The following is a 57,671-nucleotide window of genomic DNA, read 5'->3' as shown; positions in this document are numbered from 1 at the left end:
GAGGCGGAACTTGCCGCTGCTCAGGAGGCGGCGCCCGAGGCGAAGCCGAACTAATCGAGTGCCTGGCGCAGCGCGGCGGCGGTGGCCCAGGGGGCGAGCGGCAGGGCGGCGAGCAGGAGGCCGCCCAGTATCAGGAGATGCGGCCGCGGCGGCAGCCCGGCGATGGCGGCATCGATCGCGCTGACGCCGAAGATCAGCACCGGGACATAGAGCGGCAGGATCAGGAGCGGCAGAAGGACTCCGCCGCGGCGGGCGCCGAGCGTCAGCGCTGCCCCGATGGCGCCGACCAGGCTGAGGACCGGCGTGCCGAGCAGCAGCGCCAGAACCAGAACGCCGAGGCCGCTCGCCTCCATGCCTAGCAGCAGTCCGAGCACAGGTGCGGCCAGCAGCAGCGGCAGTCCGGTGGTCAGCCAATGGGCCGCGACCTTGGCCAGCACCACGAACTCGAGCGGCAGCGGTGTCAGCGCAAGCTGGTCGAGGCTGCCGTCCTCGGCATCGGCGAGGAATAGCCGCTCGAGCGACAGCAGCGCGGCGAACAGCGCCATCACCCAGATCACGCCGGCGCTGATCCGTGCCAGGATGTTCGGCTCTGGCCCGACACCGAGCGGGAACATCACGACGGCCAGCACGAAGAACATCAGGACCGTCGCGGCATCCGATCCCTGGCGCAGCGACAGCCGCAGGTCGCGGGCGATCAGATGAAGGGCGATCATGGCGAGTCTGCTTCAAGGGCTGCTGGTTCAAGCACCGCTGGCGCGAAGTCGGCCAGCGAGAGTCGGACCGCTTGCGGTAGCCCGAGATCGTCGTGGCTCGACAGGACGACGCTACCGCCCGCCGCCCGCTGCGCGGCGATCGCGTCGATGAGCTGGCCGATGCCGGCTGTGTCGAGGGCGGTCGTCGGCTCGTCGAGCAGCCAGAGCGGCGCCGGCGTCGCGAGAAGCCGGGCCAGTGCAAGGCGGCGGCGCTGGCCGGCCGACAGAAGCCGCGCCGGCAGGTCTGCCAGCGGCTCGATCCCGAACCGGGCGAGGGCACCGCGCAGACTGTCCGCCGCGCCCGGCTGATCCGCAACGCCGGATCGCATCCGGGCCCAGAACCGCAGATTCTCCTCGACGGACAGTGTCGGCTTGACGGCGTCGGCGTGTCCCAGGAAGTGAAGCCGCCGGCGATGGGCCTCCGGCTCCTCGGCAATGGCCGCGCCGTTCCAGCGCAGCTGCCCTTCGGCGGGCCGCAGCAGCCCGGCCATGCAGCGGAGCAGGGTCGACTTGCCGCTGCCGTTCGGCCCGGTCAGCAGCAGGGCGCCGCCGGACCGGACGGAAAAATCGAGCTTGTGGAACACCATCCGCTGGCCGCGGACGCAGAGCAGGTTATGGCCGGTGAAGCTGTTCACCGGACGAGCATGTGCCATGCCGGCCGGGTGTTCGCAAGAGAGTCGGGCGCAAGGGAGTCTTGTTTTTCAAGAAGAATGCGCCGCGTTCCGTGGGATGGACCGGAACGCGGCGCGGAAGTCTCGACAGGGGCCGGGGGTCGGTCCGGCACCTATCCTCGCTCCAGTCTGAGGGGGCTAATCGAGGCCGACTGGCAAGCCTCCGACAGAGAGGGAAGTCTCCGTACGGCGCGCAGGATGCCGGGGCTATATGGCGCCAATGCGCCGCGAAAATGGCAAAACTATGGTATTCCCCTGCTATGGTCCGGCCGAGCAATGGCGAACATGATCGTCGGGCAGGAGTAATATTGGTGCGATTAGCGGTTCATTCACGTCAACGCTTGGAAACCAAGCGTTAGCGACGGGGATTTAGGGTCCCGCATTTTCCGGAGGCTATTCTGCGCCGGTCGATGTCGCCATATAGTGACGAAGCAGCGGACGCCAATTCGTGGGGTCCGGAGAGGGAGAATTGATGTGACTGCGGGAATCGACAGTTTAAAAACCCGCCGCACCTTGAAGGTCGGCAACAGGTCCTACGATTATTTCAGCATCAAGGCAGCGGAGAAGGCCGTCGGGGGCGAGTTTTCCCGCCTGCCGGTTTCCTTGAAGATCCTGCTGGAGAACCTGCTGCGGCATGAGGATGACCGCACCGTCACCGTGGACGACGTCAGGGCGCTCGACACATGGGTCAAGAAGCGAAGCTCGGACCGCGAGATCGCCTATCGTCCCGCCCGCGTGCTGATGCAGGACTTCACCGGCGTCCCCGCGGTGGTCGATCTGGCGGCGATGCGTTCGGCGATGGCGGCGATGGGCGGCGATCCCGAGATGATCAATCCGCTCTCCCCGGTCGATCTGGTGATCGACCACTCGATCACGGCCGACAGCTTCGGCACGCGCCGGGCGCTGGCCGAAAATGTCGAGACGGACTACGAGCGCAACGGCGAACGCTATGGATTCCTGCGTTGGGGGCAGACGGCGTTCGATAATTTCAGCGTCGTCCCGCCGCATACCGGCATCTGCCATCAGGTCAATCTGGAATATCTCGCGCAGGTCGTGTGGACCGCGAAGGTCAAGGACCCGAAGAAGGGCGTGCGGACACTGGCCTATCCCGACACGCTCGTCGGCACCGACAGCCATACGACGATGGTCAACGGCCTCGCCGTGCTGGGCTGGGGCGTCGGCGGTATCGAGGCGGAGGCGGCGATGCTCGGCCAGCCGATCTCGATGCTGATCCCCGAGGTCGTCGGCTTCAAGCTGACCGGCAAGCTGAAGGAAGGGACGACGGCCACCGATCTGGTGCTGACGGTCACGCAGATGCTGCGGAGCAAGGGCGTCGTCAACAAGTTCGTCGAGTTCTACGGCCCCGGCCTCGACGATCTGTCGCTGGCCGATCGCGCGACCATCGCCAACATGGCGCCGGAATATGGCGCGACCTGCGGCTTCTTCCCGATCGATCAGGAGACGCTCAAATATCTGAAGATGACCGGGCGCACCCCGGCCCGCATCGCGCTCGTCGAAGCCTATGCCAAGGCGCAGGGCCTGTGGCGCACCAAGCGCACACCCGACCCGGTCTTCTCCGACACGCTGGAGCTTGACATCGGCACCGTCGAATCGAGCCTCGCCGGCCCGCGCCGCCCGCAGGACCGGGTGCCGCTGTCGACGGCCGCAGAGGCTTTCAAGAAGGACGTCGTGGAGGTGTTCGGGCGCAACAGCGTCGACGAGCCGCGGGTCCCCGTCGAGGGCGGGGACTACGACCTCGGCGACGGCGATGTGGTCATCGCCGCGATCACTAGCTGCACCAACACCTCGAACCCCCATGTCATGCTGGGCGCGGGGCTGGTGGCGCGCAACGCGGTCAAGCTCGGCATGAAGGTCAAGCCGTGGGTCAAGACCACGCTGGCGCCCGGCTCGAAGGTGGTCACCGACTACTTCGCCAAGAGCGGGCTGCAGAAGGACCTCGACAAGCTCGGCTTCAACCTGGTCGGCTATGGTTGCACCACCTGCATCGGCAATTCCGGGCCGCTGCCCGATCCGATCGCCGACGCGGTGACCAAGGGCGACCTGGTCGTCGGCGCGGTACTGTCGGGCAACCGCAATTTCGAGGGGAGGATCAATCCGCACACGCGCGCGAACTATCTGGCGTCGCCGATGCTCGTCGTGGCCTACGCCCTTGCCGGCTCGATGAAGATCGATCTGCTGAAGGACCCGATCGGCGAAGACCGCAAGGGCAGTCCCGTCTATCTGCGGGACATCTGGCCCTCCAACGAGGAGATCGAGGAGACCGTGCGCCGCGCCGTCGCGCCGACCATGTTCCGGAAGCAGTACGGCAACGTCTTCGAGGGCGGCAAGCAGTGGCGCCGGGTCCAGACGGCGAAGGGCCTGACCTATGAATGGGAGTCGGACTCGACCTACATCCAGAATCCGCCCTATTTCGAGGACATGTCGATGGAGCCGGGCGCGATGCATGACATCACGCAGGCCCGCGTGCTGGCGCTGCTCGGCGACAGCATCACCACCGACCACATCTCCCCCGCCGGTTCGATCAAGAAGGACTCGCCGGCCGGGCGGTATCTGATCGAGCATGGCGTGAGCCCGCTCGACTTCAACTCCTACGGCGCGCGGCGCGGCAATCACGAGGTGATGATGCGCGGCACCTTCGCCAATATCCGACTTCGCAACGAGATGGTGCCCGGCGTCGAAGGCGGCGTGACCCGGCATATGCCGGACGGCGGGGTGATGTCGATCTATGACGCGGCGATGAAGTATCGCGACGAGGCCCGCCCCCTGGTCGTCGTTGCCGGCAAGGAATACGGCACCGGCTCGTCGCGCGACTGGGCGGCGAAGGGCACGCTGCTCCTTGGCGTGCGCGCCGTGATCGCCGAAAGCTTCGAGCGGATCCACCGCTCCAATCTGGTCGGCATGGGCGTGCTGCCGCTGCAGTTCAAGCCGGGCATGACCCGCAAGACCTTGAACCTGGACGGCAGCGAGATCTTCGACATCGCCGGCCTTACGGGCAAGATCAGGCCGGGAATGGATCTCGGCTGCCGGATCACCCGCGCCGACGGGACGCGCGAGGAGATGACGCTGCTCTGCCGGATCGATACGCTGGACGAGGTCGAATACTACCGTCACGGTGGTATCCTGCGCTTCGTCCTGCGCAATCTGAATCAGCAGGCGGCCTGATTGGCGACCCGGCCACCGGCGGGCTCGAAACCCGATCCCGCCGGTGGCCGGTCATCACCTTCGCCTCTGTAATTTTCCCAGGTTTCACAATACTGTAACAACAGCATTCAGCGGTTCTTAACGTCCCGCGGCCATCTTCGCCGGGCCTTTAGGGTACGATTAGAGTACGATCCGATCAGGCCCCAAACCGACGCGGGAATCCACTCCTTGAGCAGCGAGCAGGACGGAGAAATCTGGCGTGTCCGCTCGCTCACCATCGCCGCTCCGCCGGTGAGCGCGGCGACATTATGCATCGAAGTCCAGGAGATCCTGACCGAGCGGCCCGACCTGCCTGTGCTGCCGGTCGTAGAAGGCGACCGCCCGATCGGCTTGATCGAGCGGTTCGACTTCTTTGCCAAGTTCGCGCGCCCCTTCTATCGCGAGCTTTACGATCGCCGGCCGGTGACGGCCTTGATGAACCGGCGACCACTCGTCGTCGAGGCGCGGATGACCTTGACCGAGCTCAGCGCGTCGCTGCGGCTGGACGGGTCGGATGCGCTCACCGCCGGGTTCATCGTCACGGAGAACGGTGGGTATCTCGGCATCGGAACGATGCTGGAGCTGGTCGGCCGGATCGCCGAGCATGCGGTGCGCCGCGAACGGGAGGCGGAGGCGGCGTGGCGCCGTGCGGAGCAGGCGAACGCAGCCAAGTCGCAGTTCCTCGCCAATATGAGCCATGAGCTGCGCACGCCGCTCAACGCGATCATCGGGTTCTCGGAGGTGATGAAGCAGGAGGTGTTCGGCCCGATCGGCAATCCCTCCTATCGCGACTATGCCGGTGACATCCATCAGAGCGGCATGCACCTGCTGGCCCTGATCAATGATATCCTCGATCTCTCGAAGGCCGAGGCCGGGCGTCTCGATATCGACGAGGAGCCGGTCGACCTGTCGGAGATCGTGGCGGCCTCGCTGCGGATGATGGAGACCGTCGCGGCAAAGGCGCGGGTGCTTCTGATCGACCGGACGGCACCACCGCTCCCAACGGTCCGCGCCGACGGGCGCAAGCTGCGCCAGATCCTGCTGAACCTGCTCAGCAACTCGGTCAAGTTCACGCCCGCCGGCGGTCATGTCGTCCTGCGGGCGCAGCGAAGCGAGGATGGCTGGCTCACGCTGTCCATCGCGGACACGGGCATCGGCATCGCCAGCGAGGACATCCCGAAGGCCCTGGAGCCGTTCGGTCAAGTCGCGAACGCGCAATCGCGCCGGCATGAGGGATCCGGGCTTGGCCTGCCCTTGACCAAGCGCCTCGTGGAGCTGCATGGCGGTCAGCTCGAACTGCGGAGCGCGCCGGGACAAGGGACCACCGCGATCATCAGCCTGCCGCCGGAGCGCATTCTCCGGCCGGAGGCCGATGCCGCGGTAGCACCCATTTCCCGTGACGGACTGTTCTCTACCGGACCGTGATGCGCAGCGGTCAGGCGGCCATCGATCTGCGCAGGACGTCCGACAGGCGGCGGGAGAAGGCGGCGGGATCGGGCAGCGTCTCGCCCTCGACGATGCGTGCCTGGTCGAGCAACAGCCAAGCCGCCTCGGCAACCTCGTCGCCGTGACCATTGTCGCCGATCCGCTTCGCCAAGCTAGCGACCAGCGGGTGCGCGGGATTGATTTCCAGAACGCGCTTGGCGCCGGCCTCGATCTGCCGGTGCTGCTTCAAAAGCCGCTCGAGATGGATATCCATGTCGCCCTCATCGGCGACCAGGCAGACGGGGCTGTCGGTCAGGCGCTGCGACAGGCGGACATCCTTGACTGCATCCTTGAGCGTCAGGCGGAAGAGGGCGATCAGATTGTCGATGCCGGCGGCTGGCGGCTCGGACTTTTTCGTCTCGCCGGCCGGCGCTTCGATCCGGTCGAGATCGGCGCCGCCGCGGGTGACCGACTTGAAGGCCTTGCCCTCGAATAGGCCGACGGCGGGAACCCAGAACTCGTCGACCGGATCGGTCAGCAGCAGCACTTCGACGCCGCGCGCGGCGAAGCCCTCGAGCTGCGGGCTCCGCGCAACGGCTTCGGTGCTGTCACCGGTGATGTAGTAGATCGCATCCTGTCCGGGCTTCATGCGCCCGACATAGTCGGCGAGGCTGACGAGCCCTTCGCCGGCCGTCGAGCGGAACCGGGCCAGCTTCAGGATGGGGTCGCGCTGGTCGCTGTCCTCATACAGCCCCTCCTTCAGGACGGCGCCGAAATTGTTCCAGAAGGTGGTGTAGTCCTCGGGGTCGCTGTCCGCCTTCTTCTGCAGCTCGTTCAGAACGCGCTTGGTCACGCCGGCGCGGATCTTGGCCAGTATCGGATTGTGCTGCAGCATTTCGCGGCTGATGTTGAGCGGCAGGTCCTCCGAATCGATGATGCCGCGCAGGAACCGCAGATAGGCAGGCAGCACCTCCTCGCAGCTTTCGGTGATGAAGACGCGCCTGACATAGAGTCGGACGCAATGCTTGCGGTCCGGATGGAACAGGTCGAGCGGCTTCGCCGAGGGGACGAAGAGCAGGCTGGTATATTCGATCTTGCCCTCGACGCGGGCGTGTAGGGTGAGCCAGGGCGAGTCGAAGCTGTGTGCGGTGTGGCGGTAGAACTCCGCGTACTGCGCCTCGGTGATCTCCGATTTCGGCCGCGTCCACAGCGCCGAGGCCGCGTTGATGGTGTGCTCCTTGCCGTTCTCGATCAGCAGGATCGGTAGCGCGATATGATCGGAATATTTGGTGACGACGCGGCGGAGCTGATTGGAATCGAGAAACTCGTCCTCGCCCTCGCGCAGATGCAGGGTGATGCGCGTGCCGCGCGACTCGACCTCGGCCGGCGCCACCGTAAACTCGCCCTTGCCTTCGGAGATCCAGCGCCAGCCCTGGTCCTCGCCCGCCTTGCGGCTCGTGACCTCGACGCGCTCGGCGACCATGAAGGCGGAGTAGAACCCGACGCCGAACTGCCCGATCAAAGCGAGATCCTTCGCCGCATCGCCGGTCATCTGGCCGACGAAGGCCGAGGTGCCGGACCGCGCGATAGTGCCGAGATTCTCCACCAGGTCGTCGTGGTTCATGCCGATGCCGTTGTCGGCGATCGTCAACGTCCGCGCCGCGCGGTCGGCGCTCAAGGTGACTCGGAAGTTCGGATCGGATGCCGTCAGTTCCGGCTGCGTCAGGCTGAGATAGCGCAGTCGGTCACAGGCGTCCGAAGCGTTGGAGATGAGCTCCCGCAGAAAGACCGTTTTATCGCTGTAAAGCGAATGCGCAACAATATCGAGAAGGCGGCTGACCTCCGCCTGAAATCCGTGTTTTTCTTCTTGCATCCTGGTGCCCCTGGCAAGTCGTGCCGTTAATGCCGGCAGATATGTGCAGTCGGCGGCGGGGCATCAAGTCTGGTGTTGCCCACTCGATAAGCTCGGGGTGAGGGGAGGGCCTCATATTGAGCCCATCGAAGCATGAGGTCCTTTACTCTGCGCTGGGAGGCCGGGAGCTGTGAACGCGATACAGATCAAAGACTCCGCTTAGGTCCAATCATCAGACTGCCGTTCCCCTTGCAATAGCGCGTCGGAATCCTGATTTTCCAGCTATGGAGTTCCCCTCGGAGAGGCGGATCACCGCCGTCCTGGGCCCGACCAATACGGGCAAGACCTATCTCGCCATCGAGCGGATGCTGGGCCACCGGTCAGGCATGATCGGCTTTCCCTTGCGGCTGCTCGCCCGCGAGAACTACGACCGGATCGTCCGGCTGAAGGGGCGGGGTGCCGTGGCGCTGGTCACCGGCGAGGAGAAGATCGTCCCGCCGAATCCGGCCTATTTCGTCTGCACCGTCGAATCCATGCCGCTCGACCGGCGGGTCGCCTTCCTCGCCGTCGACGAGATCCAGCTCGCCGCCGATCCGGAACGCGGGCATATCTTCACCGACCGGCTCCTGCGCGCCCGCGGCACCGAGGAGACGATGTTCCTCGGCTCCGACACCATCCGGCCGCTGATCCGCAAGCTGGTGCCGGAGGCCGCGTTCCTCAGCCGACCGCGCTTCTCGACGCTCAGCTATGCGGGGCCGAAGAAGCTGACGCGCCTTCCGCCGCGCAGCGCCGTCGTCGCTTTCTCCGCCGCCGACGTCTACCAGATCGCCGAAGTGATGCGCCGCCAGCGCGGCGGCACTGCCGTCGTCATGGGCGCGCTCAGCCCGCGCACGCGCAATGCCCAGGTCGACATGTATCAGTCCGGCGAGGTCGATTATCTGGTGGCGACCGACGCCATCGGCATGGGCCTCAACATGGATCTTGACCATGTCGCCTTCGCCCGGCTAACCAAGTTCGACGGCCGCGCGCCCCGGCGCCTGACGCCGGCGGAGCTGGCCCAGATCGCCGGCCGCGCCGGCCGTCATATGAGCGACGGCAGCTTCGGCACGCTCGCCGAGGTCGGACCGCTCGAGCCGGAGATCGTCGATGCCGTCGAGAACCACCGGTTCGATCCGCTGACCGCCCTCCATTGGCGAAACCCGGACCTCGAATTCCGCTCCCTGGGCCTCCTTCTGCGGTGCCTCGAGCGCCGGCCGCCGGCCGGCGGCCTGATCCGGGTGCGCGACGCCGACGACCATCTGGCCTTAGCGGCGCTGGCCCGCGACGAGGAGATCGCCCGCCTCGCCGGCAACCCAGCGGCCCTCCGCCTCCTCTGGGAGGTCTGCCAGATTCCGGATTTCCGCAAGGTGTTGAGCGACGCCCATACGCGGCTGCTGGGCCAGATCTTCCGCTATCTGGCGGGCCCGCCGGCCGGCCAGTCCGAAGGGCGGCTGCCGGAGGATTGGGTGGGCCGGCAGATCGCCCGGATCGACCGCACCGACGGCGACATCGACACGCTCGTCGCCCGGATCGCCCATATCCGCACCTGGACCTATATCAGCCATCGCGGCGACTGGCTCGCCGATCCCGTGCATTGGCAGGACCGTGCCCGCGCGATCGAGGATCGGCTGTCGGATGCCTTGCACCACAGCCTGACGCAACGTTTCGTCGATCGCCGCCACGCGGTGCTGGTCCGCCGGATGGCCGGCGGCGGCCGACTCTTGAGCGCGGTCGACCAGGACGGTACGGTGATCGTCGAGGGCCATCCGGTCGGCCGGCTCGACGGCTTTTGCTTCGTTCCCGACAGCGTGGTCGGCGGTGAGGAGGCGCGGCCGCTGCTGGCTTCCGCTCGCCGCGCCTTGGTTCAGGAGATCCCGACGCGCGTCCGCCGCCTTGAAGGCGAAGAGGATGGTGCCTTCGATCTCCGCGCCGACGGGACGGCGACCTGGCACGGAACGCCGGTGGCGCGTCTGGCGGCCGGTGCAGGCCCGCTCACGCCCGCGATCGAGCCGCTGCCCAGCGACTTTCTCGAAGGCGCCTTGCGCGACCGGGTGCGCCGCCGCCTGACGCTCTGGCTGGAGGCGTGGCTGCGGCAAAAGCTGCGTCCGCTTTGGCGCGCGCGCGACGCCGCCTTGTCCGGGCCGGCGCGCGGGCTCGTCTTCCAACTGGTCGAAGCGCTCGGGCTGCTGCCGCGCCGCATCGTGGCGCCGCAACTCGCTGCCCTCACCACCGAGGACCGCCAGACCCTGGCGCGGCTCGGCGTCCGTATCGGTGCCGAGAGCATCTGGTTCCCCGGCCTGATGAAGGGGCGGCCGCTCACCCTGCGGGCCCTGCTCTGGGCCGCGCATCGGGGCCATTCTCCCGCTGCACCGCCGGCCGGCCGGCCGCTCAGCCTCGTGCCCGATCCCGCTTTGCCGGCGGATCTCTACCCGATTCTCGGCTATCGCCTGTTCGGCGGCACGGCAGTCCGCGTCGATGCGCTCGAGCGGCTGACCAAGGCGACACGAAAGCTGTCGCGGCAGGGGCCGTTCGCCGCGTCCGAACCTCTGCGGGCGCTCGCCGGCTGTCCGCAGGACGCGTTGCCCGCGATCCTCCTGGCGCTCGGCTATCAGCAGCGCACGGAGGAAGGCGGGGACGATCGCTTCGTCGCGCGGCCGCGTCGGCAGAAGGCGCGCAAGCGGGCCGCCGCGCCGGCGTCGAAGTCGGATCATCGCGGAAGATCGGCGCGCAAGCGCGACGGCGACTCGCCGTTCTCGGCGCTGCGCGACCTGCAGTTCAGCAAATGATGGAGAGGATGACGGAAATCACCAGCACCGGGGCGACCACTGGGGCGACCCTGCGCCTCGACAAGTGGCTGTGGTTCGCGCGCTTCTGCAAGAGTCGGGCGCTCGCCACGAAGCTGTGCGCCGCCGGAAAAATCCGGATCGGCGGCACGCTGGTGCAGAAGGCGCATCATGCGGTAAGGCCCGGCGACGTGCTGACCTTTCCGCTCGGGCCGCATATCCGCGTCATCCGAATCCTGAGCCTCGGCACGCGGCGCGGCCCGGCCGTCGAGGCGCGGACGCTGTACGAGGATCTGGCGCCGCCGGCGCCACGCACTGCCGAGCCGATGGCCGCCGCCGTCGCCCCACGCGATCGAGGAGCCGGCCGCCCGACGAAATCGGAACGCAGGGCAACCGATCGGCTCACGGTTAAAAACTGAGCCTACCTACTATCTCGACCCATGCACACGCTTAGGCTTTCAAAACCCCAGCCTGTCAATCAGTTCCTTTACCAAAGCCATGCGGCCTAGCAAATTGAGCGCAAATGCTCCGGCAGAACGGAGGACCTGCCAATAATACCATCGCCATGCTGATCCAAGACCGCGTTTAATGGCGCGACGTTGGAAACATTCTTCGAGATCACCGAGGATGCTCTCAAGTTGTTCCGCTGGGCAGAGGTAGAAAAGGATCGCCTCACCTAGAACGGGTACTTGAGCAGATGCGGTCAGTGTAGACTGCCTCGCTTCTGATTTGCCGCTTTTAAATTGTATGTACTCGTCAACAAGGAGAACATTAAGTAATGGGCGGTGCTCCAATTCGTCAATAATTTCCCTCAGGTCGTCGCGGAGTCCTGCTATGGCTTCTTCTCGGCGCTCTAATGTGGCTTCTGCCCATAGAGAATCGAGCCTCTTTAATTCATCTTCAAGATTAGGGTCATAGGGTCGAGTAGTATTTGTATTATTTTTTTTCTGCGAGAAAACATTTTTGGATCTGTTCATGGTTGTGCTCCTACCAAAGCAGGAGTGGCAAAGTTGGCCAGTGTGTCTCGAGACCGATTAATGGCTTCTACACCGGCCGCCTCAATCTTATAGTATCTCTTTCGGCGACCACCGCGTTCTGCTGTGGGTTCACCCCACCATGAAGAGACAAACCCTTTTCGTTCCAAGCGGTCTAGCGCCGTGTAAAGAGCTCCGACACTCACGTCCCTATTTGTCCGCTCTTTAATTTGCTGCCTTATAATTACGCCGTACGCATTTTGTGGTTGCTGAAGTAGCACGCTGAGAATCTGGAACTCGAAGTTCCCAAGTGTTTCTCGGGTCACGAGGAGCCTCTCGATTAGATCTACGATGTAGGACATATCGTAGCCAAGAGGCTGTTCTGCAAGGGTGCGCTTGGAGAAATGTTGCTGGTCAAGTTAGTGGCCCAGCGCGAACCGGGAACCGGCCGCCCGACGAAATCGGAACACCAGGCGACCGACCGGCTCCTCGGGGATATAGGGGCGGAGGATTAGGAGCCTCAAGACGCTCCAAACCGCCTTTCATATTCCGCCTCGATTCTTGTGTGCGTCGACCAGAAGGGTCGTGGCACTTCACCGTTCAGATGGTCAATTAGGATGGCGAGATGGGTGTGCCAGCCACTAGCGACATCCGTCATCGCCGCACTGTCGCCGAGCCGGCGATGCGTCAGCACGAGGAGCACGCCCTCGCCCTGTGGAGTCAGCTCGAAGGTGACTTCCGAGTCTTCCGGCTTGTCGGCCCATGTGTAACTCAGCAGGCGCGGCGGGTCGCAGCGCGTGATGCGGCCATGGGTGGTCACCCCGTTCTCGTAATGCTTGTACCGATCCGGTGTCGGCTCTCTCTGCGGGGACAACTCGGCATGGCGGAATCGCAGCTCGACCTCTCCGCCGACGCGGAGCTCCATCGGGCCGGAGGCCAGCCATTTGCCCCGCTTCTCCGAGTCCGTCAGGTAGGCCCAGACGCGCTCGATCGGGCCGGGCAGCACACGCTCGAAGCGGACCGTGCCGGCTTCCGTGACAACGCCATAGTCGTTCATTTCTTGCTCCTCACTCTCCACTGATTTCAGGTTGCGTCAGCTCGCGCTCGAGCAGGTCGAGCCGCTCGCTCCAGAAGCGCTCATAGAAGCCCAGCCATTCGTCGGCCGAGGCGAGCGGCGCAGGATCGAGGCGGCAGACATGCGTGCGGCCCTTCACCGTGCGCCGGACCAGGCCCGCACGTTCCAGCGCCTTGACATGCTTGGACGCGCCGGCGAAGGACATGCGGAATGGCGCCGCTAGCTCGCCGATGCTGCGCTCCCCCGCCGCGAGGCTGCGCAGCATCGCCCGCCGGGTCGGGTCGGCCAGGGCGTGAAACACCGCGTCGAGGCGTTCGGATTGTTGTTCAACCATGTGGTTGAATATATCAGCGGAGCAATGAACGGTCAACCGTTCGGTTTAATGATCACCCGAGACCGGTCCCGCCGTAAACGTCAGGCCCGTTCGAAGATCAGCGACAGATTATTGGCCGGCATATCGACCCGATCCCGCAGGGCGAAGCCGTGCGTCCCGGCGAGCGCCGCGACGGCCTCCAGATCGCGCACGCCCCAAGTCGAATCCTGTGCGCGGAGCATGCGGTCGAACGCCTCATTGCTTGGCGCCGTGTGCTTGCCGCCGATGCGGAAGGGACCATATAGAAAAAGCACTCCGCCGGCGGAAAGAAGCTGCCCCGCGCCGGCGACGAGTCCCTCGGCGGCGCTCCACGGGGAGATGTGAATCATGTTGATGTTGACGATGGCCCGCAGCGGCGCGTCGTCCAGCGCCGCCGTGACCGCTTGCGGCCAGTTCGCGGCGGTGACGTCGAGGGCGAGCGGCGCCCGCAGATTGGGCGCCGCGGCCTCTGCCGCATGAGCGGCGATGCTGGCGCGCATCTCGGCAGCCGCGTCGCTCGGCTGCCAGATCCGCGGCTGCAGGCGGGGCGCGAACCAGGCCGCGTGCTCGCCGGTGCCGCTGGCGATCTCCAGCACGCAGCCGGTCGCCGGTAGGACGCGGGACAGGACCTTGAGGATGGGGCCGCGATTTCGCGACGTGGCGGGTGCGTGGCGCCGGTCATCGGGGTCGGAAGCCATCCTCCGACCTTAGAATTGATGTGCCGGACGGGCAAGCGTATCGGGTGTGGACGCAGGCCCAAAAATCCGTACTTTCCCAAGGGTTGCGCCTTCGGTCGGCGCTATGATAGGCAAGGCGATGATCAATCGAATCAAGGCATTTCTGACGGAGCGTGGGGCGGCGTCGCCGGCCGGCCGGCATGACCGGGACGAGCTGGAGGTCGCGGCAGCATGTCTCCTCGTCGAGGCGGCGCGGATGGATTCGACCGTCGGCGCGATGGAACGCGACACGATCACGCGGCTGGTCAGCGAGCGGTTCTCCCTGAACGCTGAGGAGGCGAACGATCTGGTTTCGCTTGCCGAGGCCAAGGCCGAGCAATCGAGCCAGCTTTTCGGCTTCACGCGGACCGTCAAGGAGCAGTTTTCCTTCGAGGAGCGCATTGAACTGATCGAGATGTTGTGGGAAGTGATCTATGCGGACGATCATGTCCACGATCTCGAATCGAATTTGATGCGCCGGGTGGCGGGGCTGATCCATGTTCCGGATCAGGAAAGCGGCGCCGCCCGCAAGCGGGTTCTGGCGCGACGCGATGTGGGGAACGCATCCGGGGCGTGACTGATGGCGCGACTGACAAAGATGATTTCGCCACGCGCTCGCGTCGATCGCGCGGCTTGCCAAGAGTGTGAGTGGAGACCTCAATGACCTACGTCGTGACCGAAGCCTGCATCAAGTGCAAGTACATGGACTGCGTCGAGGTCTGTCCCGTCGACTGTTTCTATGTCGGCGAGAACATGCTGGTGATCCATCCCGACGAGTGCATCGACTGCGGGGTCTGCGAGCCCGAATGCCCGGTCGATGCGATTCTGCCGGACACCGAGCCCGGGATGGAGCGATGGCTTGAGCTGAACCGCGAATATTCGGCCACTTGGCCGAATATCACCCGCAAGGGCGAGCCGCCGGCCGACGCCGACGCGCACAAGGGCGAAGCGGGCAAATTCGAGAAATATTTTTCCGCCGAGCCGGGAAAAGACTGAGAGCCGCCGCACCCGGCGCTCCCGCTCCGCGCGCCTTTGGCTGTCCTGCGACAGGCCGGGGATGGCCCCTCGGGACGTCCGGCGGAAGACCCTAGGAGAGGCCCCGGGACGCTCGGCGCCGGCGCATCGGTTGTACCGGCGTCATTTTTTTGCTATATTGTTTTGGACAAGGCCCCGGGCAGCCTTTGGGCTGCCCGACGCGTGTTATGCGGTCTCATACCGCCCGATTTCGTCATCCGGACGACTGGGTTTGGTGGCGCAGGTACCCGGCGCGCCGCATGAAGCCTGTTACGGCCGACCCCCGTCGGCCTGACGGCGCCGCTTCCGGGGCCCGGCACGGCTGATTAGGTGAGAGAAAAAAGGAATGTCCAAGGATATCGGATTCAAGCCGGGAGATTTCGTCGTCTATCCGGCCCATGGCGTCGGCAGAGTGCTAAGCATCGAAACCCAGGAGATTTCCGGCTTGAGCCTGCAGGTGATCATCATCACCTTCGACAAGGATCGGATGACCCTACGCGTTCCGGTGGCCAAGGCGAAGAATTCCGGCCTCCGCCGTCTCAGCACGCGCAAGGTGATGGATACCGCCCTGGCGACGCTGAAGGGCCGGTCCCGCATCAAGCGTGCCATGTGGAGCCGCCGTGCCCAGGAATATGAGGCGAAGATCAATTCCGGTGATCCGGTGTCCATCGCCGAAGTCGTCCGCGATCTGCATCGCAACGCCGATCAGCCGGACCAGTCCTATAGCGAGCGGCAGATCTATCAGGCCGCGCTCGACCGTCTCGTGCGCGAGCTCGCCGCCGTCGAAGATATCGACGAGCAAGCCGCAACCCAGCGCCTCGAGCAAGTGCTCAAAGCAGCCTGACCTCGAGGATTGCCCGGCCCGGCCCGGTCGCCCACCCCGAAGCGATGGGAGCGACCGGCCGATAGCCGTCGAACTCTAATGTCGAATCAAGAGAAGTTCGTCATATTGCGGCGGAGTCGGCGGGTCTGGGCGGTCGCAGCCATTCATGGTGACGCGGAGCGCCTCGACGCGCTCCATCACGAACTTGGCCGACGGTTCGCCGACGGCGACCGGCTGGTCTATCTCGGAAATTATCTCGGCTACGGTGCGGCGGTGCGTGCCACCGTCGACGGGTTGCTCGCCTTCCGCCGCTGGCTGCTCGCCCGCCCCGACATGTTCACCTTCGACATCGCCTATCTGCGCGGCAGCCAGGAGGAGATGTGGCAGAAGCTTCTGCAGCTTCAGTTCGCGCCCAACCCGCGCGAGGTTCTCGCCTGGATGCTGGAGCAGGGCGTCGACGCGACGCTCACGGCTTATGGGGGCAATGTCCAGCAGGGGCTGAACCATGCCCGGGACGGCGCGCTCGCGCTGACCCGATGGACCGGCAGTCTGCGCGCGGCGATGCAAGCGGCCCCCGGCCACTACGCGCTGATGAGCGCGCTTCGCCGCGCGGCCTACACCGATGACGGGGCGCTCCTCTTCGTCCATGCGGGTATCGATCCGGATCGGCCGTTGTCGGCGCAAAGCGACAGCTTCTGGTGGGGCGACGGCAGATTTGCCCGACTGAACCAAGCCTATGGCGGCTTCAACCGGGTCGTTCGCGGCTTCGACCGGACGCATGCCGGAGTCCAGACGACACCCTTCACGACCAGCATCGATGCCGGTTGCGGGTTCGGCGGTCCGCTCGTGGCTGCCTGCTTCGATCTCCGCGGCGAGATCGTCGACCTGATCGAAATCTGACTTGATCAAGCTCCGAATCTAATCGGACGGGCAGATTGATCCGTCTTCCGCTCCCCTGCGTACATCGTCCTGTGGGGTGACGCGAACCGAAGCAAAGCTCCGATGGAGCGGCAGGCGGAATGACCCATATCGACGATCCGTCGACCCAGCGGGCGAATGTCCGATACATCCAGGGCATCATGCGCATGCCTCTCCTGGCACGCGCGCGGGAATTCGAACTGGCGCGGCGCTGGCGCGACGAGCAGGACGAAGGCGCTCTGCACGAACTCATCCTGTCCTATACCCGGCTGGTGGTGAGCACGGCTTCGCGCTTCCGCGGTTATGGCCTGCCGTTGGGTGATCTCATCCAGGAAGGCAATATCGGCCTGATGCAGGCGGCCGCGCGTTTCGAGCCGGAGCGGGAGATCCGGTTCTCGACCTATGCCGCCTGGTGGATCCGCGCCGCGATGCAGGAATTCATCCTGCGCAACTGGTCCATCGTGCGCACCGGCACGACGGCGGGGCAGAAGCTGCTGTTCTTCAACCTGCGCCGGCTGCGCGCCCGAATCGCCGGTCCCAACGGCGACCCGCTCGGTTCCGAAGGGCGTGATGCGATCGCCCGGGAACTGCGGGTCGATGCCGCCGAGGTCGAAGCGATGGACCTGCGGCTTTCGGGCGGCGATCAGTCCTTGAGCGTCCCGGTAAGCGCCACGGACGCCGGAAGCAGTGGCGAAGAGCGCGCGAACTTCATCGCCGACCTGCGGCCGAGCCCGGAGGACGTGGTGATCGGCATGCGCGATGCCGCGACGCGGTCGCGCTGGCTGGCGGAAGCGCTCGGCGAGCTGTCCGACCGCGAGCGCGTCATCATCGCCCGGCGGCGGCTCGAGGAGGACGGCGCCACGCTTGAACAGCTTGGTTCCGAACTCGGCGTCAGCAAAGAGCGGATTCGACAGCTTGAGAGCCGCGCGCTGAACAAGCTGAGGGTGTCGATGCTGAAGCGCGCCGGCGACGTTCGGCTCCTGCTGTGAGGTCCAAGCCGTCCGGCTTTTGAAACCATGGAGGCACAGAGAAAAGAAAATCCTCTGTGGCTGTCTTTCCCTCGTAGCCCTCTCAGATCAGCCGGAAGACCTCAATCGTTTCTCCGCCGCGGAGTTGCCGTGGTCCCAGGGGAACTACGGGGATGTCGGGCGGCAGAGACGCCGCCGTGGCGGCGCTGATTATTGCCATCACCTCGTTCGGGCCTCCGTCAGGCCCGCTTCCGTCGATCTCCTTGCCGAGCTGCTCCAGCCGCTGCGCGACGTTCACCGTGTCGCCGATCAGCGTGTAGTTGATACGGCTGGGGGCCCCGACATTGCCGACAATGGCGGGGCCGGTATGGATGCCGATCCGCAGCGCGACGGGCGCTGCCCCGCTTGCCCGACGCCGCGCGTTCTCGTCGCGGACTGCCTCGGCGATCGCCAGCGCGGCCCGGCAGGCGCGGGCCGCATGCGCCGGCTCGTCGGCGGGGGCGCCCCAGAACGCCATCACCGAATCGCCGATATATTTGTCGATGATGCCTTCTTCCCGCTCGATGCAGGCACCCAGCAGGGCGAAGTGCCGATTCAGGAAGGCGGCGAGCTCGGGCGCCGGAAGCTGTCGGCCGAGCGTGGTGAAGCCGACGATATCGGTGAAGAGAACCGTGACGATCCGCTCCTCGGACGCGAGCTCGATCTCGGCGGATTGCCGCATCAGCCGCAGCACGAGCGGCTTCGGGACGTAGGTCTCGAAGGATTTCAGCCCGCTCAGCATCGCGTTATAGGCCTTGGAGGTCGCGTCCAGCTCGCGGAACGGGCTTCCGGACAGTCGCGGTGCAGCCCCGATCTCGAACCTCCGAATGGCTTCCGTCGCCGTCTCCAGCCGGCGAAGCGGAACGCCGAGGCTGCGGCCGAGCAGCAGGGCAAGGACCGCGGCGACCACGAAGATCCCGCCACCCGCCAGCAGGGCGAAGTTCAGCCGCTGCATCGGCGCATTCACGTCCTTCAGTCGGACATGAAGCCCGGCGATCCAGGGCGTCTCGCCATAGCCGGTCAGCTCGCGATAAAGGAACAGATACTGCTCGCCACCGCTTTCGACGATTCGGTTCGCGATCGGCCTTCCCGGCAAGGACAAAATGTAATCCGCAGACTCGGCGGGCGTGTCCCAGATATCGGCCAGCACCGCATCGCCGACCTCACCCAGCGCCGGCAGGGGATTTTCGGCCGAGAGACCACGCGGACCGCCGGCCAGTGCCGGATGGGCCAGCACCCGGTCGCGGCCATACAGGACGAAGCTTCGTCCGCCCGATGGCTGTTCGCTTTTCGAGAGATAGCGCGACAGCTCGCTGATCGAGACGACGGCCGAGACGATGCCGCGGAAGGCATCGTCACGGCGGACCGGCGCGTGCAGGGTGATGTAGGTATTGTTGAGCCGTTGCAGATAGAGGATCTCCCCCCAGGTGAACCCGTCCTCGACCGAGCCCTGGCGCAGGGCGAGGCGGGCGTCCGGGCGATCGATCCAGCTGCCGGCTTCCACGCCGCCTGCACCGGGATCGGGGCTCGCCGATACGGCATAGAGGTCATCGCGCACATAGGCGACGCCGCTGATTTGCGGCGCCGCGGCGAGAGAGCCGCGAAGCAGATCCTGAAGCCGCGCCGTATCGTCAAGGGGGATCGTGCCCCGGCTGAGCTGGTCGGCAAGGAACTCGGCCTGGTTGCGGGCCGGCGTGAGATGGCTGCTGAGATTCCGCTCCAGAAGCTCGATGTTCAGCCGAGCGACGCTGCGCAGCAGCTCAACGGTGTTGCGCTCGGCGACCCGGAGCGAGATCAGCAGCACGGTGGCCACCGCCAGCGCCACCAGCCCGCCGAATCCGAACAGCAGCACCGTCGCGATCGACGGCCGCCAGCCTGCGCGCCGTTCTTCTCGGGCCACCGGCCGCGAAGCGCGGTTCACCGCCTCGCTATCCGGAAATGATCTTGACCCGCTGGCCGGGGATGAGCCCGGCGTCCTCGGGCAGATCGTTGAGCACGCGGAATCGCTCCTCCCGATAATCGCCGAACGGCATCTGCTCCGCCAGGCTCTCCACCGTGTCGCCCGGGCGGACGGTGATGATCTTCACCCGAAGCGGCTCGATCGCGGCCGCCTCCGCCTCGCTCAACCGGCGGAAGCTGTAGGTGGTTTCGCGCAGGCCGAGCGACTGCTCTTCGGTCAGGTCGGGGGGCGTCAGGAACATGAAACGATAGACAGTATCGGCGTCGTACCGGATGGCGACCAGGCGGACGTCGCGCGGACCCTGCTGGGTGCGGAGGCGGGTCGATCCGGTCGCCGCCTCCATGCCGTCGATCTCGATCCGCTCCGCGTCGGCGAAGTTCATATTGCCGGCCCATTCGCGGGTCAGATAGGTCAGCATACTGTCGCTGCCGGGCTTCGGCGCGAGATCGAAAACGATGAGGGTGTCGCCCGGTCCTTGCGCGATGACCTGATTAGGATTGTTGCGCAAGGTGAAGCCTTCCGGCACCTCGAAGGCGAAGCGCAGATCCGGATGAAGAAAACGCCGGCCGCGAACGACACCTTGCGACGGGTCTTCGCCGTAAAGCATGCCGTCGATCTGGTCGAGATAGATGTCGCGGGCGAGAATCGGGTCCGTCACCTGGGTTGCGCCGGCGTTTTCGATCGCCCGCTGGACCCGGTCGACGGTGCGCGGGTGGGTCGCCATGATGTTTGATTTGTCCGTCGATTCGGGCTGGCCGGCGAGTGTCGCCTCGAGCTGGCTGTGCGCCTGCAGCTTGGCGAGGAAGTCGGCCGCCGCCTGCGGATCGAAGTTGGCCCGTGCCATGTAGCGGATGCCCAGCGTATCGGCCTCGAACTCCTGATCGCGGGAAAAGCTCTGCAGATAGACGGCCGCCCCGCTGCCGGCGAGATTGGCCAGTTCCCCGCTGCCGGTGGCGATGCCGAGACCGATGGCGCCGATCTGCGCCAGCACCGATCGGCTGTAGCGCTGCGCCGAATGGCGCGCGATGACATGGCCGATCTCGTGGCCCACGACGCTCGCGACCTCGGCCTCGTTGTCGGCCAGCGCCAGCAGGCCACGGGTGACGTAGACATAGCCGCCAGGCAGCGCGAAGGCGTTGATCATCGGCGAATCGATGACCGTGAAGGTGAAGTCGATATCCGGGCGCTCGGTGGTGCTCGCCAGAAGCTCGCCGATGCTCTCGACATAGCGCTGCAGCGCCGCATTGTCGTAGGCGCCGCCGAACTCCGCCAGAATTTTCGGATGAGTTTCCTGGCCGACCTCGATCTCCTGCGCCTCCGACATGAAGCCGGTGAAGCTCCGCTCGCCGGTCGCCGGATTGACGGCGCAAGCGGCCAGGGACAGCAGAACGATCGGCATGATGGAAAGCAGGTGGCGCAGCGTCAAAAACATTCCTCCTTCTTGAACCACAGAGACGCAGGGGCACAGAGAAGAAAAATGCCGGGAGCAGCCTTCCTCTGTGTCTCTGTGCCTCCGTGATTACATTGTTTGCACGGACAAGCTGAACCGGCGCTGAACACCCGCGACGCTCAATCCCCGAGCAGTTCGAGCTGCTCCGGATGGGTCAGCTCGATTTCGGGCCCGTTATAGGATTTAAGCCAGCCACGGACACGTATCTGCATCCCGCTCAGCGATTCGATGTCGATGCCCGCGGCCTCGAACCGACGGCGGCTTTCGGGGTCGATATAGAGCGTGAAGTCGGCGCGATGATCCTCGCCGAAATTGAGATAGCCGCGGCCGCGGACGATGGCGGCCTCGAGGACCCGCCCTTCGACGAGCTGGAAGCTGTCGATCGCGTCCGCCGCCTCCTCCGGCGTCAGGATCTCATAGAATGGGTCGGACCAGATGCCGCGGCCGGCGTCGCGCGCCTCGCGTTCGAGCGCGAGCATCTCGGACACCATCGCGCGGTTGTCGGGAAAGCTGTAGACGCGGGCCAGGCCGCGGGCGAGCATCGCCTCCTGGATCCACCGGTCATCGACCGTGTCATAGAGGTGGGCGAGCGCCCGCCCGTGCCGATCCATCTGACGGCCACCGAACGCCAACCTCACCGTCCGACCGAGGGCGAGATCCTCGAGCGCCCGCTTGGCGGCGTCGGCGAGCGGCCAGGTCTTGAACCCGGGCCGGCCGAGCGGCAGCTTCGGCGCCTGGATGCCGACTAGCCGGACCTCGCGCCCGTCCTCCAGCAGCACCGTATCGCCGTCGATGACCTCGACCACGCGGGACGCGCCGCCCGTCTCGAGCGCAACCGGCTCGAGCGCTACCGTCGCGGTGCTCGCGACGAAAAGCGCGGACAGAACGATAAACAGGGCGACCGAGCGACACATGGCCCGTACTATATAGGTTACGCCGGTGCGGATCAGCCGTTCACTCCCGCTGGCGATTGTCTGGACCAAGCACGAGGCGGTCATGGCGCGGAGCCAGCTTTATCCTGAAATCGAACCCTACGAGTCCGGCATGCTCCCGATGGGCGGCCCGCACCAGATCTACTGGGAACAGTCGGGAAACCCGAAGGGGGCGCCGGTCGTCTTCCTGCATGGCGGCCCCGGTGCCGGCGCCAGCGCGGTTCATCGCCGGTTCTTCGATCCCGCCCATTACCGCATCGTCATCCTGGACCAGCGCGGCGCCGGCCGGTCCAAGCCGCTGGGCGAGCTGACCGACAACACCACGCCGCATCTGATCGCCGATATCGAGCGGCTCCGACAGCATCTCGGCATCGATCGCTGGCTAGTGTTCGGCGGGTCCTGGGGTTCGACGCTCGCCATCGCCTATGCCGAGGCCCATCCCGACAGGGTCCAAGGGCTGATCCTGCGCGGCATTTTTCTCTGCCGGCGCAGCGAGATCGACTGGTTCCTCTACGGCATGCGCGTGCTGGCGCCGGAGGCCTGGCGCGCCTTCTCTGGCTTCCTGCCGGAGGCCGAGCGCGAGGATCTGCTGCGCAATTATCACCGCCGCCTCGTCGACCCGGACCCGGCGGTGCATATGCCGGCGGCCCGGGCCTGGAGCGTCTATGAGGGAACCTGCTGCACCCTGCTGCCGAGCCAGGAGACGGTGACGGCCTTCGGGCAGGATGTGTTGGCGCTCGGCCTTGCCCGGATGGAGGCGCATTATTTCCTGAACGACATCTTCCTGCCGGAGAATTCGCTGCTCGACAATATCGATCGCCTGCGGAAGATCCCGGCAGTGATCATCCAGGGGCGCTATGATCTGGTCTGCCCGATCATCACCGCCGACGAGCTGGCCCGCGCCTGGCCCGAGGCGGAGTATGTGATCGTCCCCGACGCCGGCCATTCGGCGATGGAGCCCGGCATCCGCGCCGCGCTCGTGCAGGCGATGGAGCGATTCAAGGCCCAGGCATGAGGCGCGGGCGGCTATATCCGCTCCTTCGGAATGACCGTGATACCGCCGCTGACCTCGACGACGGCGAACTTGATCTGATCGAGACGCTCGAGACCCTGAAGCCGGCGCGCCGCTTCGAGGACGTCCGCTTCATCGATGCGGGACTTGCGCATCCGGTCGTGCAGAAGGCGCCCGTTCTCGACGATGATCATCGGCACACCGTCGATCAGCTTCTCGGCCGTCTTGGACCGCTGCTTCACCAGCGACAGCCCGATATCGATGGCGAGGAGCGTCATGATCACCAGGAACGCGTTGGTGAGGGAGAAGTCCTCGCCGAGAAGCGCCTGCTGCGTCGCCTCTCCGATGATCAGCAGCAGCACGAAATCGAATGTCGTCATCTGAGAGAGGGTGCGACGGCCGGAAATCCGGAACAGCACCAGGAGGACCGCGTAGATGGCGAACGCTCGAAGCACGGCGTCCATGACCTTCCCTCCTCCGCTCAGGGATAGACGAACTGCGTGAACCGGACCGGCGGCTGCCCGGCGAGGCCAATCCTGCCCTGGACGAGGCCAATCTCCTGCGGCTTGATCGCGAAGAACGCCATTCCAGGCCCATCTGCGGCCGCGCTGCTGAAAACGAACACGACCCCATCCGCCGCCGTCAGCGATTGCCGCGGTTCCGGCTGGATTTGCTCGATCTGAATGGACTCGAGATAGGAGCGGGAAAACCGGAGGGACACCGTTCCGTTGGCATCGGCCGCCGCCGGGAAGACGACGCGTAACCTTGAGGGAGTCAGGAAGCGTTCGAAACGATCATACTCGATCCGGACCGACCCTGCCGCGCCCTGCGCGGTGGTCGAACTCAACGGGCCGGACGAGAACAGGCCGAGGAGGGCGGCGATCACGACCAGGGCCATGACAATCCAGCCGACCCGCTGGACGGTCCAGCTTCGGCGCTGGACGGGCATGTCCTCGTCGATCTGAAGTGGAGCCGGCTTACCTGGTTCGGATGATGATCCACGGGTCGGGGCCAAGGGCTCTCTCCACCATCTCGTAGGAACCGACGGTCCCCTCTGGCCGACTAACGCCGTCCTGACCGGTTCTGTTCCGGAGGAGCAATGGCGCGGAGCTGCCGGGACAATCGAGTCCACGGGCGGGTCCTTGGGCGGGAACGCGACCCGCGACAATCCCTTCCGCCTTGTGTAGAGTGCGCCTAAGCGAGCGTCCGTCAGCGGCGCCTCGCGCGCCGCGCCCGTAGCTCAGCAGGATAGAGCACAGGATTCCTAATCCTGGGGTCGTGGGTTCGAATCCCGCCGGGCGCGCCAATAAATCAATGGGTTACGCTTGGTTCACTCCTGACTCATTTGAGGCAGCAACCAAGTAGCAACCAGCTTCGACCGGCCAACCTAGCTTGCAACGATGGCTGATGAGTCGGCCATCGGTCTGTCTGTAGATTCCCTGGTTTTATCGAACACAACAACTCCTCCAGTGGCCGAAGGCGCAGCCCGCGAGAGGATCGAGCGAAAAATGCAAGGTAAGGACGGTAATTCTCGCCAGTGGCTAACCGCCCTCGACGGAGAACATGAGGACGTTGTCACTTGGGAAACTGAACCCTTCACCAGAAATGAGTTGGCGGCTCTTGTGCGGTGCCTCTGGGAACTGGCGCGCATTGGACAAAAGCCACGCACGGCGATAACCCGAGCCTGGCTTCCGCGGCTACGGCAGCAAGCGCTGTGGTGCCAAACGGGTCTTCTGGCGGATCAACAGCGCCTTCCTGACGATCCCAACGCTTGGCGACGGCTCCGCCGAATGGTGAATCGGGGGCGACTTGATATGGCTAAACTAGGCACCGAGATCCGTCTGGCGCGGGAGATGCAACGCGGCCAGAGGGACGGGCGTCCGGATGAGTTTCAGCAGGCGATGGCGCTAGAAGCCCGACTGGAGGCTATCCAGTACGGTGCTGGCTCGCTCGGACTGAATGACGACCTGGAAATTCTCCGGGGAGAAGATCTGCGGCGAGCCTACGAGGTCGCCCTAAATGATCCGATTGGCCTTCTCGATTTTCATGGTGGTCATCAGGACAACTGGCCCTTGAGCAACTACGCAAATTTTCTTGCCGCTGTTTACGAGGACATCACTGGAAGCCGCCCGGGTGCTGGAACAACTTTCAGCCCGACTGGTAGCGCAAAGTCAGGTAAGCCTAGCTCCCCGGCGGTTCGATTTTTCGCCGCTGCTATGGCGTTCGTCCCCGACATGTCCCATTGGCGGGCTTGGTATTTGGTCCGTCAACTGCGCCATAAATCCGGTGGTTGATCGAGTGTCTATTTAGACTAGGCGCCATAACTCTGCTTACGGTCTCTCCGTTTCTCACTGGCACGCACCGGCATGGGCAATGCCAAGTTGATTCGGAGATGCACATGAACGAACTGCTGTTCGATGAAGAAGGTGCGGGGCGTTACCTCGGTGGCACGCGTCCCGTTTCGAAACGTACTTTGCAGCGATGGCGGCTTGAGGGCAGCGGACCCGTTTATATCAAGCTGTCGCGGTCGGTCCGGTATCGCAAATCCGATCTGGATGCATTCATTGCTGCTGGCCTCCGACACTCCACGAGTGAGTATGCGGAATGAGCCCAGCGCGCGAAAAAGACCACCGGTCGGCCCCAACCCAAGCGGCGAAATCTAAGGCAACAAACTGTAAGAAGCAGAAGACAGATACCAGATTAGAACAGCAAACAGCAACTCAACGATCCGGGGTATCCTCCAGACGCGAACTGATCCGGAACGACCTCGATGGCGGAGGTCGAATCAGGGATGGCGCGGGGGCAACCGGTGGCCTCGACGCACAGAAGGCCGCGCTCGATCCGGTCGCTATCATGATCGCGCGGGAGTTCCGGATGCGCGAGGACGGTCTCTGGTGGATTAACCCTGATCCAGAGAAGCCGGATCTCCATATCTCCGGTCCCTTTACGATCGAGGCAGGGACGCGCAGCGGTGACGGTCGGAACTGGGGACTCTTGATGTCCTGGAACGATGGCGACGGGCGACGGCATCAATGGGCCATGCCGCGATCGCTGCTCGCCGGCGATGGCGTCGAGCTTCGGGCGTACCTCCTGGACCGCGGACTTTATGTCGCTCCCGATCGGAAGGCGCGTGAGCAACTCCCGCGCTATCTGGCCGCAGTCCGGACGGATGCGCTGGCCCGCGCGGTCGATCGAACCGGCTGGCATGGATCGTTCTTTGTCTTTCCCGATGCCACGATCGGCGACACCCGCGGTGAGCAGATTGTCTTGCAGACACCGAGCTTGGGCGACAATCCGTTCCAAACAGCGGGCACGCTTCAAGACTGGCAGGACAATGTCGCATCATGCGCAGTCGGCAATTCGCGGCTGGTATTGGCCCTGTCGGTCGCATTCGCGGCTCCCCTGCTCGCTGTTATTGGAGCTGAGAACGGTGGCTTCCATCTCCGCGGCGCGAGTTCTGTCGGGAAAACAACGGCGCTTGTTGCCGCCGGGTCGGTTTGGGGCGGCGGCGGCGTCAAGGGATATGTCCGACAGTGGCGCACAACCGACAACGGCCTGGAGGCCATAGCCGCGGCGCTATGCGACGCTCTCCTCGTCCTCGACGAGTTGTCTCAGGCCGAGCCAAAGGTGGCTGGAGCCGGGGCCTACATGATAGTGAACGGAGCCGGAAAGGCTCGGGCCGGGCGTGGCGGCAGCGCACGACCGAGCTTCGAATGGCGCCTGATGTTTTTGTCCAGTGGCGAGATCGGGATCGCCGACAAGCTCGCCGAAGACGGCCGCGGGCGGCGAATCGCTGCCGGTCAAGAGGTCCGCGTGATCGACGTCCCAGCCGACGCCGGCCGCGGCCTGGGACTGTTTGAGGACCTCCATGGCCATGCCAGTGCGGATGCTTTCGCCCGCGCACTAAAGGAGGCGGCGAGCCGCTCCTACGGAACCGCCGCAAGATCATTTATCGAGAAAGTGGCCGGCCAGATCGATAGCGCGGCCAAAGCGATTGTAGGCCACCAACGTAACTTTGTCGCGAAGCACTGCCCGGCCGGCGCCGACGGGCAAGTCAGTCGCGTCGCTGGCCGGTTCGGCCTCATCGCCGCGGCGGGCGAACTGGCGACCACCATGGGCGTTCTGCCCTGGCCGCGCGGCGAGGCAATGAAGGCGGCCGCGGTATGCTTTGGGGCTTGGCTGGAGGCGCGCGGGGGGCATGGCCCCGCCGAGATCGCGGCCGGCATCGCCCAGATCCGCGAGTTCATCGAGGCGCATGGCGAGAGCAGGTTCGCGCCAGCCGAGGGGGACGACAAGGATCGGCGCACAGTCAACCGCGTCGGCTTCCGCCGCGTGAATGGCGCCGATGAAGTCGAGTACTTCGTCCTGCCGGCGTCGTGGAAGTCTGAGCTCTTGCGGGGCCGCGACGCTCGCGTGCTCTCCAAAGAGCTGGTGCGGCGCAGCCTCCTGATTCCCGACAAGCTCGACGGCAAGCCGCAGAGTCGGCACACCTTCCCGGGCATGCCAAACGGTGCTCGCTACTATCACTTGGCAGCGCGCATCCTTCGCGACGGAGGCAATCATGACTAGGGACTTGCTCGCCGTCTTTGCGCCGGAGAATGCCGGAAATTCAGAGGCAACTGGGGCACCTTGGGCAACCGGCGCAGCAAACCCGCCAGAGACGGTGCTCAAGGGACCGTTCGAGGCGGTTGCCCATCGGCGTGCCGGCCGGGCAACCTGGGCAATTCTGGCTGAGCAATTACCCCTCCGAGGCGGCGTTGCCCAGGTTGCCCAGCAGCCCGCGGATTGGGCAACCGATCGTTCCCGCCGCAACGTCAAGGAAACCCTTGAAATCGGGACAACAGTTGCCCCGATTGCCCCGGTTGCCCACGATGATGGGCTTGGCTCCATCGGTGCGCCGAATAAGCCGTGGCGACTTCCCCTGGTGGAGAAACTGTGTCGCAGCGTTCCGCGCGAGTGGGCGGATGGCTTTGGCCGTATGGTGACGGACGGTCGCCCGATTGGTGTCTCGCCGGCCGTGTGGGACCGGCTCATCGACGCCGGCGGCGATCTCCTGCTTCACTGGGGGGCCGCCTTGGCAGCCCTTGGCTGGCAGACGGGCGACCTGTTCGGGGCCAGCCACGAGGCGCCATTGGTCCGTCTCGATCGGGCCGGTTTGGTGCTGCTTCTCGTTCGCCGGAGGGTGATCGATGCCACGCCCAACGTCGTAATTCTTCAAACCAAAACCGGCGCCCGTCAGAGCTTCACCCGGCGCCGTCCTGCCGACCCTGACCGCGTACCGATCTGGGACCTGCCGGTTGCAGGCAGATATCGCCATTTGGCCGAAGAGAACCTGAATCTTGAGGAGCATTGTTCATGACGCCTGGCCATCTTGAGATCATCGCGCGGCAGTGGCGGCACGTTGAGGCGCCGCGCCCGGTTCCGCGAATCGACCGCCCAGCGCTCTTCCGGATCGAGCACGAAGACAACTGGTACTTCGCCGGGATCATTCGGACGCGCCGCGTGCCTGACCTTGACCCCGAGCTCGGTGGCGCCTTCACGACGACGGGGGTCGGGCGCGCGATCTGGCTGCACCTGAAGCAGGTGAGTTCGCTCGTCGACATTCGTGTGTCGGATCACGGCCAGATTGAGACCTGCCTAGCGACCGCGATCGCCGCGAATCCTGCCTGTGGCGCGTTCGCCTTCGCGGTCGACGATCCGGTGCTTGGCGACGCCCTGTTCCACCATTTGATCTCCATACCGTCATCGCGACTGCTGGTCGATCCCGGTGGCGAACCGCCGCCGATCTTCGAAGTAACTGCGCAGGGCGACCTGCCGGTGTTCAGGACCGCGCCCGAGGGCCGGCGGCTTATCGTCGGCCTGGTTCACGGAGCCGAAGAACATTGGAACTTCGCCCGGCCAACCAAGGCCGGTCATCGGACGCTCTGGCGGCTCTGCCTCGAGGCTGCGGCGCGCCGGGACGAGCCGTGTCGCGCCGCATTGTACTTCGAGCGCGATGCGGTTCAGCAGCTCGAGCGCATTCTGCGGCGCCCGAGCGGCCCGGTTCTCGGCGTTCCTTATGCCACCCGGCGCGAGCGCGAGATTCTGATAGATCGACTTGGGGCCTATGGGGCAACGCCGATCAGATAGAGCGGCGGGGAGATGCCGAATGGGTGATACAAGCGCACCGCGAGGCGACCGCGGCAAACGATCCCGCCGCCGTCGCGATCGCCGTCACCGCGGTGTTGTCATCGGAGGTCGAGGATAAACGCCTTTTCCAGGCTTGCAGCGATTGATACTTGGAACGAGCGATTTCGGGCATCTTCACGCGAACATACCGGCAGATGCTCGCACTGCCGGAGCCGACGCGGCTTTCTCCCTTGCTTGAGAAATCTCAGGCCAGCGCCGACCTTACGTGGCGGCACGTAGCTCGGTTTTGCTGTCGCCAAGTCGCCGTCCGCTTGCTAACGGGCAGACGAAGCTACCAATTCGTCGACGTCGATGAACACGTCGCGCGCGAAGGGGGAGAGCCGGTGGCGGCCGGGGCCGTGTGGGTGCAGCTGGACTGGATCCCGCGGCCCGGAGTTCATCGCCCCAGAGCACTTGCGGAGCTTCTCGCGCTCCATCATGGGGAGCGCTCATCGGGTGGGCTGATCGGATCGCAGACTATGCAATGCCAATTGCCCTAACCGTCTTCAACCGTGATGAAACGTTCGATCCGCAGAGTGATCCGATCGAGCGGATCGGGATCGTGCCCTTCGGCCGGCAAGGCGCGCGCGGAAACGGAGGAGGTAGCTACCGCCGAATTCACGACCGGAAGTAGAGGATATCCTCTATTTCGGTCGATGATCTGCATCGCAGCGCCACTAACGCTTATGTTAATTCTAGCGCCGGTAATTGCACTCGTCGCTACGTTCGACCAGCCGCCGCAGACTGCCGGTGAAAGCCGTGTCCGAGCAGAGATGGCCGACAACTCATTCCTAAGGGGTCTCGGCGAGCCTGCGCCTATGCCGATCCCCACCAGCTCTCGCCCGGCACCGAGTTCTTCAACAGAATCGGTCAGCCGCTAACAATTCGAGCGTATCGGCAACAGGTTGGCTCTCATACGCAAATCAGTCGTCACCGAAGATCGGCGGGCACGTCTCAGAGGTGCCATTAGCCGACATTTGGCATACCACCGAAAGCCGCAGTCCAGTGCTCGGTGAAAACAGGTTTCCGATGGAATGCGATCAGTGCGCTTTCCCATGCGCTCAGGGCTTGGTCGCACCCCGATCTCTCCACCGATCGCATGTCGACTCGTTCCTCTCACCCGTAAGGGTCATAGGGGTGAAGCTCGACATACTGGAAGTCACTTTTGCGGAATCGCAGTTCCTCGATTTCCTTGGGGTTACATCCCCTTCGACCGCAATCGACATCGACACGTCCGCGTCGAAGGGGACTTCGGTCTTGCCGCTCAGCATGCGGCAAGCCAATCCTTTCGGAACGCGTAGCTCTTCGCCGAGAAGATTACGTAGGTAATGACTGCAAAAGGCAGAATCCTGAGGATTTGGACCGCATACCTGCGAACAGCTTAGCCGCAGCCTACGTCTCGTCATGGGACGGAGGACTTGACGCCGAAAGGCCATCTTGGTCAAGTTCGGCCCTCTACAGAACCGGCTGGCGCACCGGCCGACTGGCGCTTGGTTTCCACCTCCAGGGAGGCCCACTGCGGCCTATGGCGGCAAGCTCGACGATGATCCCGGTAATCACCCGGACGGAACACGATCGAATGGCCGGTTCGGCGACGCCGGCGGTCGCGCGCATCTTCGAGATTCTCGAGCTCTTCGAATCCGAGCAGCGGCCGCTCAGCCTGCGCGAGATCGTTGAATGGCTCGGGTATCCCATGTCGACGACCTCCGCGATCCTGAAGAGCATGGCGGCGCTGGGCTACCTGCGCCACGACCGCTCGGCGCGGACCTACATCCCGACGATGCGCCTCGCCCATCTCGGGACCTGGTCGGCGGCGCACGACCTGCCGAGCGAGACCTGCATGAGCGCGCTCCGGCAGCTCTGCGCCGAGACGGGCGAGCTCATCTACCTCGCCCATCGCAACGACATCTACATGCAGTATCTGCACATCAATGTCGGCGAGAAGTACGGTTCGCCCCCACAGCGCCCGGGCGCCACGCGGTTCCTGGTCCACACCGCGCTCGGCTGGTCGCTGATGACTTTTCTCGACCGGCGCGCGGTCAATAGCATCATCCGCCGAACCAACGCCATCCTCCCGCCGCCCGACAACTGCGATCCCGGCACCGTGCTGCGGGCGATCGAGCGGTGCCGCGAAGAGGGATACGCGGTATCGGAGAACACGATCCGGCTGGGACACGGCGTAATTGCGGCGCCGCTTGCTTTCGCGCACCAGCACTATGCCGTGGGCGTCGCCGCCCCGGTCGAGCGCCTGCGGCAGCACGGCCCGGAATACGCGTCGAAGCTGCTGGCGATGGTCTCCGACGTCTCGACGCTCTGACCTTGAGCGATTCTCGAACATTCGAAATTGCCGTTTCCTCTGAGCTACTTGGCGCCCGCGTGCCGCATCGTCCTTAGAAACTATTTCCAGAAATCCGGTTTCAGGCGTTGATCGGGCCATTCGTCGGTTGACCCCAGAGACTCGCGGCGTAGCGTGACGGACACGGAAGTGAGAGGCCGCACCAAGGCCCGCCTGCGGCCGGTCGGCCGCAGTCCGAAACGCGACGGAACACCAACGGGAGGAATGCGAAAGTGAACCTTACCGCCGCACGAAACGCCCTGCTCGGCGCCGCCCTTGTCGCCGCCTCCGCGGCTCTTCCCGGCGTCTCCCACGCGCAGGAAGAGATGATGCTGACCTTCGCGCACGGCTTCACGCCGGACATGAGCTGGGGGAAGGCGGCGCAGAAGTTCAAGGAGGTCGTGGAACGCGAAACGGATGGAAAGCTGCAGATCCAGATCTACGATTCCGCGCTCCTGGGCGAGCAGCGCCAGCTGATCGAGCAGATCATCGACACCGGGACCAACGACATCTCGATCTCCCTCGAGCCGATCAGCCTCTGGGTTCCCGAGGTCAACCTCTACCAGCTGCTCTACCTCTTCGAGGACATGGACCACCTGATCCGGTTCGAGGAGGGCGAGGGAGGGCAGGCCCTCAAGGACCTCGTGCGCGAGAAGGCCGGCCTCGAGGTCCTGACCTACTTCCCGCGGGCGCCGCGGCAGCTGTCGACGGTCGATATCGCGGTCGACTCCGTCGAGGACGTCCAGGGCATGAAGCTGCGGGTGCCCGAAAGCAAGTCGGCGATCGCCGGCTGGACGGCCATCGGTGCCAAGCCCGTCCCGATGCCCTTCGGGGAGGTCTTCACGGCTCTGCGCCAGGGCGTGCTCGACGCCCAGGAGAACCCCTTCCCGCACATGGTCGCCCGCAAGACCTACGAGGTGACGCCGCACGGGGCCCGGACGAATCACGTCTTCGCGCCGGTTTGGCTGTTCATGTCGGCCGAGAAGTACGCGGCGCTGCCGCCGGAGTACAAGGCCGCGATCGACAAGGCGGCGCAAGAGGCGCACGCGTTCGAGCGCAAGATCACCGAGGCGGAGATCGCGGAGGCCGAAGCCACGCTCAAGGAGAACGGGTTCCAGATCACCGAGCCCGACCTCGCGCCCTTCCGGGAGGCGGCTCGCCGGTCCTACGACCAGTTCCCTCAGCTTAAGGGTTGGATCGAGCGCGTTCAGGCCATCGAATAGGGACGGAATCTGCAGCCGCCGTGCCGGATCTCTTCTGGCCCGGCGGCTGTTTCTCAACGCACCAGGCGGATCGGCCGGCAAGGTTCGCCACGGAATTCCCCGCAAGGCTCCCCGGTGGAGGGTTGGCTCATGCGCAAACTATCACCCCTTGAAGCGTTCCTCCGCGCCCTGTCCGTCGTCGCTATCCTGGCGATGTTCGGCACGGTCCTGCTGCAGATCGCCGGACGCCATTTCCTGCCGGCGGCGCCGCCCTGGACCGAGGAGCTCGGGCGGCTGCTGATCGTCTGGCTGACCGCCATCGGCGCCGGCATCGCCCTCAAGCAGGACGGATATCGCGGCGCCGTCGAGGGGATCGTTCATCTCCTCCCGGCGGGCGCGCGAAAGGTCGTTACGCTGAGCTTCATGGTGCTCATCGCCGGTTTCCTCGGCATCCTGATCCACCAGTCCGTGGACGTCATGCGCCGCAACTTCGATGTTCACGCCTCGGCGCTCGGACTGCCGATGGCGTATTTCTACCTGGGTGTTCTCGTGCTGGGCATCCTTCTCCTCTGGGCGCTCCTGCATCACGCCGTCGCGACGCTGCGCTCCGGGCGCGCCGCTCCGGATGGCGAGGACGGGACGGATCCGGCCGGCAAGGCCGGCTGAGCGAGGAGATATCGAGACATGGCCCTTCTCGCCCTCGTCGCCTCGTTCGTTTTCCTCCTGCTCTTCGGCATGCCCATCGGCTTCGCGCTCGCCTGCAGCTCGACGCTGTACCTGCTGGTCGCGGACGTAAACCTGCTGATGATCCCGCAGCTCGTCTTCGCCTTCCTGTCGAAGTTCGTGCTGCTCAGCGTCCCGCTCTTCATCTTCGCGGCCCAACTGATGATGGAGACCTCGATGGGGCCGCGCATCATCGGCATTGCGAACGCCGTCGTCGGCTGGATGAGAGGCGGCCTGTCCCAAGTCAACATCCTGTCCAGCATGGTGTTCGCGGGTGTCTCGGGCGCGGCCATTGCCGATGCGTCGAGCATCGGGACGATCATGTGGCGGGCGATGGTCAAGGAGCGCTACAACCCCGACTACGCGGCGGCGGTCTCCGCCGCCTCCGCCGCCGTCGGCCCGATCATCCCGCCGAGCATCCCGATGATCGTCGCGGGCACCATGGTCGACGTCTCGGTCACGCGCCTCTTCATGGGCGGCATCCTCCCCGGCGTCCTCATGGGGATCGGCATGGGAATCGTCGCCTACGTCCTCGCCCGTGTGCACGGGCACCCCTCCAACCCCTTCCCCGGGGTTCGGGGATTCCTCCTGTCGATGAAGGACGGCTTCATCGACCTGATGATGCCGCCGGTGGTCATCGGCGGGATCGTCTTCGGCTTCTTCACCCCGACCGAGGCCTCGGCCGTGGCGGTCCTTTATGTTCTGGCGATCGGCGCCCTGCGCCGCGAGATCTCCTTGGGCCGGTTCGTGGAGTGCTGCGTCTCGACCGTCAAGACGACGGGCGAGGTCCTCTTCATCGCCTCGATGGCAATGGTGCTGGCCTGGGTCCTCGTCTTCTCGCAGATTCCCCAGCATCTGGTCGCCGCGGCGACCGAGCTGACGCTCAGTCCTTTCCTGCTGAAGGCGATTATCATCGCGGTGGTTCTCGTGCTCGGCACCTTCCTGTCCGGCATGGAGGCCCTGCTCATCACCCTGCCGCTCTTCATCCCGGTCGTGAAGGCCCTCGGGCTCGACGTCTTCCACATGACGCTGGTGATCGTCATCGCCGCGATGATCGGCACAATCACGCCGCCGGTCGGGCTGACGCTCTACATCATGAGCAGCGTTTCGGGGCGGAGCATCTGGGCGATCTCGCGGGCGATACTGCCGTTCCTCCTGGTGAACATCCTGGTTCTCGCGCTCGCGGCCTATGTTCCCTGGATCGTGACCGCGGTGCCCGACCTGTTCGCGAACTGAGCCGCTCCTGATGGCATGATGCCCGCCCCGGCGGACGGGCTTAGGCTCGGTCCGGCTTCGGCTCGATCGGGGCCCAGGTCGCGGTCGCAAAGGCGGCGAGCTTGCTGTCCTCTGTGAACAGGCGCGACTGGAGGTGGTGGAGCGCGCGCCCCCGCTTGATGAACTCGCCCTGGAAGGTGACAGTGCCCCCGGTGACGGGACGGAGATACTGAACCTTCGTCTCGACGGTGGCCGCCGGGCCGACGGTGCGGTTCAACAGATGTCCCATCGAGATATCGAGTCCCAGAGCGATGACGCCGCCATGCAGCGACTTTCTCGGGTTGTGCATCCACGGGCGCACCGCGAGCGACACGGTGCAGGTCTCGTCGTCATAGGCGAATTCAAAGCCGAAGAGCCGTGCCAGGAAGAAGCGCTCGAACGCGAACTCGTGATCCTCGAGCGCCTTGGCGAAGGCCTGTTCCAAATCGGGGTCGGTAAGCACGGGTCCTCCCTTGGTTTGAGTCCGTTCGCATCTACCGCAAGCCCGATGGATCGGCCACGGTTTCCCGCGATCCGAGAACCTATTTCCAGAAACGCAGAATGAGGTTCCTTTCGGGCGTGGGCTTGGTTAAGTGGCTACGAGACTTAAAGACGGGGTCCCGACATGAGCTACGAATACTTCACCGTGTCCTCGGAGAGGGCGATCGCGACGGTCACGTTCGAGCGGCCGCCCGTGAACGCCTTCAGCGAGGCGACCCGGCACGAGATCATCGAGATCTTCGATCGCCTCAGCGAGGACGACGCCGTCTCGGTCGTGATTTTCACTGCCAAGGGCAAGTATTTCAGCGGCGGCGCAGACATCAAGGAGCGCGCCAAGGTCCGGGCCGAACAGGGCCAGTACCGGGCCGTCAACCGGATGTCACTGGCCAGCGTCCAGGCCGTCCGGGAGTGCCGCAAGCCGGTCATCGGCGTGCTGAACGGTCCGGCCGTCGGCGCGGGCGGCGCCTTCATCACGGCCTGCGACATGATCGTGGCGGCCGAGGACGCCTATCTCTGGATGCCCGAGATCGACCGCGGCATGGTCGGCGGACCGGCGCTGCTCGCGCGGGCCTTCACGCCCTGGCGCGCCCGCTGGGCGTTCCTCACCAGCAGCAAGATCCCGGCCTCCGAACTCCACCGCCTGGACGTTGTGCAGGCGGTGGCGCCGCGGGACGAGGTCATGGCGATCGCGCTCGACTGGGCGAAGCAGATCGCCGAGAAGCCGCCGCTCGCCGTCGAGGCAGCCAAGGAGATGTTTAACATTGCCGAGGTCCTGCCCTTCCGCGAGGCGGCGCTGCTCGAGGCCAACACGACGGTTCAGTTGTCCCACACCGAGGATTCGCGCGAGGCCCAGCAGGCCTTCGTCGAGAAGCGGGCTCCAGTGTTCCGCCGCAGGTAGCGAAAGGCCCATTAATGACGACAGCCAAGTCCGCAGATCTCGCCTCGACCGAGTCTCAGCCGCTTGCCGGAATCCGCGTGCTCGATTTCACGCGCGTAGTTTCTGGCCCGTTCGGGACGCTGCTGCTGGCACTCATGGGGGCCGAGGTCGTCAAGATCGAGCACCCTGAGGGCGGCGACGAGGCGCGCGGCTTCTGCGGCAACGAAGAACTTGCGTCCCGCGGCCTGGGATCGACCTTTCTCAGCCTGAACGCAGGCAAGCGGTCTGTCGCGCTCGACCTCAAGGAACCCGAGAACCAGCAGATCGTCCGCCGGCTCGTCCGCGATTGCGACGTCGTGGTCGAGAACTTCCGGCCGGGCGTCATGGAGCGCCTCGGGCTCTCCTACGACCACCTCAAGGCGGAACGGCCGGACCTGATCTACTGCGCTATCTCGGGCTACGGCCAGACCGGGCCCGAGGCGCAGTCCGCCGGCTATGACGGCGCGATCCAGGCGGCCTCGGGCCTGATGTCGATCACCGGGTTCCCGGACGGACCGCCGACACGCGTCGGCATCCCGGTCGGCGACCTCTTCAGCGGCGTCTCGGCGGCCTTCGCCATCGTCTCGGCGCTCTACCAGCGCAATGCGACGGGACGCGGGCAGTTCATCGACGTGGCGATGCTCGATTCGATCCTGTTCGCCATGCGCAACGCGGTCGCCTGGTGGAACATCGGCGAGCGGGAGCCGCGGCGGCTCGGCAACATGGCCTGGACGGAGATCCCGGCCTCCGATGTCTTCCTGGTTCGCGACCGCCACCTGATGATCACGGTCAACACCGAGCCGCAGTTCCGGCGCCTCTGCGCGGCGCTGGGCATCGAGGGCTTGCTCGAGGAGGAGAGATTCAAGGACTGGCCGGCGCGCAAGGCGAACCGCGCCGCGCTGCGAGCCGCGATCGAGGACGCCCTGTCGCAGGACGACGCCCGAAGCTGGGAGCGCCGGCTGAAGAAGGCCGGCCTTGCGGCCTCGGTCATCGGCACCGTGCCGGAAGTCCTGCGGCATCCCCAGGTCGCCCATCGCGATCTCTTCCTGCGCCTGGACGGGACGAAGGGGCTGGACGGACCCATCGAGGTGATGAATGCCCCCTTCAAGTTCCTGACGGGTCGGCTCGGCACCGATCGTCCACCGCCCGCGCTCGGCGAGCACACCGAGGAGGTGCTGGCCCGCTACCGGTGATCCGTCTGAGGGCAGGTTTGGCTTTCCGATTGGGGCGGACCGCAATGCATCCGTAAGCGAGGGGTAGAGATGAAGAAGATTCTGAACGACCCGAACGCCTATGTCGACGAGATGCTGGATGGGTTGTGCGCGGCCCATCCGGCAAGCTATCGCCGTCTCGGCGAGTCTGGCCGCGTCATCGCCCGAGCCGATGGCCCCGTTGCCGGGAAGGTCGGCATTGTAACCGGAGGCGGGTCGGGCCACCTGCCGGTCTTCACTGGCTATGTCGGCCGGGGCCTGCTCGACGCCTGCGCCATCGGCAATGTGTTCGCCGGGCCGAGCGTCGACGATTGCATGGGCGCCATGCGCGCCGCCGATGCCGGGGCGGGCGTCCTGCGGCTCTACGGCAATTACGGCGGCGACCGGATGAACTTCGACATGGCCGGCGAGATGCTCGAGCCCGAAGGCTTGGCGACGACAACGGTCCTGGTCGCGGACGATGTCTCCAGCGCTCCCAGGGACGAGCGTGGGAAGCGCCGCGGCGTGGCGGGGCTGATCTACGCCTACAAGGTCGCGGGCGCCAAGGCCGATCAAAAGAACGCATCGCTCGCCGAGGTCACCGAAGCCGCCCGCAAGGCAGCCGACGCCTGCGCGTCCATCGGCGTCGCTCTGACGCCCTGCACCGTCCCCGAGGCCGGCCGGCCGACCTTCAGCATTGCCGACGACGAGATGGAGATGGGCATGGGCATCCACGGCGAGCCCGGAATATGGCGCGGCAAGCTGAAACCGGCGGACGCCATCGCCGGCGAGATGCTCGATCGTCTGTTGTCCGATACGGACATCGCCAAGGGCGAGCGCGTTTCGGTGCTCGTCAACTCGCTCGGCGCCACGCCGCTGGAGGAGCTGTACATCCTGTATCGGTACGTGGCGCGCGAGCTGACGGCCAAGGGGATCGCGATCGTCGCACCGCTGGTCGGACGCTACGCGACGTCGATGGAAATGGCCGGCGCGTCGCTGACGCTGTTTCGCCTCGATGGCGAGCTCGAGGCTCTCCTGAAGGCGCCGGCGGACTGCCCGTTCTGGAGGGTCTGAGGGGTGGCGCTCACCGCCGCCGTGCTCAAGCCGGCCCTGGAGCGGTGGGCCGCGAGACTGAAGGCGGTTGCGCCCGAGCTGAACGAGCTCGACGGCGCCCTCGGCGATGGCGATCTTGGCGCGACGCTGGCGAAATGTGCCGCCAATGTGGAGGGTATCCTCCCGGACCTGCCCGACGACCTGAGCGGCGCGTTCAGAGCCTGTGCCCTGGCTTGCAGCAAGGCTTCGGGCTCCAGCTTCGGCACCTTGCTCGCCGTTGCCTTCCAGTGTGCCGCGAAAGAGAGCGCGAACCGGTCAGAGCTACCTTGGCGCGAGCTGCCGGCGCTGCTTGAAAGCATCATTCGAACCCTGGCCGCGCGCGGCGGCGCGCAGCTCGGCGACAAGACCGTGCTCGATGCGCTTGAGGCAGCCCGGCTCTCCCTCGCGACTCTCGACGATCCAAAGGCGCAACATCTCGCGGCATGCAAGGCCGTTTCGGCGGCGATCGAGGAGTTTCGAAACCGGCCAAACCGCACAGGCCGGGCACGCATGTTTGGGGAGCGCTCAATCGGCCTCGCGGATCCCGGCATGGTCGCGTTGTGGCATATGCTCGAAAGTCTGCGCCAATAATCTGGTCGGAAGCTGGCCGCTGATAGCACCCTGGGTAGCTTATAGCTGCCCGAATCCGTTCCCCTTGGTTCTTTGCTGCGGATCGCCAAACGTCAGCTTTGGAGACGCCACATAACCTCATGAATGACGGCTTAGGGTCAAACACGGCGCTTTCCTGAGCTCCTAGCGGCCGGCCGGTATGAGGCCGTGGGCGGACATCGGGAGTCGCGACGCCCCATTGACGAGCCTTTGCTGGGCGTACGGAGATTAGAAGCTGTGCCCGAGCAGGCGCCGCTCGGCCCTATTAACGACATTTTGGGTGAAACCCCTTGGGGCTGCGTTGATGGTGCTGGTGCGGCATAGCGAGGCTCTGCGCCATCCCGGACACCGGGCGCTACATAGAGATGCCAATCTGGCAGCGGCCCTTGTCGGGCTATCGCCGCGCGATAGCCTGACCCGACGCGTCAGGGCTCGTCAGGATGCGGTGAACGGTTCCGACCCCCAGCTTGAGCTCCGCCGCGATGCTGCGCACGCTCCGCCCCTCGGCGCGGGCCTCTTTGACGGCCTGGTGAACATTCTCCTCAACCGGCGGGCGCCCAAGGCGCTTGCCCTTGGCCCTGGCGCGGGCAAGTCCGGCGTTGACCCGCTCGCGGATCATCGCCCGCTCGAACTCGGCGAAGACGCCCATCATCTGAAACATCGCCTTGCCCGAGGGCGTGGTGGTGTCGATGGCCTGCTGGTGGAGATACAGATCGACCCCAAGCGCATGGAGCTCGTTGAGAAAGCCGAGCAGGTCCTGCAGCGAGCGGCCCAGGCGATCGACCGACCAGGCCGCCACTAGGTCGAAGCGCCGGCGCGTGGCGTCCTTGCACAGGCGATCGAACGCGGGCCGTTTATCCCGCCCCTTGGCTCCGCTGACGGCATGATCCTCGTAGACCTCGACCACCTGCCAGCCGCTGCGCTCGGCAATGCCAGCCAGCTCCAGTCGCTGGTTTTCCGTCGTTTGGCCGTCGGTCGACACCCGCAAATAGAGCGCCACGCGCTTGCCTTTGCTCCGAACCATCCTGTTTGGCTCCCCAGCAGTATTTGAGCAGGCTACGGCAGAGCTGTTCGAGAAACAACTGTTTTACGAACAAACAGACGACACTGCGGTCGCCGCAGATTTCCACGACCTCGGCCGCCTCAATCCGGATGAGATTTTGGAACACCATATTGCGGGCGGCGCTGAGACCACAATACGCTGTTGAGGTTCTAATGGGCGGCGAGCTGGCGGGGCGGCAGGGGAAAGCCTCCGATCCCCGATTGACGGCTGTGTGATGGTCGGTTTGATGGCAGACGCCAGTGTATGGGCTCCATCGGGGCATAAAGGAACACACGAGATCTGCCGGTTGACGGACCGCGGTCGCGGCTTCCAGCAGGTCGGCTATTCTGACACTCGGCGCCCCACCTGATCGATCGACGACTCCGACGCTGAGATGGTCACAGCCTCCAGAGACCAGTCGACGGTTACGGCAGAGATGCCTCCGGGGGTACCCCCAAATCCAAAACGGGTCCCAATAGACGGCCGGTGGACGGGTCCCATCAGCCTCACCCTCACCGCTTATTTTCCGGGACGAGGAGATGATGGCAGCTATTCGAAGATACTAGGTCGGCCGGTGTCGCGACGAGGCCCACCGCGATCGCGCGGAGTGTGCCGGACCAGCACCCGCCCGCATGCGTCGGGGCGCCGCCTCCAGTTGCCAGTCGACTATACAATACGGCTGCTGCCATCCCGCGCATTGACCCAAAGCGGACTTCTCCCGAGCAGTCTGAGCGCCTAAGAAGCAGAATCGTGAATATCTCTAGCCATTTTCGGCCAGGACTACTTGCTTGCGCAGACTATAATGTGTTTCGCTTCTGGCCAGCACACTGGCTTTTGATTGGCGGGTATGAGTATTCCGTGTGAACTACAATGAGCTATCTGTGTTTGCTTGGAAATACGTACTCAGAGCAAAGCCGAAGGTGTTTTGGATGAGAATCGTCGGCCGGAATCCAGTTATTTGGTGTTGCGGAGGAAATCTCTGTGATCGCTGGAAATGGCGACTTTGTGTCGGCGAGGAATGGAGTGCAGCCAAGGGCGGCGGGATTGAAGAAGCGTAACGGAACATCAAACAAACGGCAGCTCAGGGAAGTGCCGGTGCCTGAAACGGTTCCGAGCACGCTCCTCCTCGTGCATGTCACGGCGGTAGGCGCGGCGCGTGAAATTGTTTACAGCGGAAAACTCGAGTCGCGACCGTGCAAAGTCTTTTCCAAGAACCTAGTCTACTTCTTCGTTTTCAGACCGGCCTATCGTATGAAGGACGGCGAGGTCAAGTCCGACCAGATTAACCGATTTCCGTTCGTGTTCGTCGTATCGCCCGACGACCTTGGCGTTCCCTTTCACGTTTATCCGTTTGATACCGGCGGAGCCGTTACGGGTGTGTTTGATGACCGTGCGGATGAATACGTCTTTCTTGAAGACTACGAATTAGAGCCGACGCTTATGGCTGCCGGCCGACACATCGCCTGGGCATTCGGCTCGGTCGACGCCTATCTCAAGGGTGATCTCAAGCCCGGGTTGAGCCAGCATTTCCCCCAATGGAAGGATGTGATCCACAGCTTCGTGAACATTGCGGGGCTGGCCGCATCGAGCCACAACCAACCTGATCAACGTGCATCTGCCGTCGAGGTGGCCTACCGGGATCACGTGCCGCTAGGCAATGTTAGGTTTGCCATTCTTCCCAAGCAGTACATCGAGGAGGGTACGGCCCGGAACACAGAGTTCATTGACAAGTTGACTGCAGCTAACGTCGAGTGGGCAATTTACGACTGGCAGCCGAATATGACGCCTGATGATTACCGAGACGAGATCTCTCGGGTCGCGCAGGAATACTTTGAGAAATCGGGTGCGCTGTAATGGGACCAGACGAAAGTATCCCTGCACTCGATCTAGCTGGCTATGTCGCCCTCAGCGAACATGGGTTTGCGTTACCCTGCTTCGCCAGCGGACCGTGCCCGAATACTTGGCACGTCGCGATCTGTTCTGTCTCCGGGGACCATCTCGGGACGATCATCGGCTTTGAGCCATTCTCGTCCGGCGAGGAGATACTACCGGTGTCACCCAGCCGTACACGTCGCATTCAGATCGGCGACTCCTGGTGTGACGTTTTTCTTTGGAACGGCGAGCATCACGTCGGTGAACCCGGCGAACTGTGGGAGATATTGGCAGACGTGCGGGGCGAGATCGCCGCGCACGCACCGATCTCCCTTTTGGACCTCGCCTTATTCGCCGGCGCGGGGGACTGGCAATCCCTTGCCCGGAATGCCTTCAGCTATATCCAGGGCCGGTTCGGAGACGAGAAAGCAAGGCTCTGGCGGAGCGATACCTTCATTCGCAAGTTTGTGATCCTTCATCTGCGCCGCCTTATCCAGGCCGGAGACTTGGCGGTGCCGTTCAAGATGGCGCAGGCGGTCGAGATCGATGATCGAAGTGATGGAACGCTGAGCATCGAAACGCCTGAACCACTGATAAACGAACTGGTTTCGACAGGCCGCGCCGACCAAATATTGAGGGAGCTGCAGACCGTCGCTGACCCATTTTCGCTAACGGTCGAAATGTTTGCCGATACGGATCTCCCGACGGCTCCACTGGTCACCGCGCCTTCCACCGAAGGTCCAGACGACCGTGTAGACACCGTCGGCGGATTCAACCGCCCAGACATCCTGATTGTCGTGCTAGGGAAGCGTGCCGAGGAAATCGCGCGACATCTCGGTCCACCCGAGTGGGTTCCAGCTTGGTCTACGGGACAAGCGCCAGGGCGGTATGCTGTAAAGCATTTCCCAGCGCGTCGGTACCCGCGGACGGCTAGCCTGGGTGAAGCCACAATTCATATCGTCCACGGCGGCGCCGACCTGCCTCAGCTAAACCGTTATGGCGTCCTGATCGCAATCGTCGACGACGAATATCTGGTCGATGGCAGCATACGGAAGGCGGCAGTGCACAAGCTCGACCAACTGACGTCCGAAAAAGGCGTGATCCGGCTGTTGGCGCCAGCGCTACCGCGTGACCGGCCGGCCCGGGTCATGTCGGCGAGAAACTCTTGGATCCGGTACGGAGACACGGGATTCCAAGCTTTGCTTGATACCTCAACGGCGCGCTCGTTCTTCTGGTCAGGCAATCCGCGGCGGGCTCTGGATCGGCGCATCGCTGATATTATCATCGGTGCGGCCGTCCTGTCGGCTAGCCCGGGACCGCTTTCAGAGTATTTCAGAAGTAGTGCTTCGGATCTGAGGGTTCCGCTGCTGACGCTCTCACTGGAGGTGCCGCGCCAGGCCGGTGGGCACAGGTTTGAGTGGAACTCCGCTGTGATGGGCATGGTATCTGAAGCGATATGGAGCGACCACTCGGGTTGGTCCCGTGGGTTTACCCCGTTCTCGGCCCGCTTCGGCGCGAGATGGCTGACGCAGCATGCTGGATTCGCCCGCGAGGGAGTAGTAGCGGTTCTCGAAGCAAAACCTGATTTTAAGAGGTTCGCGCGATCAATTCTTGATGGCATCAGGGAATCGGCCAAGGGCTACAGGGCGAATTTCGTACAGACCGGGCCCGTGCCCCAGGCGCTGAGCCAAGTTCTTGAGTTTCCCGAACATGTTTGCGGCGTGGGCCTGCAGAGAGATGACCGAATCAGGAACCTCGCTCTGATCGGGGAGACGCCCAACATCCGCATTATCAAGGCCGCTGCAGATGTGGGCTGGGCCGTCGTGCGGTATACGGATCACGAGACTATTCGGGAACTCCTTACCGCTGAGCGGCGTGGGGACAGCGTGGTGCTGCCCCGGGAGATCCAGCTGTCGAACGTTTGCCGCATACCCCATAATCGGCGCTTGGCCACGCGCGGAATAGATCCGCGAGACGTGATCCGGCTCTCGGAACAGCAGGTCGACGATCTACGGCAGAAGGGACGCGATGCGTTTGTGGAGCGCATCCGGCAATATCGCGCCGCGATTGCAGAAAACGAAGGGCCAGCAAAGTATGTGGTGCCCCGGAACGATATTGCAGACGCCGCGGCTAGAGGGAGTGATGCGGCTGCAGCCCTTCTGAGGCAGCTAGAACGAGAGCACTCTGAGCAGCTGCGTTCTCCGAAACGGTGGTCCGACTTGCAGACCGCTTGGAGCGTTCCACCGGACGGAAGCATCCGATTTGTAATCGCCGATGGTCGTGTGCCCGTGGTGCTTATCCGGCTGGTGCCAAGTGAAGTTCCTGCTCAAAACTTTTTCATCGTCGATGGCGACGCTGCCGTACCGGCGCTCCTTCAATCGCAGGTATTCGAGGTCTGGGCACGGGTGACCCTTTCTCGCTCGACAAGCTGGATGTCTCGCTTCTCCGTCAGCGGGACATTCGAAACTTTTCCTGTCGTCCCTCCTTTCGAACTAATGCGGCAGCCCGATGGGGCGTCCGCACTCATGCTCGGTTACAGCGACAAGATGCTCTACCGCCTCGCGCGGGATTGGCTCACTCTCCTGAGTGAAGACCCTGACTTCAGGCGCTCGGCCGAGTACAAGCGGCGGAATAGGCTCCGAGATCATCCGTTGCGGCAAGAACTCGATGCTGCGATCCTCGATGTTTATCGCTTGCCGCCCAACGCATCGGACCTGGAGATTCTGGAGCGTCTGCTCAGCACCAACGATAGTTTGCAGACTTCTTTGCCTATGCGAGAGAACAGCGAGTCCGCGGGTCAAGGAAGATGGTCTTGATCTCCTCAGTCGGCGGCGATGTTTTGGTGATCGCCTTCCGGGGGCGATAGAATTCCGGCCTGCTCGACAGCAGCCAGCGCCTCAAGCGCATAGCGTGCCTGCTTCGCGGATGGCTTGCGTACCCAGCCGCCGGCAGCGTAACCCGCAATCGTGCGGCAGATTCCGGCGACCTTCCAATGGAGGACCTTGGCGCGCTGGCCCTTCTCGGCGGCTTCGAGCCAGCAGGCTGCGTCCACCGTCATGCATCGGGCGATCCGGTCGTAGTCTTCCGCGGAAACCGCCGGACGGCCTGAGGTGCCATTCATAGCCGGCGCCTCGCCATAGGACAGCTCCGGCGGCAGCGGTTCGCTGAAGGCGGGGAGGCGTTCGCGGATCTCGGACCAGCACTCCTCCTTCTTATACCACTCGCTCGGATTCCGCTGGCCGGCGGACTGCCGCATCGCTGCGTCGATCTGCGGCGCCCAGCTCCGGACCAGCGCTTCAAGTTCCAGGGAGATCGCTTGGCTCGACCAGACCTGTGCGAAGTCGATGCGGCCACCTGTACGATGGCTGAGCCCGGCCACAAGGTAGGAAACGATCTGCGCTCGGTAGGCGGGAAACTTCATCGCCCGGATTACGCGCTCGACGGCTCTGTAGAGGATCGCGATGGCAATAAGGCGCTGGAACCACTCAGCGTCAGGCGGCGGCGGTGGTTCGTCCTTCATGCGCTGCATAAAGAAATGGAAGTTCTTCTGCCCGCCAAGGCAGACCCGATGAGGAAGGCCTGCCCAGGCCGACAAATAGCGCGCGAGATCGAGCTTGCTGAAACGCCGGGTCTTCGGTGTCAGGCTTCGGAACGTCTGGTATTCGGTCTTGCGATATGAGGCCTTCTGTTCGGCAGCAACATAAGCACCGCGGGCGCGTTCGTAAAACCAGCGCCCCCTGCCGTCATCCAGCCAAGTGTTGTTAGCGAGCGTCTCGACCTGATGATGAAACGGATCATTGGCGGAGAAGTCGGCGAGCTGAACCGTGTTCTGACGGTTGGCCGCCCGCGAGACCGAGCCGACCATCTCCGCCAAGTCCGCGCCGCCGACGCGGATTATTTTGATGGGAACGGCGACCCGGTCGAGACTGAGGCTCTCTTTGCGGCGTGCCCGGTGGAGGGAAGCGGTTGTCTGCCCCCCGTTGACGATCTGCAGCCCGCGTAGCGCACGGATGGCCAGGGGCCCGCCGCCCTCTTCGTCAAGGTCGATGGCGTCTACCGTCGCGACAATTCCGTTGTTGAAGGCCAGGAACATCGAGGGTTGTTCGACGATCGTGCGGCGCAGCTCGGCGTTCACGCTCTTGCGGCCCTGAAGCCCCAGGAAGGCGCGGACATTCAGCTCGAGAAGCCGGACCCCGTAGCGATCGTAGATACGTGAGAGCACCTCCCCTGGAAGCACCAAGAGGTAGGCGTCGTAGTCGCCGTCGCCGGACGGCACATGAAGGCATGGGACCGGCGCGCCGGTCAGCGCGACAAGATCAACGGAGATGTCGGATCGCGTCTCTCCTTCACCGAGAATGCGCTGCAGCCGGACAATGTCGTAGGCTTCGTGTTCAACGATTCGGCCGTTCCAGTCGCTCGCCGTGAGTGGCGCAGTTGCCAGCACACCGTCACTCAGAACGACGATCCTGATAATCATGATGCGGGGCGCCTCGAGCTGGATACTGCGGGCGAGATCGCTGGCGTCAGTATTCGATGGCTCAAGTCGGTCGGCGAGACCGTCCATGCAAGCGCCGGCGAACCGGAGCGCACGTTCGATCGCCCGTGAAACCTCTGCAGTTGGAATGCGGGTCGCCGGCAGTTCGCCGCGATAGATGGTGGTGAAGAGATCCAGACGCGCCCGTTCTTTGTCGAACGCATATCCGTCGATCCGGTAGGCGGCCTGTCCGAGGCGACCTTCCTGATGGAGATCGAACGCCGCGTCGAAATGACCGGCCTCCTCCAGCCGCTCTAGCACCAAGCGCGTGAATATGTTGGCCGAGAACGGTGCCTCATCGGAGAGCCCTTCCTCGATTTCGGCCGCCAGCTCGGCGGCGAAACGGTCGACAGCCTCGTCAGTCAATAACATCCTCCCTCGTGAAGGCGTCCAGTACACCGTTCACGTCACAGCCATGCGGCGCCAGGGCCTGCAGCTCAAGCATGTACTCCGCGTCAGTGACCCCCGACGGGACTTGGGACCGCAGCAGGCGCGGAAAGGCGGGCCCTACGGAAAAGATCGAAACAGACTGGACGTCGACCCTGGGAAGCGCCCGCGCGGCGGTGTCATCGGGCATCAGACCGCGACGGAGCAGGGCATTGTCAAATCGTCGGCGGTCCGCGTCGGCAGGGAGCATTCCCGTCACCACCTCGATCAGCCCGCCCAGGGTTCTTCCGTCCGGTGTCTCCGCAAGCCGGACGTGGACTAGGTTAAGCCGTCGCAACCCCGCGTTGTCGAGCTGATCCAGACTGGAGATTCGCAGCCGTGTCGCTGAGCCCAGGGTGGTCTTGATCTCAATGGCATGGCCCGCCCGCTCAAAGTCGTGAAGCCCTTCAAACGGGGCCCGCCAGCTGTCTAGATTGCCGGCGCCCCGGCTGATCAGCGACTGAAGGATCGTCAGCTCGCCAATCAGGCCGACCGTCTCGCTTCGGCTGAGCCCGGCGCGCCGCTCCCTAAGAAACAGCCGCCAAGCATCGAGCCGACCCAGGAAGGTCCGGAGCGCCTCGCGACGGTCGCCGGCAGTATCTGTGACCTGGAGGACGTCGCCGCAGACGGTGATGAAGAGATCCAGCCGGGAGGGGTCCTCCAGCGAGAGGACAAGCATGTGCCCGGCGTCCGACCGGGCGTGCGAGAGCCGCATGCCGCCGACCTCGAAGGCGGCAGTCGCAACAGGCGCCGGGTCGTCGATATCCACGATGAGGCAGGGCGCATCGTCGACAGCGCGCAGCCCCGCGTGTGCGTCGAGCGCCCGCTCGGGCGTGAGCCGGAGCGTCCGGAACCGCTTGGCGTGTGCTGGATGCAGGGCGAGTTTCGACCAGCTCTCGCGCAGGCGATCGGTCGCTCCGATCACCATGCCTGCTCGCGTTGTCTGACGACGTTTTCGAGATAGAGGCGCTGAAGGGCGGTTGCGCTGTCGGGAAAGCTGATGACGAGTCCGATTACCGGCCTGTCCGTGTCAACGTCGGCGACCTTCGGGTCCAGAGGGTATATGATCAGTAGCCCGTTCTGAGGGCGGCGGCCGCGGATCTGGCGGACGCTTGGTCCCGATGGCCGATCCGACTCGGCCAGTCCGGCGAGCCGGCGCTCGGCGTTCGTCTGCGCCAGTGCTTCGGCGAACTCGGCGTCAGACAGATCGATAGCCTCGTCGGGCGGGTTGAGAATGGACTTCACGATGAATCGCGTTGAAGTCGAGCGATCCACCCGTGGATTGCGCACAATGCTCTTGAATGACCGGCCGGCGAGCAATACGGGTATGCCGCGGTCGCCGGCCGCGACGTAGACCGTCCAGCCAGTGAGCTCGTCCAGCCGGATCTGGTCCTCGATGTAGCCGGCGAGGCGATGACCTTCGATGTCGTAGTTCTCCGGAGGGAAGGACAGACTCCTGAGATAGTCGGCAACCGAGCGGCCCGGCACGCCGGTCCAGAGCTCGCCCGCCGCCGCCACGCCGGTGCCGGGACGAAGCAGTCCTGTCTGTCCGCGGCCGAGAGTCTCGATGAAGGCGTCGGTCGCCGCAGCGTTCTGTTCGACCGTGGCCGCGTCCCGGAACATCACCGTCTGGATCTTGCCCTCGCCGGCATAGCCGACTTGGCGCTGCACCGCATGCCGCTGCTTGTTTGCGGCGGTCACACCCATGATGCTGTGGCCGGCCACCCGCAGTCCGTACTCCTTGGGCGTCGCAAGCATCAGCTGCATGTGAGCGAGCTGCGCGCGGAGCTCCTCGTTCGCGGTCGCCACGTGGCGGAACCAGTCCTCCATGTCCGGGGTGGTGTAGAGGCGGCACAGATCGGCGAAGCCCCGGCGGTAGCCGAACCAGCGGCCCATCTGCAGAAGACTGTCGTACTGCTTTGAGATGCGGAGGAAGTAGCTGACGGTGAGGCCTTCCAAGGTCAGGCCGCGGGAGAGCTTGTCGCCGCCAATGGCAATGACGGACAGACCCGTTTCGCGATAGGCGTCATAGTCGAGACCAACCTTAGAACGGCCGTTAGTGACGACGACGCGAATCTTGTCAGCGGTATCAGCGAGACAGGACAGCACGGCGTCCCAGTCGGTAGCCTCGATTTCCCGCCCAAACACCGTTCCGAGAACCTGATGCGTCGTCGGAACGAAGTCCTCTTCCCACAGCTGGCGAAGATCCTCGATGGTCGCTGCGTCCGCCCCGGAGATCCGGGCGCGCAGGTCGTTCAGGCAGCGCAGCACCTGTCGGTGCACGATATCGTGCACGTCCACGAAACGGGAGACGTGCACCAGCATCGAGTTGTGCACCCGCTCCTGCCCGCGCGCGGCGCGCCCGGCGCAGGCGAGGAGGAAGGCCCTGATCGCCCTTTCCAGGCTGGGCGGCACGCTGTCACGCCCGTCGAAGACCGGCTTCAGTGTCTTGTCGTGCGGATCTGGAATCCAGACTTCCCCGATCTGATCGACATGCCGGATGAGTGGCAGACCACCCTGATCGCCCTCGCTGTTCGTCCCAAAGACCGCGACTGGTCCGAAATAGTCGTCCGGCGGCGTCAGCGACAGGATGAATGTCGAGGGAAAGAGGTCGTCCCCGTAGTCCTCGGCGGTGCGTTCGTCGTGGATCAGGATGTTGGCGAATGGCGTGGCCGTATACGCCACGTAGGCGGAGCGGCTGAACGCCTTCAGGAGCTTGCGGATCTCGCCGTTGATGCGGGTGGGGTCATAGTCTTCATCGAAGGTGCCGTCGGGAAGCAGCGGCTGATCGCGTGTGTCGACCGATGCTTGGTCGGCCTCGTCGTCGATCAGGAGCAGCGGCGCCGCACGGGACTCGTCGGGAAGACGGGCGATCCAGCGGTTGAGGTTCTTCAGGATACTTCCGTTCTTCTTCACCACGAACAGGCAAGGCTGGCTTAGCGGAGCGAAGTTCGCCTGACGCGTTATGCTAACATTGAAGTCGCCATTGGCCGCAGCGAAGGTGAGACTGTCGACGATGAGCCGCGGAGGTATCAGGCCTACGCCGACGGCTCTGCGTCGGCCGTCAGCTGAGGCGGAATCGGGATTGGTGTCCCAGCCAAGGAAATCGGCTTCCAGGCGCTGCTGTGTCTGTAGGCGCAGGAGATTGTGCATGCCAGCCAGGATCACGATAACCCGATACCCGGCGTCGGCGGCCCGGTTGACCACGCCAGCGTAGTGAGCGGTCTTGCCGGACTGCACATCGCCAACGACCAATCCGCGCCAGTCCCACGGGCCTTCGCGCTCAGGATCGTCAAGCATCTCAAGAACGCGGGCGGTGCTGTCGCGGAGCTCTTCGACGGAACGCGCCGCCCAGCCGTCTTCGGCCAGCTTCTGCAGGTAGCGGGTCATGAACGAGCCTGGCCGTCTCCGCTCGCCAACATACCACTCCGGCGGCAGGCGCCGGTCCTTGATGGCGATCGACTCGCCCTGTTCGACGACGAAGATTGACTCAAGCGCGCGGACGACGTCGTTGATGTCGTCGTCGGAAAGGGACCGGCCGGTGGTGGCAGAGACGATCGGCGCCACTGTGCGTACAGCCTGCTCAATCTTGTCCCGTCCGAGCGGCCGCTCCTGCTCTGACATCAGCAGCTGTCGGGTCATGTTCGAGAGTGTCGTGACGGCGTCGTTACTCATCCGGTGTTCCAATGATCCGGAGAACGGAGCGGCGAAGGGCGCCAGTTTTAACAGGCAACTGCTGGAGCATCCTGTCAAGCCGGACCTCGACCGGATCGTCTCCGGACATGCCGGTCACCACCGACGCCAACTGGTCTGCGAGGAGGGAGATCTCGGTGTCGCTGAGCGCGGTAGACCGCGTGTCGCCGGTCTCGGAAACGTCGAGCCAGATCCGTTCGATCGGAACAGTCTTTTCGATCAGGACGAGCGCAGCGGTTAGGAGATTTTGATTGTCTCCTGCAGCAGCGAAGAGACGTTGCAGGGCGGGATGATTGCGGTTGATACGGTACTGTACACGGCCCGAGATCTGCTCGGCCGTCCATACCGGTTGGCCCAGCTTGGCGGCTTGGCGGCGAACCTTGCCGCCGCGCCAAGCAAACACCTCCCGGGCCTTCCCGCGGCAGGCTGCTGCTATGGCAGTCAGTCGTGGGCGAAGCACTGCGGGCGGCCGCGCCAGCGATTTGCGGACATCGATCCGCCATTCGGCATCGACGTGGGTGGGCAGGTCCACCGACAATCTCGCGAGGCGGCTGGATTCCTCCCTCGTCCAGGCGCGGGCACCCCCCAAACCCAGCCAGCCGCCAGCCGCCACAAGCCGCTTGCCCCTGTAGACATAGAAGCCTTGGCGCTCGCTCCAGCCGCCGAACCCGCCAGCCGCTTCGTATTCTGCCTCGTTCGCGAAGCGGTCACGGTGCGGTAGGACGAAGGGCGAGACATCCATGACACCGGCGGTGGACCGGAGCCGTTCGGTCGGCATCGTGATCGTCGCGGGATGATTCCGCTGGAACGGATCCCAGCCCCGCACAACACGGCCGTTGATAGCGATGGCGATCCGTCGGGCATCGCCGGCCAGGAAGCGGTGAAAGACCATCGCGAAGTGAGCGCGTATATTCTGGAGTCGGGCGAAGAAATCCTCACTGTCGAGGCCGAACAGGCCGCCGATCGCATCCATGTGTTCCCAGACGACGAGGGTGCCCTGAGCTCTGGAGCCAAATGCTTCAGCCAGCCGGGTCGCGGGTAGGGCTTCAGGAACCAGTGCTTCCCACTTGCCCTTCGCGGCCACTTGGTCAACGTCCCAGGCGAGACAGGAGGTCAGCCCATCCTTCCGGCTGGCAACGGTCATGCGCCGACACTGGGACAGCGACGCCGTCTTCAGGCCCAGCCCGAAACGGCCTAGGTCGTCGGACGTGCGCTCCGCCATTGGGCCATCTCCCCCGAAGCGCATTGCGGCAGAGAGCCCGTCGAAATCCAGGCCACGGCCGTCGTCGAGGATGGCGACGACAGGTGTGCCGCCATTCCAGTCGAGATCCACATCGATCCTGGCCGCACCCGCGGCAATGCTGTTGTCGATAAGGTCCGCCAGGGCGGTTTCTGGCGCGTAACCGAGCCCGCGGAGCGACTGCAACAGCGCCGACGCCGAAGGAATTATCTCCACTGTGCGCGCGTGTTCAGCCCCCATGCCCTCAACTCTCGCCGTCAGCTTGCCCGAACCGGCCTTCGTTCGATCGCGCTCTCCAGTCGAGCTGCCGGCCTGCGTGAATTCTATGGTGTCGCTATGCAGCCCTGCTCCTGCGGATCGCCCTGGGTAGCGCAGCCGCTGCTCCCATAAGATCCTTTCTGAGCTGCTCGGCAACCGCCTTCGCCAGGAGCGGAGGAACGGCGTTGCCGATCTGGCGGAATGCGGCGTTCATTGCTCCGGCGAAGCGGAACCCGTCTGGGAAAGATTGCAGCCGCGCGGCCTCCCGGACCGACACCGTCCGGCGCTGCTGGCTGTCATAGTGTATGTGAGAATAGGTGTCCTTGCCGATATGCGCGGTCAACGTGCGCGAGGGCCTGAACGGATCCATCTTCCACCACTTATTGGGGAACTTGGCCGGATCATAGGGTGGAACCATCGCCTTCCAGAGGGCTGCGCGAGCCGGCGAGTCCTTGAGGCCTGGAGCGATTCCGCGCATGTCCAACTCCCGCGCAAACATCGCCTCGGCGATAGCCCGTGCCCGCGGGTAGTCGGCGCCGTGTGACATCCTGGCGAAGATCGGGAAATCCCGCGGCGTCAGCCGCACAACGTGGCCATCGACGTCGACTAGACTCTCGAAACCGCTCCATGTCCGCATCAGCTGCGCATAGTCGGACAGCTTCGTGCCCTTGCGATAGGGCAGACGGTCAGTCACGTGCCGGCGCCTCATCGCTTTCGGATCGGACCAGTGCTCCTGGATCTTCGGCAGATCCCCGAGCGCTTCCCGGACGCTCACCGCCTTTCCCAGCGAACGGTCCGGCCGATGGATCGGGCGGAAGCGTCGGCTGTCGGGCGCGACGTACTTCAGAGCAACGCTGCGCGAGCTCTCGTAGCCTCGCGGGAGTTCGACAAAATGCGTCGGGTCCGGGAAGGTCGGTTCAACGTTGAGCGTATCGGCGATCGCAATAAGAAACAGCCGTTCGCGGATCTGTGGTACGCCGTAGTAGGCGGCGTTCAGAATGGTATAGGCGGCACGATAACCGGCGTCTTCAAGCACCTCGCAGATCTCTTCTGGCACGTTGTGGCCACCGAAGTTCAGAATATCGGGCACATTCTCGATAATGATCGCAAGCGGCTGTGTGTCGGTAACATAGTCGAGGAAGCGGCGATAGAGCGCGGCACGGGGATCCTTACGGAACGCATCATGCTCGCCGCCAGCCAGTTCCCGCAGCTTCGACCTGCCGATTCGGGCGAAGGCTTGGCAGGGGAGCCCGGCGGCCAGAATATCGAACACGGCCGTAGTTTCGCTTCCAAGCTCGAGATCATTCACGAGATCGTCCGCCGAACACTCGACCATGTCCCGTGCCACAGCCCAGCGGGCACGAGTCTGCTCGTCGGCCGCGAAGTTGAGCGCGTAGCTCTCCGCTGCGAGCGGATCCGCCTCGATATGAGCGGCGAGTTCGAAACCAGCGGACTTCAGGCCAAGCGCGAGGCCGCCGCAACCTGAGCACAGTTCGAGGACACGCGGGGCGCCGCCAGCGCGGAGCTGTTCGATCTTGAGAGTCCGAGCCCGATGTTGCTCAGCGGACCGCATCGCCGAGGAACCTCTTAAGAACCGTAGCCATGGCCTCGTCGTCGGTCGCTTCACACTCCCAGATGGTCAGGACATCCCACCCCATTTGCTTCAGTTCCCCCTTCACGCGCGCGTCACGTTGCTTATTCGCCGTGAATTTTTTGCGCCAGAACTCAACATTCGACTTGGGTTCATAGGTGAATCGGCACCCCGGATGCCGATGCCAGAAGCAACCATGTACGAATACTATCTTGCTTCGTGCCGGGAAGACCAGGTCTGGCGTACCGGGCAGATCGCGGCGGTGAAGCCTGAAGCGGTAGCCGAGGCGGTGCGCCAGCCGGCGCACGGCAACCTCGGGCTTGGTGTCACGCCCGCGGATGCGGGCCATATTGGCCGACCGCCGCTCAGGAGATACCAGATCCATACTTCAGCTTCTGGCGCCTTTCTGCTTCAGCGCCGGACGAGGCGGTGAGTTTGGGCTCTGCGCGCTCGTTAATCCCCAGGTCCATGTCCCTTGTTCTATCAGTGCCAGTGGCAGAATGGCAATATTCCTGGCGACATTTCTCCGACCAGGACGACAAAAGTCGGTCCTGCGCATGGGGCTCTTGTTTTATTTATAACTCAGTTCGCTACAGCGTGAGCAAACCTGCCAAAGCCGTAGTAGTCAACTGCCTGCCCGTTTTTTGCCTGCGATTCGTCGAAGACTATCTAATGAGTCATCGACGCAATCAGGCTAACTCGTTTGCCTCTCCACCGGTGTCTCTCTCTGCTCTGGAGGTCGACGCCAGAGTGATTTTTGCTCCATGGCGGCGGCAATGCGCCGGCCGATGGCCTCGTTGGCGGCCTTAACTGGGTCGTCAGCTAAATGGCTGTAGCGGTTCGTCGTTTCAGACCGTGCATGGCCCAATAGTTTGCCGATCATCGGCAGCGACAGCCCACCGGCTGTACCGAAACTCGCGTACGAATGCCGAAGGTCGTGTAAGCGGACGTCATCCAGCTTGGCTTTTGCTCGGATGCGCCGCCAGGGCTTCTCGAGATTCACGAGATGACTGCCTAGCCGCTCACCAAAGACGACGTAGGGATTGCCGGCCACACGCGGCAAATCAGCGAGGACCTTTAGCGCCGGGGCCGACAGATAGACCACCTTGGCCCCGGATTTGGAGTCGCGCAGCCGCAAGCACGCAGCCTCTAAATCCACGTCCTCCCAACGAAGCGTCAATATCTCATCGCGGCGGCATCCCGTGAAGATTAGTAGCCGGATCGCAGCTATGACGCTCAGCAGCTCCGCCCCCTGCCGCTCGCATTCGATCAACACTGACGCCAACCGCCCTAGCTCAGCCTGTTTCAGGAATCGCTCAATCTTGTGTTCTGCATATTTCTGTATATGGCGACAGGGATTAGAACCGTCCGGCCGCCAGCCCCAAAGTTCGGCCAGATTGAACATTTTGCTTGTCAGTGCAAGGCAGCGGTTGGCAGCTCCGGTGCCGCCACGGACGACAATGCGGCGTCTGGGCCCGACCTTCTCGTCCTTTGCGGTCTTGCCCTGCGCGACAGCCAGCTTGAGGCGGTCAATGTCGGCGCGGGTGACATCGGCGACGCGAAGCCTACCGAGGATCGGCAAGATGTGGTTGCGAATATTTCGTTCATCTGCCGCCTGACTGGAGGCCTTTTTGTGCTCGGCGGCATACTCCGCGAAGTAACGTTTGCATAGTTCCGCCACCGTCGGCGCACCCTTGCTGGTATCACGCGCGGCTGCCGGATCTCGCCCTTCGGCCACATCACCCAGCAACGCCTTTGCCTTTTCTCGAGCCTTATGGACCGTCCAGGGCGAGCCGTGCTTGCCGATCGTGTACCAGCGTTGCCGTCCGCCCACGCGGTACTTGAGGACGAATATCCGGCCGTCCTTTTGGCGGCGGACGCCGAAACCAGTGATCTTTCCATCCCACAGCAACTCGCCAGGATTCAACGCCGCGACCGCGGTCTCAGTAATCTGGCTCCGGCTCCGTTTCCCCGGCATCTACTCGTGCCCCATGGTCGTTACGATTCATAGCAACCATATAGCAACCACGATCATGAGTAGCAATGACGATCAGTGGCTGTAGGGTGCAGGATAACCGCCTGAAACAATGTGAAAGCGGAAAAATATGGCGAGCCTCGGCGTGCCAGACCTCAGGATTCCTAATCCTGGGGTCGTGGGTTCGAATCCCGCCGGGCGCACCAATCATAACGAGATATTCCCGAATGCGCCGGGCAGCGTCGGGACCGCTGATGCCAAACCAGCAACAGGAGCAGACCGGTACCGAACAGCGGCAGCACGCCGGGCTCCGGCACCTGTGCAGCCGTGCCGACGACTGACACCCGCAGCGCATCGCGGCCGTCGAAGGAGACGATGCTGGCGATGAAGGCCCGGTCCTGCAAGGTCGGGAGCATGAAGTCGAGCGCGCCGAGGTCCGCCAGCAGGGTATCGGCCGTCAGCACATCGAAGAAGTCTCCGACCAACGGATCGAAGCCGTCGATGAGGGAGAGGGAGAAACCGAGGGCCGAGTCCAGGACCGCGGTGCCGAACACATTGTACTGGTCGTATTCCGTGCCGGCGGGATCAGACCCGACATTGATGCGATCCGGCGATGGGATGCCGGTATCGACGAGAATGCCGCCGATCTCGAGGTTGATTGTTCCGGAGAAGGTCGCGTCATCCAGGAAGTTCAGGATGCCGGCGGAGAAGCCTGCATCCACGAGCCCGGCGATCTGCGCCGGTCCATCGATCGTGCCGTTGCCGGACAGGCCGCCGCCTTGAATGTCCAGGAACGACGTGCCGAGCGTGCCGCCGTCGAGCACCGTGCTGCCCGCCGTCTGCCGATAGCGGCCGGTCAGGGCGGCGCCGTCGCGGCCAATGGTGAGGGTGCCGGAATTCTCGAAGTCGCCATCCACCGAAACCCCGTCCAAGGACGAGTTGCCGGTCGAAAATAGCTGGCCGTCCGCGCTCATGTTCAGCGCGCCGCCGCGAACATTGGTGTCGTTGAGACGAATGGTGGCGCCCGTCTGGCCGGTTATCGCGCCGCTGTTGTCGATCAGCCCTTGATTGACAGTGAAACCGGCGCTGTCGACGGTGGTGACGCCCTCATTGGAGAAGGTGACGTCGTTCAGCGTCATGGCCGCGTCCTGGACCAGGAGCTCGCCGCTGCCCACCGTGCGCAGGGCGCCGCCGTCGATCGTGACGAACGAATCCTCGACGTGCACGCGCGAGCCGGCGAGCGCCTCGGTCGTGCCTTGGTCGGTGCCGTCGTCCTGGTCGTAGGTCCCGGCGAACAGTCTGAGAATACCGCCGTCGCTGGCCCGCAAGGTGCCGGTGTTGAGCAGCCCGAGCTGCCCGGTGTCCGGATCGCGCCCGGCCAGCACCAGGGCGGCGTCGGCGACGTTGGCGTCGATCAGGCCGCCCGCCAAGTTCTCGATGCCCATCGAGAAGAAGCCGATGTCGCCGCTGCCTTCGATCGTATGGTTCCGGTTGATCAGTGTTGTTGGATTGGCACTGGCGGGGCCGATGGAGGTTCGTGCCTTCAGGCTCTCTGCGCGATCGCCCGGCCAAGTCGGCTGAAGGGCTGGCCCGGCCAGCGTCAGCACGCCGCCGCCGTCGAAGGTCACATCGCCCTCGAGCCGCAGCCTGGCAAAGCCGATCCCCTGCGCCTCGACCGTGATGCTGCCGCTGTTCTGGACGTCGACGCCCTTGAGCACGGGGCTGGTGCCGATGAACCGCATCGCGCCACTGTTCACGATGGCCCCTTCGTTGACCATGAAGCCGGCGCTGTCGACAGTCGTGGTGCCCGCGTTGCTAAAGGCGACCCCGTCGAGTGTGACGCCTGCGTCCTGAACCAGAAGCGTGCCGCTGCCCACCGTGCGCAAGGCGCCGCCGTCGATCATGACTGCAGAACCCTCGATCTGGATGCGTGAACCGGCGAGCGCCTCGATCGTGCCCGCGTCGGTGCCGTCGGTCTGGTCGTAGGTCCCGGCGAACAGTCTGAGAATACCGCCGTCGCTGGCCCGCAAGGTGCCGGTGTTGAGCAGCCCGAGCTGCCCGGTGTCCGGATCGCGCCCGGCCAGCACCAGGGCG

Annotated in this window: 50 protein-coding genes and 1 tRNA gene (1 of these 51 running past the window's edge); 27 read left to right on the top strand and 24 right to left on the bottom strand. The window is 64.3% G+C overall.

The genetic code is table 11. The features are described from left to right. A protein-coding gene (locus tag DT069_RS23360; protein ID WP_119462758.1) for a glutathione S-transferase family protein crosses the window boundary here: on the top strand, window positions 1-54 show its 3' portion. It extends 600 nt beyond the left edge of the window; the window shows 54 of its 654 coding nt (coding positions 601-654); the start codon falls outside the window, past its left edge; the stop codon is at window positions 52-54. Here DT069_RS23360 and ccmB read toward each other — a convergent pair. Further along, a complete protein-coding gene (ccmB, locus tag DT069_RS23355) occupies window positions 51-713 on the bottom strand; it encodes a heme exporter protein CcmB (protein ID WP_119462757.1) in 663 nt (220 codons plus the stop codon). The two genes, DT069_RS23360 and ccmB, sit on opposite strands and share 4 nt — an antisense overlap. Further along, window positions 710-1,405 (bottom strand): heme ABC exporter ATP-binding protein CcmA, encoded by a 696-nt coding sequence (ccmA, locus tag DT069_RS23350; protein WP_119462756.1) that lies wholly within the window; start codon window positions 1,403-1,405, stop codon window positions 710-712. The genes ccmB and ccmA overlap by 4 nt, the downstream gene beginning before the upstream one ends. 486 nt (window positions 1,406-1,891) lie before the next feature. Between ccmA and acnA the strand changes: the two genes are divergently transcribed. Beyond that, window positions 1,892-4,606, top strand: a complete 2,715-nt coding sequence (gene acnA / locus DT069_RS23345; protein ID WP_425450501.1) for an aconitate hydratase AcnA — start codon at window positions 1,892-1,894, stop codon at window positions 4,604-4,606. Window positions 4,607-4,813: 207 nt separating this feature from the next. After that, window positions 4,814-6,049 (top strand): sensor histidine kinase, encoded by a 1,236-nt coding sequence (locus DT069_RS23340; RefSeq protein ID WP_119462754.1) that lies wholly within the window; start codon window positions 4,814-4,816, stop codon window positions 6,047-6,049. Between the two features lie 10 nt (window positions 6,050-6,059). Here DT069_RS23340 and htpG read toward each other — a convergent pair whose 3' ends face one another. After that, window positions 6,060-7,922 carry a molecular chaperone HtpG gene (htpG, locus tag DT069_RS23335; RefSeq protein ID WP_119462753.1) on the bottom strand — a complete coding sequence of 621 codons (1,863 nt, stop codon included), beginning with the start codon at window positions 7,920-7,922 and terminating at the stop codon, window positions 6,060-6,062. A gap of 263 nt (window positions 7,923-8,185) precedes the next feature. On the opposite strand from htpG, the gene DT069_RS23330 reads away from it, so the two are divergent. Together DT069_RS23330 and DT069_RS23325 are read left to right on the top strand one after the other, a co-directional pair. Beyond that, window positions 8,186-10,726 (top strand): helicase-related protein, encoded by a 2,541-nt coding sequence (locus DT069_RS23330; RefSeq protein ID WP_119462752.1) that lies wholly within the window; start codon window positions 8,186-8,188, stop codon window positions 10,724-10,726. Between the two features lie 8 nt (window positions 10,727-10,734). Beyond that, window positions 10,735-11,142 (top strand): RNA-binding S4 domain-containing protein, encoded by a 408-nt coding sequence (locus tag DT069_RS23325; protein ID WP_162913411.1) that lies wholly within the window; start codon window positions 10,735-10,737, stop codon window positions 11,140-11,142. Between the two features lie 39 nt (window positions 11,143-11,181). Here the strand turns inward: DT069_RS23325 and DT069_RS24815 are convergent, their stop codons facing one another. The 5 genes from DT069_RS24815 to DT069_RS23305 all read right to left on the bottom strand — a co-directional run bounded on the left by DT069_RS24815 (window position 11,182) and on the right by DT069_RS23305 (window position 13,822). After that, window positions 11,182-11,700, bottom strand: coding sequence for a hypothetical protein (locus DT069_RS24815; protein WP_162913410.1), 519 nt, complete (start codon window positions 11,698-11,700; stop codon window positions 11,182-11,184). Then, window positions 11,697-12,059 (bottom strand): PadR family transcriptional regulator, encoded by a 363-nt coding sequence (locus DT069_RS23320; protein WP_119462750.1) that lies wholly within the window; start codon window positions 12,057-12,059, stop codon window positions 11,697-11,699. The genes DT069_RS24815 and DT069_RS23320 overlap by 4 nt, the downstream gene beginning before the upstream one ends. Window positions 12,060-12,217: 158 nt before the next feature. Beyond that, the gene (locus DT069_RS23315; RefSeq protein ID WP_119462749.1) at window positions 12,218-12,754 is read right to left on the bottom strand and encodes an SRPBCC family protein; all 537 of its coding nucleotides are present in this window, start codon (window positions 12,752-12,754) and stop codon (window positions 12,218-12,220) included. A gap of 10 nt (window positions 12,755-12,764) precedes the next feature. Then, window positions 12,765-13,106: an ArsR/SmtB family transcription factor gene (locus DT069_RS23310; protein WP_119462748.1), complete on the bottom strand. Its 342-nt coding sequence runs from the start codon at window positions 13,104-13,106 to the stop codon at window positions 12,765-12,767. 80 nt (window positions 13,107-13,186) lie between these two features. After that, window positions 13,187-13,822 (bottom strand): DUF938 domain-containing protein, encoded by a 636-nt coding sequence (locus tag DT069_RS23305; RefSeq protein ID WP_119462747.1) that lies wholly within the window; start codon window positions 13,820-13,822, stop codon window positions 13,187-13,189. Window positions 13,823-13,940: 118 nt separating this feature from the next. Between DT069_RS23305 and DT069_RS23300 the strand changes: the two genes are divergently transcribed. The 5 genes from DT069_RS23300 to DT069_RS23280 all read left to right on the top strand — a co-directional run bounded on the left by DT069_RS23300 (window position 13,941) and on the right by DT069_RS23280 (window position 17,584). Beyond that, window positions 13,941-14,417 carry a tellurite resistance TerB family protein gene (locus DT069_RS23300; RefSeq protein ID WP_162913409.1) on the top strand — a complete coding sequence of 159 codons (477 nt, stop codon included), beginning with the start codon at window positions 13,941-13,943 and terminating at the stop codon, window positions 14,415-14,417. Between the two features lie 83 nt (window positions 14,418-14,500). After that, the gene (gene fdxA, locus DT069_RS23295; protein WP_119462745.1) at window positions 14,501-14,836 is read left to right on the top strand and encodes a ferredoxin FdxA; all 336 of its coding nucleotides are present in this window, start codon (window positions 14,501-14,503) and stop codon (window positions 14,834-14,836) included. 364 nt (window positions 14,837-15,200) lie between these two features. Then, a complete protein-coding gene (locus DT069_RS23290) occupies window positions 15,201-15,698 on the top strand; it encodes a CarD family transcriptional regulator (protein WP_119462744.1) in 498 nt (165 codons plus the stop codon). A gap of 78 nt (window positions 15,699-15,776) precedes the next feature. After that, window positions 15,777-16,577, top strand: a complete 801-nt coding sequence (locus DT069_RS23285) for a hypothetical protein (RefSeq protein WP_119462743.1) — start codon at window positions 15,777-15,779, stop codon at window positions 16,575-16,577. A 119-nt stretch (window positions 16,578-16,696) separates the two neighbouring features. Further along, window positions 16,697-17,584: an RNA polymerase factor sigma-32 gene (locus DT069_RS23280; protein WP_119462742.1), complete on the top strand. Its 888-nt coding sequence runs from the start codon at window positions 16,697-16,699 to the stop codon at window positions 17,582-17,584. Window positions 17,585-17,666: 82 nt separating this feature from the next. Here the strand turns inward: DT069_RS23280 and DT069_RS23275 are convergent, their stop codons facing one another. From DT069_RS23275 to DT069_RS23265, 3 genes are all read right to left on the bottom strand, one after another. Further along, complete coding sequence (locus tag DT069_RS23275) at window positions 17,667-19,523, bottom strand: adenylate/guanylate cyclase domain-containing protein (RefSeq protein ID WP_119462741.1); 1,857 nt, start codon at window positions 19,521-19,523, stop codon at window positions 17,667-17,669. A 7-nt stretch (window positions 19,524-19,530) separates the two neighbouring features. Beyond that, entirely contained in the window at window positions 19,531-20,994 is a 1,464-nt protein-coding gene (locus DT069_RS23270; RefSeq protein ID WP_425450500.1) for a M48 family metalloprotease, read from the bottom strand. A 137-nt stretch (window positions 20,995-21,131) separates the two neighbouring features. Further along, a complete protein-coding gene (locus DT069_RS23265) occupies window positions 21,132-22,010 on the bottom strand; it encodes a thermonuclease family protein (RefSeq protein WP_425450499.1) in 879 nt (292 codons plus the stop codon). Between DT069_RS23265 and pip the strand changes: the two genes are divergently transcribed. After that, entirely contained in the window at window positions 22,009-22,959 is a 951-nt protein-coding gene (pip, locus tag DT069_RS23260; RefSeq protein WP_119462740.1) for a prolyl aminopeptidase, read from the top strand. The genes DT069_RS23265 and pip overlap by 2 nt on opposite strands. An 11-nt stretch (window positions 22,960-22,970) precedes the next feature. On the opposite strand, the gene DT069_RS23255 is transcribed toward pip, so the two are convergent. Then, complete coding sequence (locus DT069_RS23255) at window positions 22,971-23,420, bottom strand: DUF421 domain-containing protein (RefSeq protein WP_119462739.1); 450 nt, start codon at window positions 23,418-23,420, stop codon at window positions 22,971-22,973. 17 nt (window positions 23,421-23,437) lie between these two features. Beyond that, a complete protein-coding gene (locus DT069_RS23250) occupies window positions 23,438-23,905 on the bottom strand; it encodes a hypothetical protein (protein ID WP_119462738.1) in 468 nt (155 codons plus the stop codon). A gap of 280 nt (window positions 23,906-24,185) precedes the next feature. Between DT069_RS23250 and DT069_RS23245 the strand changes: the two genes are divergently transcribed. The 6 genes from DT069_RS23245 to DT069_RS23220 all read left to right on the top strand — a co-directional run bounded on the left by DT069_RS23245 (window position 24,186) and on the right by DT069_RS23220 (window position 29,085). Further along, window positions 24,186-24,262: transfer RNA gene (locus DT069_RS23245), tRNA-Arg, on the top strand. A gap of 94 nt (window positions 24,263-24,356) precedes the next feature. Beyond that, window positions 24,357-25,250 (top strand): hypothetical protein, encoded by an 894-nt coding sequence (locus DT069_RS24810; RefSeq protein ID WP_162913408.1) that lies wholly within the window; start codon window positions 24,357-24,359, stop codon window positions 25,248-25,250. A gap of 104 nt (window positions 25,251-25,354) precedes the next feature. After that, entirely contained in the window at window positions 25,355-25,564 is a 210-nt protein-coding gene (locus tag DT069_RS23235) for a helix-turn-helix transcriptional regulator (RefSeq protein WP_425450498.1), read from the top strand. Window positions 25,565-25,830: 266 nt separating this feature from the next. Continuing rightward, the gene (locus DT069_RS23230) at window positions 25,831-27,525 is read left to right on the top strand and encodes a DUF927 domain-containing protein (protein WP_162913407.1); all 1,695 of its coding nucleotides are present in this window, start codon (window positions 25,831-25,833) and stop codon (window positions 27,523-27,525) included. Next, the gene (locus DT069_RS24805) at window positions 27,518-28,315 is read left to right on the top strand and encodes a hypothetical protein (RefSeq protein WP_162913406.1); all 798 of its coding nucleotides are present in this window, start codon (window positions 27,518-27,520) and stop codon (window positions 28,313-28,315) included. The genes DT069_RS23230 and DT069_RS24805 overlap by 8 nt, the downstream gene beginning before the upstream one ends. Next, window positions 28,312-29,085, top strand: a complete 774-nt coding sequence (locus tag DT069_RS23220; protein WP_119462733.1) for a hypothetical protein — start codon at window positions 28,312-28,314, stop codon at window positions 29,083-29,085. Before DT069_RS24805 ends, DT069_RS23220 begins: the two co-directional genes overlap by 4 nt. A gap of 535 nt (window positions 29,086-29,620) precedes the next feature. Here the strand turns inward: DT069_RS23220 and DT069_RS24800 are convergent. Continuing rightward, on the bottom strand, window positions 29,621-29,791 hold the full coding sequence (locus DT069_RS24800; protein ID WP_162913405.1) for a hypothetical protein: 171 nt from the start codon (window positions 29,789-29,791) through the stop codon (window positions 29,621-29,623). A gap of 858 nt (window positions 29,792-30,649) precedes the next feature. Between DT069_RS24800 and DT069_RS23215 the strand changes: the two genes are divergently transcribed. From DT069_RS23215 to DT069_RS23200, 4 genes are all read left to right on the top strand, one after another. Beyond that, window positions 30,650-31,441, top strand: a complete 792-nt coding sequence (locus DT069_RS23215; RefSeq protein ID WP_119462732.1) for an IclR family transcriptional regulator — start codon at window positions 30,650-30,652, stop codon at window positions 31,439-31,441. Window positions 31,442-31,692: 251 nt separating this feature from the next. Beyond that, window positions 31,693-32,682, top strand: coding sequence for a TRAP transporter substrate-binding protein (locus tag DT069_RS23210; protein WP_119462731.1), 990 nt, complete (start codon window positions 31,693-31,695; stop codon window positions 32,680-32,682). A 129-nt stretch (window positions 32,683-32,811) separates the two neighbouring features. Further along, window positions 32,812-33,327, top strand: coding sequence for a TRAP transporter small permease (locus DT069_RS23205; protein ID WP_119462730.1), 516 nt, complete (start codon window positions 32,812-32,814; stop codon window positions 33,325-33,327). An 18-nt stretch (window positions 33,328-33,345) separates the two neighbouring features. Continuing rightward, complete coding sequence (locus DT069_RS23200) at window positions 33,346-34,620, top strand: TRAP transporter large permease (protein WP_119462729.1); 1,275 nt, start codon at window positions 33,346-33,348, stop codon at window positions 34,618-34,620. A 40-nt stretch (window positions 34,621-34,660) separates the two neighbouring features. Here DT069_RS23200 and DT069_RS23195 read toward each other — a convergent pair whose 3' ends face one another. Next, window positions 34,661-35,101 (bottom strand): PaaI family thioesterase, encoded by a 441-nt coding sequence (locus DT069_RS23195; protein ID WP_119462728.1) that lies wholly within the window; start codon window positions 35,099-35,101, stop codon window positions 34,661-34,663. A 162-nt stretch (window positions 35,102-35,263) separates the two neighbouring features. Between DT069_RS23195 and DT069_RS23190 the strand changes: the two genes are divergently transcribed. From DT069_RS23190 to DT069_RS23175, 4 genes are all read left to right on the top strand, one after another. Beyond that, window positions 35,264-36,037, top strand: a complete 774-nt coding sequence (locus DT069_RS23190) for an enoyl-CoA hydratase-related protein (protein WP_119462727.1) — start codon at window positions 35,264-35,266, stop codon at window positions 36,035-36,037. Window positions 36,038-36,051: 14 nt separating this feature from the next. Further along, a complete protein-coding gene (locus DT069_RS23185) occupies window positions 36,052-37,248 on the top strand; it encodes a CaiB/BaiF CoA transferase family protein (RefSeq protein WP_119462726.1) in 1,197 nt (398 codons plus the stop codon). 69 nt (window positions 37,249-37,317) lie between these two features. Next, a complete protein-coding gene (locus DT069_RS23180) occupies window positions 37,318-38,319 on the top strand; it encodes a dihydroxyacetone kinase subunit DhaK (protein WP_119462725.1) in 1,002 nt (333 codons plus the stop codon). A 3-nt stretch (window positions 38,320-38,322) separates the two neighbouring features. After that, complete coding sequence (locus tag DT069_RS23175) at window positions 38,323-38,928, top strand: DAK2 domain-containing protein (protein WP_119462724.1); 606 nt, start codon at window positions 38,323-38,325, stop codon at window positions 38,926-38,928. A gap of 412 nt (window positions 38,929-39,340) precedes the next feature. Here DT069_RS23175 and DT069_RS23170 read toward each other — a convergent pair whose 3' ends face one another. Beyond that, window positions 39,341-39,970: a recombinase family protein gene (locus tag DT069_RS23170; RefSeq protein WP_119462723.1), complete on the bottom strand. Its 630-nt coding sequence runs from the start codon at window positions 39,968-39,970 to the stop codon at window positions 39,341-39,343. 1,062 nt (window positions 39,971-41,032) lie between these two features. On the opposite strand from DT069_RS23170, the gene DT069_RS23165 reads away from it, so the two are divergent. Both DT069_RS23165 and DT069_RS23160 read left to right on the top strand, forming a co-directional pair. Next, entirely contained in the window at window positions 41,033-41,842 is an 810-nt protein-coding gene (locus DT069_RS23165; protein WP_162913404.1) for a hypothetical protein, read from the top strand. A 197-nt stretch (window positions 41,843-42,039) separates the two neighbouring features. Further along, entirely contained in the window at window positions 42,040-44,676 is a 2,637-nt protein-coding gene (locus DT069_RS23160; protein ID WP_162913403.1) for a hypothetical protein, read from the top strand. A gap of 5 nt (window positions 44,677-44,681) precedes the next feature. Here DT069_RS23160 and DT069_RS23155 read toward each other — a convergent pair whose 3' ends face one another. The 8 genes from DT069_RS23155 to DT069_RS23120 form a co-directional block, all read right to left on the bottom strand. Next, window positions 44,682-46,760, bottom strand: a complete 2,079-nt coding sequence (locus DT069_RS23155; RefSeq protein ID WP_119462720.1) for an AIPR family protein — start codon at window positions 46,758-46,760, stop codon at window positions 44,682-44,684. Next, window positions 46,753-47,748: a PD-(D/E)XK motif protein gene (locus tag DT069_RS23150; RefSeq protein ID WP_119462719.1), complete on the bottom strand. Its 996-nt coding sequence runs from the start codon at window positions 47,746-47,748 to the stop codon at window positions 46,753-46,755. The genes DT069_RS23155 and DT069_RS23150 overlap by 8 nt, the downstream gene beginning before the upstream one ends. Next, a complete protein-coding gene (locus DT069_RS23145) occupies window positions 47,742-50,495 on the bottom strand; it encodes a Z1 domain-containing protein (protein WP_119462718.1) in 2,754 nt (917 codons plus the stop codon). The genes DT069_RS23150 and DT069_RS23145 overlap by 7 nt, the downstream gene beginning before the upstream one ends. Further along, window positions 50,488-52,167: an ATP-binding protein gene (locus tag DT069_RS23140; RefSeq protein WP_425450497.1), complete on the bottom strand. Its 1,680-nt coding sequence runs from the start codon at window positions 52,165-52,167 to the stop codon at window positions 50,488-50,490. The genes DT069_RS23145 and DT069_RS23140 overlap by 8 nt, the downstream gene beginning before the upstream one ends. Continuing rightward, window positions 52,088-53,584 (bottom strand): DNA cytosine methyltransferase, encoded by a 1,497-nt coding sequence (locus tag DT069_RS23135; RefSeq protein ID WP_119462716.1) that lies wholly within the window; start codon window positions 53,582-53,584, stop codon window positions 52,088-52,090. Before DT069_RS23135 ends, DT069_RS23140 begins: the two co-directional genes overlap by 80 nt. Next, complete coding sequence (locus DT069_RS23130; RefSeq protein ID WP_119462715.1) at window positions 53,571-53,987, bottom strand: very short patch repair endonuclease; 417 nt, start codon at window positions 53,985-53,987, stop codon at window positions 53,571-53,573. Before DT069_RS23130 ends, DT069_RS23135 begins: the two co-directional genes overlap by 14 nt. A gap of 309 nt (window positions 53,988-54,296) precedes the next feature. Beyond that, window positions 54,297-55,580 carry a tyrosine-type recombinase/integrase gene (locus DT069_RS23125; protein WP_119462714.1) on the bottom strand — a complete coding sequence of 428 codons (1,284 nt, stop codon included), beginning with the start codon at window positions 55,578-55,580 and terminating at the stop codon, window positions 54,297-54,299. Between the two features lie 161 nt (window positions 55,581-55,741). After that, on the bottom strand, window positions 55,742-57,671 hold a 1,930-nt coding region (locus tag DT069_RS23120; RefSeq protein WP_162913402.1), incomplete at its 5' end, for a hypothetical protein.

The sequence above is a fragment of the Virgifigura deserti genome (assembly GCA_003576685.1).
Taxonomy (GTDB): Bacteria; Pseudomonadota; Alphaproteobacteria; order Dongiales; family Dongiaceae; genus Virgifigura; species Virgifigura deserti.
Note: the sequence above shows the minus strand (reverse complement) of the source record. Positions and strands in the feature narration are given on the sequence as shown.

What these genes read in the sequence shown, in the direction of transcription:
- ccmB (WP_119462757.1), bottom strand. Translation starts at nt 713, where the DNA reads ATGATCGCCCTTCATCTGATCGCCCGCGACCTGCGGCTGTCGCTGCGC.
- ccmA (WP_119462756.1), bottom strand. Translation starts at nt 1,405, where the DNA reads ATGGCACATGCTCGTCCGGTGAACAGCTTCACCGGCCATAACCTGCTC.
- htpG (WP_119462753.1), bottom strand. Translation starts at nt 7,922, where the DNA reads ATGCAAGAAGAAAAACACGGATTTCAGGCGGAGGTCAGCCGCCTTCTC.
- DT069_RS23330 (WP_119462752.1), top strand. Translation starts at nt 8,186, where the DNA reads ATGGAGTTCCCCTCGGAGAGGCGGATCACCGCCGTCCTGGGCCCGACC.
- DT069_RS23325 (WP_162913411.1), top strand. Translation starts at nt 10,735, where the DNA reads ATGACGGAAATCACCAGCACCGGGGCGACCACTGGGGCGACCCTGCGC.
- DT069_RS24815 (WP_162913410.1), bottom strand. Translation starts at nt 11,700, where the DNA reads ATGAACAGATCCAAAAATGTTTTCTCGCAGAAAAAAAATAATACAAAT.
- DT069_RS23320 (WP_119462750.1), bottom strand. Translation starts at nt 12,059, where the DNA reads ATGTCCTACATCGTAGATCTAATCGAGAGGCTCCTCGTGACCCGAGAA.
- DT069_RS23315 (WP_119462749.1), bottom strand. Translation starts at nt 12,754, where the DNA reads ATGAACGACTATGGCGTTGTCACGGAAGCCGGCACGGTCCGCTTCGAG.
- DT069_RS23310 (WP_119462748.1), bottom strand. Translation starts at nt 13,106, where the DNA reads ATGGTTGAACAACAATCCGAACGCCTCGACGCGGTGTTTCACGCCCTG.
- DT069_RS23305 (WP_119462747.1), bottom strand. Translation starts at nt 13,822, where the DNA reads ATGGCTTCCGACCCCGATGACCGGCGCCACGCACCCGCCACGTCGCGA.
- DT069_RS23300 (WP_162913409.1), top strand. Translation starts at nt 13,941, where the DNA reads ATGATCAATCGAATCAAGGCATTTCTGACGGAGCGTGGGGCGGCGTCG.
- fdxA (WP_119462745.1), top strand. Translation starts at nt 14,501, where the DNA reads ATGACCTACGTCGTGACCGAAGCCTGCATCAAGTGCAAGTACATGGAC.
- DT069_RS23290 (WP_119462744.1), top strand. Translation starts at nt 15,201, where the DNA reads ATGTCCAAGGATATCGGATTCAAGCCGGGAGATTTCGTCGTCTATCCG.
- DT069_RS23285 (WP_119462743.1), top strand. Translation starts at nt 15,777, where the DNA reads ATGTCGAATCAAGAGAAGTTCGTCATATTGCGGCGGAGTCGGCGGGTC.
- DT069_RS23280 (WP_119462742.1), top strand. Translation starts at nt 16,697, where the DNA reads ATGACCCATATCGACGATCCGTCGACCCAGCGGGCGAATGTCCGATAC.
- DT069_RS23270 (WP_425450500.1), bottom strand. Translation starts at nt 20,994, where the DNA reads ATGTTTTTGACGCTGCGCCACCTGCTTTCCATCATGCCGATCGTTCTG.
- pip (WP_119462740.1), top strand. Translation starts at nt 22,009, where the DNA reads ATGGCGCGGAGCCAGCTTTATCCTGAAATCGAACCCTACGAGTCCGGC.
- DT069_RS23265 (WP_425450499.1), bottom strand. Translation starts at nt 22,010, where the DNA reads ATGACCGCCTCGTGCTTGGTCCAGACAATCGCCAGCGGGAGTGAACGG.
- DT069_RS23255 (WP_119462739.1), bottom strand. Translation starts at nt 23,420, where the DNA reads ATGGACGCCGTGCTTCGAGCGTTCGCCATCTACGCGGTCCTCCTGGTG.
- DT069_RS23250 (WP_119462738.1), bottom strand. Translation starts at nt 23,905, where the DNA reads ATGCCCGTCCAGCGCCGAAGCTGGACCGTCCAGCGGGTCGGCTGGATT.
- DT069_RS24810 (WP_162913408.1), top strand. Translation starts at nt 24,357, where the DNA reads ATGGCTGATGAGTCGGCCATCGGTCTGTCTGTAGATTCCCTGGTTTTA.
- DT069_RS23235 (WP_425450498.1), top strand. Translation starts at nt 25,355, where the DNA reads ATGAACGAACTGCTGTTCGATGAAGAAGGTGCGGGGCGTTACCTCGGT.
- DT069_RS23230 (WP_162913407.1), top strand. Translation starts at nt 25,831, where the DNA reads ATGCGCGAGGACGGTCTCTGGTGGATTAACCCTGATCCAGAGAAGCCG.
- DT069_RS24805 (WP_162913406.1), top strand. Translation starts at nt 27,518, where the DNA reads ATGACTAGGGACTTGCTCGCCGTCTTTGCGCCGGAGAATGCCGGAAAT.
- DT069_RS23220 (WP_119462733.1), top strand. Translation starts at nt 28,312, where the DNA reads ATGACGCCTGGCCATCTTGAGATCATCGCGCGGCAGTGGCGGCACGTT.
- DT069_RS24800 (WP_162913405.1), bottom strand. Translation starts at nt 29,791, where the DNA reads ATGCAGATCATCGACCGAAATAGAGGATATCCTCTACTTCCGGTCGTG.
- DT069_RS23215 (WP_119462732.1), top strand. Translation starts at nt 30,650, where the DNA reads ATGGCGGCAAGCTCGACGATGATCCCGGTAATCACCCGGACGGAACAC.
- DT069_RS23205 (WP_119462730.1), top strand. Translation starts at nt 32,812, where the DNA reads ATGCGCAAACTATCACCCCTTGAAGCGTTCCTCCGCGCCCTGTCCGTC.
- DT069_RS23200 (WP_119462729.1), top strand. Translation starts at nt 33,346, where the DNA reads ATGGCCCTTCTCGCCCTCGTCGCCTCGTTCGTTTTCCTCCTGCTCTTC.
- DT069_RS23190 (WP_119462727.1), top strand. Translation starts at nt 35,264, where the DNA reads ATGAGCTACGAATACTTCACCGTGTCCTCGGAGAGGGCGATCGCGACG.
- DT069_RS23185 (WP_119462726.1), top strand. Translation starts at nt 36,052, where the DNA reads ATGACGACAGCCAAGTCCGCAGATCTCGCCTCGACCGAGTCTCAGCCG.
- DT069_RS23180 (WP_119462725.1), top strand. Translation starts at nt 37,318, where the DNA reads ATGAAGAAGATTCTGAACGACCCGAACGCCTATGTCGACGAGATGCTG.
- DT069_RS23170 (WP_119462723.1), bottom strand. Translation starts at nt 39,970, where the DNA reads ATGGTTCGGAGCAAAGGCAAGCGCGTGGCGCTCTATTTGCGGGTGTCG.
- DT069_RS23150 (WP_119462719.1), bottom strand. Translation starts at nt 47,748, where the DNA reads ATGGTGATCGGAGCGACCGATCGCCTGCGCGAGAGCTGGTCGAAACTC.
- DT069_RS23145 (WP_119462718.1), bottom strand. Translation starts at nt 50,495, where the DNA reads ATGAGTAACGACGCCGTCACGACACTCTCGAACATGACCCGACAGCTG.
- DT069_RS23135 (WP_119462716.1), bottom strand. Translation starts at nt 53,584, where the DNA reads ATGCGGTCCGCTGAGCAACATCGGGCTCGGACTCTCAAGATCGAACAG.
- DT069_RS23130 (WP_119462715.1), bottom strand. Translation starts at nt 53,987, where the DNA reads ATGGATCTGGTATCTCCTGAGCGGCGGTCGGCCAATATGGCCCGCATC.
- DT069_RS23125 (WP_119462714.1), bottom strand. Translation starts at nt 55,580, where the DNA reads ATGCCGGGGAAACGGAGCCGGAGCCAGATTACTGAGACCGCGGTCGCG.